Here is a 57,671-nt window from a genome sequence, read left to right on the forward strand (position 1 = left end):
AAGCAGTGAAGATTATTAAAGATGGACAAGTTCTTTTAATAGATGGAAGTACAACAAATCTTTTTCTGGCTCAAGAAATTCCAATGGAGTTTAAAGGGACCGTTATTACGAATAGTCCCTCTATTAGTTTGGCATTATCAAAACATCCAAATACAGATATCATCCTTTTGGGTGGAACCTTTTTTAAGGAATCTTATGTAACTGTAGGATTAGATGTAATTGAAGTGCTTAAAAATATTAGAGCCGATCTCTGTTTTTTAGGAGTGTATTCCTTGCACCCTGACTTTGGTATCAGCATCCCTCATATAGAAGAGTCTTATGCTAAACGTCAGATGATTAAAAGTTCAAATAAGATCGCAACCCTGGTTACAAGAAGTAAACTTAATACTATTTCCAATTACTTGGTTGGTCCTGTTTCAGAACTTGATTACTTAATTACGGAAGACGGTCCCTCAAGTCATAATTTAAACAAGTACATGGAATTCGATATTGAAATCATTTGAAAATAGTAGGGAGTAGGGTCGCTATAGCTTTTAGTGAAATAGACAAGGGAAAAAAGAAAAGAAAAAAGAAAAAATAGTATAAAAGAATATACACCCAACAAAGACTATCAAGATAAACTTTTGAAGGGGTTTTTGAACATGATTAGATGGGAAAAATTAAACGAAATAATTGAAAGAATACCAACAATGTCTGATGAAGAATTATTTGCATGGAGTGAAGATTGTTCCAAAGAGTTAGAAAGAAGGAAAATGGTCAAAAAGCAAAAACTCATGAAAGCCAAAAAGGAAAACAGAATTACACGAATAAAATAAGAAGGTGCTGTTTTATGAAATCTGTTTATCAAACTGGAAACGCATTTCGCTTACCATGTACCTTTGAACAAGGTGAAGGACTGCAATTCAATCCCGAGCGTCAACAAAATAAAGTTCATCCCAAACAGACTTTTCTTTAGGTCATGTAAAACGGAACTATGTAAGACCATGGAGACAAAACTGGGGTGTGTCCAAGACCTTCAAATTCTATTATTTGGAGGTTTTTTTGATAAAAGTTGTTTGAAACATGGTGGCTTTTCTTCAACAAAAAAAGTAGAGACGATTACCCTTTAGTAACAAACACCATACAACCAGGAATAGGAGTAGACGAAAGAAATCTTCAAGTACTGATTGTGGAAGGGGCTAAAATTACTAATAGCATAGATAAAGGCATACCACTTTACTTCAAGCTATTTAAGAAACATATGTGCCAATTGAGCACTGTTTATAATTAACGAGAAAAGGGAAATAAACCTATTAAGGAATTATGCAGAAGATGTTGATATCGCCAGCCTTTGATTATAGCTTTAGCCACCACCAATGCACCATCTAGCATGGCGCCTTGGGGAAGAAGAGTGGGCTATTTTGGTACGAATCCCTTTTCCTTTTAAATAAAGAATATGCGGAGGCGAAACACATGAAAGAATTTACAAATTTCCCTAGACTGAGCGAATAGTTACTTGACAGGAAGTTCATTTTTAGTGGATGGTGGAATGGTAAAATCAATTTAGGAAAGAGGTAGGATAAAAATGAACGCCATTCAGAACATCTACTGTGTAGGTAGAAACTATATACTGCATGCACAGGAATTAAACAATGAAGTGCCAACATCTCCGTTTCTTTTTGTCAAGCCAACTCATTCTCTTATATTGGCGGATGGACGTGAAGTGAAGCTGCCAGGCGATCGGGGGGCTTTACATTACGAGGTGGAGCTAGTAATTCATATCAGCAAAGAATATGAAAAGGGAATGAAGGTTGAGGAGCTTGTTGATCGCATAGCTCTAGGCATTGACTTTACTCTTCGCGACGTTCAAAGCGAACTGAAACAGAAGGGTTACCCTTGGTTGCTTTCTAAGGGTTTTCCTAACTCAGGCGTGTTGACGAAGTTCATCGAATTTCCAGGAGTTGAAGAATGCAAAAAAATTGATTTTTCTCTTATGAAAAATGGCGAACAGGTACAACGTGGCAATATCAAAGATATGCTATTTGACTTGAAAACCATTATTGATTTCGTAGCCCTTAATTTTGGATTGGGGAAAGGCGATATTATATTTACTGGGACACCCGCTGGTGTAGGAGCTGTATTAGATGGCGATCGTTTCTCTTTAGTATGGGGACAAGAGGAGCTAGGCAAATTTACAGCTAAATTAGGTTGAGTTAGAGGAATCTTCAATTTGGCAAGTAACGTAGCCGCAAATGGACAAATTGACCATACTTTTACTGCAAATATGGAAAATGAAACATAAATCCAATAATGCAAAAGATTTTAACATAACCAAGAGAGGCGTTAGTTGATGAAAATATCAACAACTATGAATGGTACTGTCAGGATGAGAGTGCCTTCATTATTTATTCTTAATTCATACTTTACAGATAGGAATTGTTGGTTTACAATACAATTAATCTAATAAAAAAATTTAATCAGACCGAATTTAAAGTTGATGTATGCAAGGGAAGATTTTAAAACTGAAGGAGTGTTTATGATGAGAAAAAACGATGAAAAAAAGCGGAGCAAACTTATCAATAAACTAATTTTTTTAAATGTATATAATAAAGAAGATCAACAGCTTTATAAGCTGCCACTATCGAAATTAGAATATGAGTATAGGAGATTTAAATTACAAAACCATCCACATGGTGAGTTTGGCTCAATTCAATGGGTCTAAAATAGATTTGCTTGCATGAAGGCATCGTTAATTGCCTAAGACTGTATGGTGTTTCCGCACCTGCAGTCTTTTTTAATATCCATTCAAGGCATGAAATTAAAATCATGACAAAAGCTTCTACTAAATAAAACGTTAATTTCAACATAATATGGAATATTAAATTATCAAAATCTAAAAAATTATTAACATATTTAGACAAATAGATGAGAAGAATATATACTTATTATTAGGAAAAAGAATGAAAAGAGGAGAAATAATGGATATTAAGCGTCAAAATGTCGATTTTGGTAATTCTATCTTTCAAACCCTTGTGGATGGTTATTATTTTGAGGTTCCTACAAATGTAGTAGAAATAACGAAGGAAAAGGCAGACGGCCACTATCCGTCTACTTTTAATGACCCCCAATTCCTTCTTCAAAATATGCTCATTTCAACTAAGATAGACGGTGTAGAGAAATATTATCTGGTGGGCGATTCAGCGGAAAAACAGGTGTTAGGAAATATTCATATCAACAAGCTTCATGATAAAACAGAATCTGAGATTCCTTACGTGATGTTCCTGGCTTCGGTGGCCTATTACAATGTTTTAAAAGGAAACGGCCAAGAAGATAACAGAGTGAACATTAATTATTTTTCAACTATGCTTCCAATTTGGTTACTTAAGAAAACGAACAAGTTCAGCGATATGCAAAATAAAATGGCCAGCCGATTTGAAGGTGAGCACCAGGTAGCGATTTTGACTCCAGGGTTAGAAAGAGTTATTTCCATTCACGTCGAAACAAGCAAATGCCGGATTGAAAGCGAAGTTGCTCGTTGGGCAATTAAGAAAGATTTTGATTTACAGGATCGTGAGGAAGCCAATTCATTTAAAAACTATGAAACCCTAATTGTAGATTTAGGGGGAGGGACTGTTGATCTTGCCTTGCTCCAAGCAGGACTTCAAGCTCCTAAGAGCAGGGATTCATTGAACTGCTTTGCAGACATTTCGTACTTAAAGCATATCGATAAACTGAGAAGTGAAAAGTTACTTGAGTATTTTGAGGATGTTCGCTCACTAGAAGAATTCATTATTAATAACATTGAAAAAACAAAAATGGAGCAACGGGATGGAAATAGCGGTAAAAAAGTTGATCTTACAGAGCAAATCCATGAGTCTTTAAGGGAGTACACGCAAATTTTATTAACGAAAATTGAAAACACTTTCCCATCTCCTAAAGATAAGGTCTATAAATATGTTTATATAGGTGGAATCGCTGGAATTCTTAAACTCTTCATCGAGGAATCGATTGATACAAGGTATGGTGTCGAAATTAGAGAGCAAAATCATCTATTCCTACCTGATTCAAGAAAGTTAAATTTGTATGGACTAGAAATTCTAAGCAGGCATGAAACAAAAGCTGTTTTCGCATAAGAAGGGGAGAAGAACGTATGAGCAACAAAGATCATCTTCTTGGTGATAAGTCCGCTTTCGGAGTAAACAATAGGGATTCACATCTGGGTGCACAGATGTTTGCACCATTTTACGCTCTCTCAAACTTTTTTTTAACGGCTGCTAATCTCCAAACGGATGTGTTCAGATTAATGAAGATGGAATCAGGTAGTAAAAACGAACATGTTGGGTTGACTTTAAAAACTTCGAAAATCTCTCCAAAGGTGTATTCATTTCTTGAGCAAAAAGCACAAGCAAATGAACTAGAGGATTATATAACGAAGCTTGTTGAGCAGGATATGGATAAATTTGAAAAAGAAGAGACAATAGATACACTTCGTGAAGAGTTTTTAGGTAAGATCAACCTACTTAAACAAGAATTTGCCTCACGTTTCGATGTTGGTCGTATTGGGGTGGGGTCCGTTCAAACAAATGAGTTACGGGATTTTGTAACGAAACTCGGTGAGCAAAAGTTAGATAAGGATCAATTCCAAACGTTGTTAAAATCCCTTCGCAGCGAATTATTAAGTGAGATTAACTTGCTTAAAAGTGAACTTACTGTTCGTCCAGTTGATCCTGCAAATCCAAGTGACACAAAGCCCGCTGTAGAACAAGTTAATGAAGTGAACGATTTGAAAGAAGGGCTATTGCTCGAAAGTGATCGAGTTACAGGGACTATTAAAGAAGTTATAGATATGGATTTTTAAAATATGAAGTAGCGGAACGATGTTCCACTACTTTTTTTGTGGGACGAAATTGTGAAGTAGAGGTCAAATCCACCAAATTCTCATTGAGGGGTGGACTTAGTAAACGGTTCAAACAAACTGAACTAATGATGACCCTTTTTGAGATGTGTGAGGGATTTATGGCCTTCAAACAAACTGAAGGTTTGGCAAAGCCTACAATCTAAGTTGAATATCTTTTTATCCAAGGTTCACTTTAACCTTCGTACCCATTCATTTTGAACCTCGGAAGGGGCATTTTCTAGAACTTTGTTTCAATCAGTCGCACTAAATTTTGAATGTCCTGCTTAGTTGCAGGCTGTGAGTTTGGCTTCAACTTATATCCAATTTGCCCATTCACTTCTAATGACGCCCACTCGACATCGTCTATTGAGGTTATGCCCAACTGGTGTAAACGCATTTTTAGATTTTCTGTTGTAAGACGAGTCTTTTTCATGTTTTCTATATTTAAGATCCCATCTTCAATAATGATAGTTGATTTACCAGTTAATAATAATTCTAATGAATCTAATTTAAATTTAAGTATCTGAAACACAAATACTGTTAGTATAAGTAAAGAAGCAACACCAAAGCTTGTCCAAATACTCTTATTTTCAATAGGGCGACTTAGTAATGGACCAATTGTGCTCATTAAAACAAGTTCAGAGACCGTCAATTTAGAAATAGAGTTTCTTCCAGCTATTCTTAATAAAAGCGTTCCCATGATAATAATTAGCACTGCTTTCCAAACAATATCAAGTTGCATATAATCACCTTCTTTAACTTAATTTTCTCCAAATAACAGAGCAGGGTTAAAGGGCATCGTTGAGGTTGCCCTTTTAATACTCATGATCTTTTTTCGCCTCCAATAAAGCCGCGTACTTAGCCGCCTTTTTGGGGGAAGCAGTGAGTGATTTCTCATAACCTTTCTGGAAGCTTCTTTCGTATGCTTTCACAAATCTTTGCCCGAGTATCCGCTGAGCCGCCTGTATCGTATTCATTTCCGGATGCGCATGAAGAAAGGCGTCGAATTTCTCACTAGAGGAAAAATAGAGGTACACCTGCCGGAGAAGCCCTATTTTCATGAGGGGCCGAGCTATCTCCTTCTTGTTGTCCAAGCTCAGTTGGGATGGAGGAATTTCTGCCAAGCCCGGGAAATCCTGAAATTATGCCGGTCTTCAAGCCCCGAACGTATTCCTTCATAATATCCTTCTTCCTTCCCCATCTGAATGGGGTCCGGAGGCGGTTGTCCGTCTGTCTTAAAACCGCCGGCGAAAAGAAGGCCGGCAAATATGAATAAGGCCATAAGTTTCCGTATCACAGCTTTTTCCCCTTTCTTTGGATTTTGTCTTGATTAGTTTAACCAGTCATTTCCCTCATATGTAGAAGAGAAGGTGGAGAATCTGATAGTTTAGATTTGGAACAACAACTTAATTTCAATTAATTTAGCACCAGGAAAAGTGTGGCTGAATGCAATGATTGACCATGAAATCCATCATAAAGGTCAATTATTTACATATGCTCGGCTAATTGGGAGAGAAAAACTTCCTTTTTTATCGTTCTACCACCTAAACAGTGAGTACTGTTATTTCTGAAATTATATTATTACTTATATGAATAAATTAAGAGGAAGTTTCTCGATTAAGACCATGGTAGAAACCTTTCAAATGATGGGAATTATGGTTTTCCTGCTTATGTATGGTTTTTTATGGAAGCTTCGATTTGGTGGAGAAGAGTAGGAGTCTCTTCCCACATCCTAACTAGTATGTTTTAAGTGATTCCCTGGAATTCTCGAACGTGATGGAGGATAGCAGAGTTGAATAAGACGACATAAAAAAGATGATTTAATCATATTTATCATCAATAAGAGGTTAAAGAGGTGAAAAAATGTTACGCAATGTTGGTAGAAGACTCATCTGGTTTCTGATTGGAAGCACGATCTATGCTACATTTATCGGATATACCCTGTTTAAGGCTGGCTTCATATCACTTCCAGGTATTCCTAAATCCCAAAGATCACTGAATAATAAACATCCCAATCGAAATAGAAGAGTTGGTAGAATTCGAATTACTTAGAGATATGATATCGTTAACTTTAATTGAGTCAATGTAGTATTTCAAAGTCAAACATTCGAAGACTGCAAGATTTTTATAGTTCATAAGAGGTTTGGGCTTCTTGCAACGCAATGTGCTAAAGGCCCAGACCTTTAATATATTTACCATGCTGGTTGTTTTTTTTATGGTATGAAAATATTACAAATTTGTGATAAAATTGGTCATTTTTTCAATTTTAAGTAATAGTTTAGTAGAATTGAAACATAATAATTAATACAACCAGTTTGTAAGCTTCTTACTACTAGAGACATAATTATTAGCTGCTTAATTCACAAGAATAGGGAGGAGAAAAACGTATGGATGCTAATATTGGAAAGTGCCCGTTTCACAGCGGCGCTGCTAGTAACAATTCTAGGGGTACGTCTAATCGAAACTGGTGGCCTAACCAGTTGAACTTGAACATTCTCCATCAGCATGACAGAAAATCAAACCCTATGGGAGAAGACTTTGATTATGCAGAAGAATTTAAAAAGTTAGACTACTATGCTCTTAAACAGGATCTTCGCGATTTAATGACAAACAGTCAAGATTGGTGGCCAGCTGACTATGGAAATTATGGTCCATTCTTTATCCGGATGGCTTGGCACTCCGCAGGTACATATCGTACTGGTGACGGCCGTGGTGGTGGTGGTACTGGCACACAGCGTTTTGCGCCACTTAACAGTTGGCCTGACAACGGTAACCTGGATAAAGCTCGTCGACTACTTTGGCCGATTAAGCAAAAGTATGGCAACAAGATTTCTTGGGCTGACTTATTTATTCTTACAGGTAATGTCGCTATTGAATCAATGGGCGGAAAGACATTTGGTTTTGGTGGAGGACGCGCAGATGTTTGGCATCCAGAAGAAGACATTTACTGGGGTACGGAATCAGAATGGTTAGGTGATAAGCGTTACACAGGTGATCGTGAGCTTGAGAACCCACTTGCAGCCGTTCAGATGGGTCTTATCTATGTTAACCCAGAAGGTCCAAATGGTAATCCAGATCCGCTTGCAAGTGGTCGTGACATACGCGAAACCTTTGCACGTATGGGAATGAACGATGAAGAAACAGTAGCATTAATAGCTGGCGGCCATACTTTTGGTAAGGCACATGGTGCAGGGGATGCTGCTCATGTTGGTCCAGAACCGGAAGCTGCTCCAATTGAAGCAATGGGCTTAGGGTGGTTGAGCACACATGGCAGCGGTAAAGGACATGACACCATCACCAGTGGTATTGAAGGTGCTTGGACTGCTAATCCAACACAATGGGATAATGGTTATTTTGATTTATTGTTTGGATATCAATGGTGGCTTACAAAGAGTCCTGCAGGTGCCTATCAGTGGCTTGCGGTAAATCCTGATGAGAAGGATCTTGCACCGGATGCAGAAGATCCATCCGTTCGTGTTCCGACTATGATGACTACTGCCGATATGGCATTGCGTTATGATCCAGAATACGAAAAGATATCTCGTCGTTTCCATGAGAATCCAGAAGAGTTTGCTGATGTATTTGCACGTGCTTGGTTTAAACTAACACACCGTGACATGGGGCCTCGTTCAAGATATCTTGGACCAGAAGTTCCAGAAGAAGTTCTTATCTGGCAAGACCATGTACCGGCTGTTGAATATGAATTAACAGATGCAGAAGTAGAAAAGATCAAAGTTATGATCCTGGAATCAGGACTTACTATCAACGAACTAGTCACAACCGCATGGGCCTCAGCAAGTACCTACCGCGGCTCAGATATGCGTGGCGGTGCTAATGGTGCTCGCATCCGTCTTGCTCCACAGAAGGAATGGGAAGTAAATCAGCCTGAACAACTTACAAAAGTACTTTCTGTACTAGAAAGCATTCAAAGTCATCTAGGAAAGAAAGTTAGCATGGCTGATTTGATTGTACTAGGTGGTAGTGCGGCAATAGAAAAAGCTGCAAAAGATGCAGGCTTTGATGTAACTGTTCCTTTCGCTCCAGGACGTGGCGATGCAACCCAAGAGCAAACTGACTTAGAAAGTTTTGCAGTGCTAGAACCTATCGCTGATGGTTTCCGCAACTATCAGAAGGAACAATATCGAGTAAGTTCGGCAGAGCTGTTAGTTGACAAGGCGCAACTTCTAGGCCTTACTGCACCAGAAATGACTTCACTTATCGGCGGTATGCGTGTTTTAGGTACTAACTTTGGTGGCACAAAACACGGAGTTTTCACTGATTGTGTCGGTACACTTACTAACGACTTCTTTGTTAACTTACTTGACATGGGGGTAGCGTGGACGCCTGTTGGCGGTGACGTATTTGAAGGACGTAATCGCAAGACAGGAGTAGTAGAACGTACAGCAACTAGTGTTGACCTAGTGTTTGGTTCAAACTCCGTTCTACGTGCCATAGCAGAAGTTTATGCTCAAGATGATAACAAAGAGAAGTTTGTGCTTGATTTTATAGCTGCTTGGGTCAAGGTTATGAATGCAGATCGCTTCGACCTTAGGTTGAAGAAAGCTCAACTACTAGGCTTTTCAAAGTAACAAAGGTAAAAATCAGCAATGAAAAATAATTAGAGTAAAATTAAAACAGGCTAAAACCTTTAAACACAAAGGATTTGGCCTGTTTTTTGTTTTAGGATTGTTGTGGAACTTATAGTAGCCAGCCGGAAAACTCGGCGAAAAGGTTCAAGATTTACAGAGAATATATATTCTTCCTGTCTCTCATGAAGTTTTAATATTTTGGGATATTGTAAAAAAATCTGGTTGACAGATAGATTTTAATAGTAAAATAACTATAATTTAAGTTTATCTGTTAATATAAATAATAAATCACAATCTATTAGATAGAAATAAATGGTCAATTTTGAAAGGGGATACATAATTTTGAACTCAAAGTACCTAGACTTACTTGTCCAAAAATATGATTGCGAAGAAAAAGTAGTAACTGAAATTATTAATCTGGAAGCCATTCTTAATCTACCAAAGGGGACAGAACATTTTGTCAGTGATTTACATGGGGAGTATCAAGCTTTTCAACATGTGTTAAGAAATGGTTCAGGGAATGTAAAAGAGAAAATTAGGGACTTGTTTCAAGATGTTTTATTTGAAAAAGAAATAAATGAATTTGCAACATTAGTTTATTATCCTGAAGAAAAATTGCAATTAATTAAAAATCATTTTGGAAATGAAGAAGAATTAAATCAATGGTATATAGTAATCATCGAACGGATGTTAAGGCTTATTTCTCATGCTTCCTCTAAATATACACGTTCGAAGTTAAGAAAAGCATTGCCAAGTCAGTTTGTGTTTATCATAGAAGAGCTGCTATACAAAACATATCAATCTACAAATAAAGAGCAATATTATACAGAAATTGTCCAGCAGATCATTTCCTTAGGTCAGGCTGATAAACTCATAACAGGACTTGCGTATACCACTCAGAGATTGGTTGTCGATCATCTTCATGTAGTGGGGGATATTTATGATCGTGGACCTGAACCTGATAAAATCATGGATACTTTGATCAATTATCATTCCGTTGATATTCAGTGGGGAAACCATGATGTACTATGGCTAGGTGCTTTTGCTGGTTCAATGGTTTGTCTCGCTAATATCATTCGTATCTGCGCGAGATACGACAATTTGGATATTATTGAAGATGTATATGGAATCAATCTTAGACCCTTGCTGAATCTTGCGGAGAAATACTATGAGGACAATCCAGCTTTCAGGCCTAAGCTACATTCAGAAAAGCAATTATCTGACCATGAAAAATTACAAATAACGAAAATTCATCAAGCAATTGCGATGATTCAGTTTAAACTCGAAATGCCTATTATAAAGAGACGCCCGAATTTTAATATGTCAGAAAGGCAATTGCTGGAGAAAATTGATTATGACAAAAACGAAATAACGATTAATGGGAAAACCTACCCTCTAGAAAATACTTGTTTTGCAACCGTAAATCCAGAGCAGCCTGATCAATTATTAGAAGAAGAAAAGCAGGTTATGGAAAGATTATTATTTTCTATCCAGCATTCAGAAAAGCTGGCCAGACATATGAATTTCCTAATGAAGAAAGGTAGTCTGTATTTAAGATATAACGGGAACCTATTAATACATGGTTGTATTCCTTTAGATGAAGAAGGGAATATGGGAAAAATGGTGATTGAAAATAAAACCTATTCCGGTCGTGATTTACTGGATGTTTTTGAACATTATTTACGCCATTCTTTTGCACATCCTGAAGAGACAGATGATCTAGCCACGGATATGGTCTGGTATTTATGGACAGGAGAATATTCATCACTCTTTGGAAAAAGAGAAATGACAACTTTTGAGAGGTACTTTATTAAGGACAAAGCAACTCATAGAGAGGGAAAGAACCCATACTACCATTTACGCGAAAATGAAGATTTTTGCCGTAGAATCTTAACAGAGTTTGATCTGAATCCAGACCAGGGTCATATTATAAATGGCCATACACCAGTGAAAGAAATTGAAGGAGAAAATCCAATTAAAGCTAATGGTAAGATGATCGTGATCGATGGAGGTTTCTCCAAAGCTTATCAATCAACAACTGGTATTGCAGGATATACGTTACTATATAATTCCTATGGTATGCAGCTGGCCGCCCATAAGTATTTTAATTCAAAAGAAGATGTTCTACTTAACGGGACAGATGTTTTATCAATAAAAAGATTGGTGGATAAAGAATTAAAGAGAAAAAAGGTAAGAGAGACGAATATTGGAGAGAAATTATTACAAGAAATCTCTATTTTAAATAGTCTGAGAGAATATCGCTATATGGATTAATACCAATTAGTTCGAAATGTCCATACAATAAGACAAAGGCTGACTTTAACGTCAGCCTTAAATGATTTCATTATTAAATTAAAGCCAGGTAATTATATTTGCATTTAAATTATTGAATAAATTATTAATTAAAAACCCTTTGATTGATTCTTTCCGAAATAGCTTTTGCAAAATCAGTAGTAGAGGCATTTCCACCTAAGTCTCTGGTTTTCACACCGTCTTTAAGTGATTGGTAAAGTCCTTGCTCCACCAATTTACCTATTTCTTCAAGCTTACTATCATCATGTCTTTCCGCAAGCCATTCCATTAACATTACTGTTGATAGCATAATACCTGTTGGATTTCCAATATTTAAGCCTGCAATATCTGGTGCAGAACCATGGGCTGCCTGAGCCATAGCCAGATTTTGATTTGAGTTGATTGAAGGTGCCAATCCTAGGCTTCCTACAAGTTCTCCTGCTAAATCAGACAGTATATCTCCGTACATATTCTCTGTTACGATTACGTCGAAGTATTTTGCCCGACGGACTAAGTGAGCTGCCATTGCGTCGATATGATTATCATCTACTGTAACTTCAGGGTATTGCTCGGCCACTTCACGGCACACCCTTAAAAATAACCCTGTACTTAATCGGAGAACATTCGCTTTATGGACAATTGTTACTTTTTTGCGGCGCTTCATGGCCATTTTAAAAGCTGCATGTGCAATACGTTCTGCTGCTTTCCTTGTAAACACACCCGATGTGACAACTACATCCTCTGTAATTTGCCACTCCCCATGACCGACAAACATGTTGCAATCTGCATAAAATCCTTCCGTGTTTTCCCGGAAGATAACCAAATCCGCTTCTCCTACAACGCTTTTAATTCCTGGCATTGTTTTAGCTGGACGAATATTTGCAAATAAATCTAGTGAATGGCGAAGTGCTCCACTTGGATTGAGTTTCACTTTATGCTCAGGTGGGTAGGCAGCAGAATCAAGGCTTTTTTATAATCCGATATGCTCTGCGTTACTTCTAATTCTCTTTTACTCAAAAAATGAGAATCATTATTTTCATTCACTTTTTCAGTAGATGAGTCCTCTGTTGATGATTTTCACCTTTGCACGGGATGTTATGTTGATATGGGGATAATCTTTTTCCCAGTTCATATTTTTCCATGTTTCAGGGTGGTGGGCAATCATGATTCTGCCGAGTCCTAATGCATCACAATTGGCTTCCTTTAAGGTTTGGATGATTGTGTCCATCTCCTTTTCAATTCTTCGAGAAATGATTCGATTCAATTCATCCAAATCTTTTTGACTTCGCAGACTTTTTCCGTTATATTCGTTTATTTCGATGGCAAGGTTAAAACTTAATGTGACACGTGGCTTTCTGCCTTTTGTTGTGATCATGATATCTCTTTTCGATTTTCTTATTGTATAGGAGATGTAATTTTTGAGTTCTTTTTCTTTTCGGTAACGTACCATCAATCTTGTATTTCTGTGTTGTTTATTTTGCATCAACAATAAAAGTTCGGGGTATTTTTCTTTTAATGTTTTCCCTGTGTAACGGTCACCGTGAAACAGGGCAACACCAGTCAGAACGATATCTTTATTCTTTAATTCGAGATATGGAAGGACGAAGTCTTTTCCCTCATCGCTGATTTTATTTTTGATGGTCTGCTGATTTTCGTGAGCGATGAAGGAATTGGTTTCCGCGCTCTCGAGTAATTTGGTCAATGCTTCCCCGTGGAAAAACTCATTTCGTGAATGGGATTGACGAAGGCTGAGATTGCCGTCAATGCAATGATGATGACCATGATGTTGGAAACGATATTAGCCTGTACAATGGCGGTTCCAATGACGAGTCCACCTACCACGCCGATGGTTTGTGAAATGGAGGTCGGTAGTCGAATCGCAGCTTCCCTCAAGAGTTCCAAAATGAGCTGCATGATGAAGGCTTCAACAATGGGCGGGAAGGGGACATAGTCGACGCTCCCCTTTACCGCTGTCACCAAGTCAATCGGGATGATTTCATAATTGAACGACACGATGGCGATGTATAGAGCAGGCAGGGTGACACTCATGAAAAAACCGACAAGCCTGATGATGCGCAAAAATGATGAGATGATTGTCCTGACGTCGAAGTCATCAGGTGACTGGTAATAAGAAAAAAAGGTGACGGGCATGATCAAGGTGGTGGCATCTCCTTCCACCATGACGGCGACCCTTCCTTCCAAAAGATTGGCGGTAATTCGGTCGGGGCGTTCCGTCTTCAAGATTTGCGGGAAGATGGAAAAGGAACTGTCCTCGATGAATTCTTCCAACTTTCCTGAGGTCAGTCCATTCCCGATTTTATAGACCTGATTCGATATTTTACGGTTCGGACGAGTTCCGCACTTGCTAGATTCTCCATATAAATGATCGCAATATTCGTGCTGATGGTTTCACCAATCGGAAGAATTTCTGTCTTTAAATCGGAAGAACAAATCCGGTTTCTGATGGTATTGATATTGGTTAAAATGCTTTCTACACATCCGTCATGGGATCCATAGACAATTTTTTCCGCCATTGGTTCCGTCAAACTTCTCGTTTGAAAAGCATCGGTCTCGATGATATAGGTTTCCCGCTTATTTTCGACAAACAGGACAGTGTTCCCGTTGATAAGCCCTTCCTCTACTTTTTCGAAGTCGTTTGTGAGTTCAATATTGGAGATGGGAAGGTCAATTAACAAATCTCCTTCTTTTAGCTCGCAAATCGGCTTGATGATTCGTTCATTGATGATACCTTTGTCGGCGATGGTGTCGAGATAGACGATACATATTCGATTATGATTAAAAAGAAGCGTTCTTGTACGTAAGTCGAAAGTGTGCGAGAATCGTTCTTTTATCTTTTGTACATTTTGATCGACGGTTCTCTCAATGGCTCTTTCGATGTTTGTCTTTTCTGATTTTGGATTGTTCGCCATGATTTCTCCCTTAGAAAACCTTTTAAGATTGATTTCTTATTTTTTGTTAAATGAATGGATAATATGCTAGGTGTTATGATTTCTTTAATTTTCGGATATAAAAAAGGTGATGGAGGATTCCATCACACTAGCTTTTTTTTTTCTATTTTTTCTTGTTATCTTTTCTCCGATTGTTGATTTTCCCATGGTTTTGGTTTATCAGATGTCTGGTTTAAATGAAAAAGCATATACAACTGTTTAGCAAGAAATTGCGGTGTATAAGGCATGTCCTTACGCAACCAAGCTACGATCGTGCCGATAAGAGCTGAAGAACCGTGCCAAATAGCAATATCCCTTTGGATATCAGTAGTAGCGAGCATGGAGTCTATTTCCGTTCTATCTGTTATTGATTTCGTAAGTATTTTTAATAACCGCTCTGTAAAGATTGGCGTTCGTGTAGAACCAAGAACAACTTTATAGAATTTGGCATTCTCGGCTATATGCTCAAGCAGGTTTATAAGTTTCAACGAATCAATTTCTTCAGAGGAATTCGTGTTTTTTGTCGTACTCATCATGATGCCCTCAATATCCTCGGCCATTTCCTGCGCCATCTTCTCCAGCATGTCTTGTATATCATGATAATGCAGATAAAATGTAACACGGTTGATGGTTGCACGTTCAGCAATCCGGTTAACCGTGATTTTATTTATTTCCATCTCCTGCAGCAAATCTATTAATGCGTCTTTTATTAATTGGCGTGTGCGCAGTACCCGAGGATCTACACGTGGTTTTTCATTGTCTTTCATGTCAAATCACACTTCCTATAAATTGGTAATTTACAATAATTTAATTTCTGTCTATTTTTTGGGGCTTTCTCAACAGTAATGAAATAAATGATAACTAATTTACACTTCTCAAGAAATTGTCTGTTGTCAGAAGCAACGGTCTTATTATAATCTAATTTATACAATGTTAATTATTAAACACATTGTAAAAAAAGTCTATATTCAAGTTAGAAAGGATAGGAGAAAATTGAATAATAATCCTAAAACTGTCACAAATTCGATAAAAAAAGGACCTATTATGTTCATTATGATATTAGGTGCTTTTATTGCAACATTAAACCAAACAGTCATGAGCGTCGCTACTCCTGAACTAATGGTTGAATTTAAAATTTCAGCAGCAACAGCACAGTGGTTAACGACAGGTTACATGCTCGTAAACGGTGTCTTAATTCCCATTACCGCCTATTTAATGCAGCGATTTACCACACGTCAGCTTTTCCAAGCTTCCATGTTTATCTTTCTTGCCGGAACCATTGTTTCAAGCTTTGCAACGGGCTTTCCTTTATTGTTGACCGGCCGCATGATCCAGGCGGCTGGTGCAGGAATCATTATGCCGCTGCTTACGAACGTCATTCTTACCATCTTTCCTCCAGAAAAAAGAGGGGCAGCCATGGGGATGGTCGGGCTAGCAATCATTTTTGCCCCAGCCATCGGGCCTACCCTTGCCGGTTACATTATTGAAAACTACAAATGGGAAACCATGTTTTACGGGATGATTCCATTTGCTGTCATTGTAATTGCACTTGGATTCATTTATCTCCGAAATGTATCGGATCCAATCAAGACAAAACTTGATATGTTAAGTGTTGTCCTGTCTACCATTGGTTTTGGTGCCTTACTTTATGGTTTCAGCCGAGCTGGAAGCCTTGGATGGTCAGACAAGGAGGTACTAAGTACGATTGCAGTAGGAATCTTGGCCCTAGCACTCTTTTCATGGAAGCAGATGAAATCGCAAAATCCACTCCTTGACTTGCGTGCATTCAAGTACAATATGTTCTCCTTAACAACGATTATCAATATCGCGGTTACGATGGTAATGTATGCAGATATGATGCTGCTACCGCTTTACCTTCAGAATATCCGTGGATACACAGCAATTGAGTCTGGTCTTCTCCTTCTTCCAGGTGCGCTAATAATGGGCTTCCTTATGCCAGTTACCGGCAAGTTGTTTGATCGCTTTGGCGCGAAATGGCTAACTGTTATCGGAATGATTATTACTATCGCCACAACGATGGGCTTTACCAATTTGACAGACTCGACAAGTTATACCTTTTTGGTTTTAATGTCAACTGGGCGCCGCATTGGGATGGCCTTGATGATGATGCCTTTACAGACTGCTGGATTGAATCAACTGCCACAACAGTTAAGTGCACACGGTACTGCCATTAGCAATACCATCCGGCAAGTTGCCGGTGCTGTCGGGACTTCGCTTCTTGTTACCGTAATGTCGGACCGAACAAAATCACATCTGCAGGAAATGATTCCTACTGCAGCTGCTAAGGGCTTAACTCAAGGGCAGCTTATAAAGGAAGCGACTATTCAGGGAATTAATGACGCATATCTCGTCATTATTGGGATTGGCATCATTGGATTACTTCTTTCCTTGTTTATCAAGAAGGTGAAGCAAGCTTCTGATTTAGAGACCAAAGCCACTTTGGTAAAGGGAAAACAAAGAGATTTGAAAACTACCTAACTTAATGAACATCCATTATTTAGAAAAGTTAAAAAGATAATTGGAGGAATTGATATGAGACTTCAAAATAAGGTAGCCGTAGTAACTGGTGCTGCTTCTGGGATGGGTAAAGCCATTGCGATTCTTTATGCGAAAGAAGGCGCAAAAGTAGTAGTTTCTGATATTAACATGGAAGCCGCAACTATTACAGTAGATGAAATAAAGTCTAATGGCGGGGCTGCAATAGCGGTTATGGCCAATGTGGCGAAAGAAGAAGATATACAAAACCTGATTAACATAGCAGTTCATACATTTGGAACATTAGACATCTTAGTCAATAATGCAGGAATAATGGATAACTTTGAACCTGCTGGTGATATTGAAGATGATAAATGGGAGAGAGTTTTTGCGATTAATACTACGAGTGTTATGCGTGCAACACGTAAAGCCTTACCTATATTTTTAGAAAAAGAATATGGTGTTATTATTAATGTGGCTTCAGCTGGTGGACTTCAAGGAGCTAGAGCAGGAGGCGCTTATACAGCTTCTAAGCATGCAGTTGTTGGTTTTACAAAAAATACTGGATTTATGTATGCAACAAAAGGTATTCGTTGTAACGCAATTGCGCCAGGTGGAGTTGATACAAATATCAGTTCTTCAATGACACGAGTTAACGAATTTGGTATGGGGCGCATTAAAGCTGGATTAGGAATAAATCCACGTGTAGGTAAATCAGAAGAAGTTGCAAATATAGCTCTTTTTCTAGCTTCTGATGAATCAAGCTTTGTTAATGGAACAGTGATTACGGGGGATGCAGGTTGGACCGCTTATTAATATAGTACGTTAATAATTGTGTTAATACCGTCGAGATTTAACTTGGCGGTATTTCCTTTTTTTATTAGCTTGTGAAACATTGTTATTTACGATTGCTGTTAGACAACTAAAATTACCTGATAGGAGAATGTTATGAAAGCATATGAAATCATGATACCACAAGTGTATAAAGTAAAGGAAAACGACACCGTCCGATCAGTCATTGAAAGATTTATTCAACACCGTATCGGCGGTCTTCCTGTGGTAAATGACAGAAACCAAATTGTGGCGTATGTTAGTGACGGTGATATCATGCGATATATTGGCAAGCATGACAATCGGATTTTTGATGCTTATTCCTATTTTGCCTATATCAAAGGGGATGATGAGGAATTTGAGGAAAGAGTGCATAAATTGCTGAACCTGAATGTACTTCAAATCGCTAAAAGAAAGATTATAAAAGTTTCATGGGACGAAGAAATAGAGAATATTGCGTCTATTCTTGGAAAAAAACAAATTAAAAAACTGCCAGTAGAGCGTAATGGAGTATTGGTGGGGATTATTAGCCGTGGAGATGTCATTAGGCATTCCTTTAAGTCCATCATATAACAAAGTTATAGGAAAGAAAGTATCACGAAATATGCAGAAGAATCTTACATTAAAAAATAACAATTCAATAATGATTTAACATGTTATAATCATAAATGGGGTACTATCAAATCTCTACATGATCCTTCAAAATTCTCCAATGTTAATCCTGTGATTCTTTTCAACATAACCTTATTCAATTTCCATCTTTTAATTTCATCAAGGGAGGTGTTTACTAAAAAAAGTGATAGTAATGATGAAATAATTGCACTAGATAGGAAACTAAGATTCCATTCCTCTTAAGAATTGTCCCCTAAGACTACCAACAATATTATAACTTCTGCATTTGATTTCTTGATAAGTACCCGCCATTAATAGTAGTAAGCAATAAAAAACATTTAAATGTTTTCATGGATGGTGAACGTATGGAAAAACAAATATTAGATTTGTTAGTAAAAATGAATGATAGACAGCAAAAAATGGAAGATAGACTTGAATCCATCGATGATAGACAGCAAAATATGGAAGATAGACTTGAATCCATCGATGATAGACAGCAAAAAATGGAAGATAGACTTGAATCTATCGATGATAGTCAGCAAAAAATGGAAGAAAAACTTGAATCCGTAGATGATAGTCAGAAAAAAATGGAAAATAAGCTTGATTCAGTGTATGAAACGGTAAAGAGGATAGAATCTTCTCAGACCGAAGACGTAATTAGTCTACTGAAACTACAGAAAAAGACAGTCGATTTTGAGGTAGACTATGTTAACAACAAATTAACAGAGATGGACAAAAGAATTTTTAACCTTGAAAAAAGAGTTGAAAATTAATTTTAAAGTATGTGCCAGTGCACCCTTCGAGGTGACTGGCACTTTTCTAATGGTCCTTTTCATTACTTGTAAATTTAAGATTGGAACTATATTAACTTTGTACCTTCACAAATGGAGCAGTAGAATTTCTAACGACTAATTTGGGCTCATAAACGATCGATGGAGGACGATCATCTTTATTCTCAACAGCAGAAACTATCCATTTAGCTGCTTCAATCCCCATTTCCATTTTAGGATGGGCAATAGATGTTAGTTTTACTTCTGTTGCCACTGCCAAAGATGAATCATCAAATCCCACGATTGATATATCCTCAGGTACACGTTGCCCAAGCCGTCTTACCAGATTTAAAACATTTAATGCAAGCTGATCGTTATAACAAACGATTGCGGAAGGCACAGAGTTTGTTCTAAAGAAATTCTCTAATCGTTCCAACAAGTTGTTATTTTGATCTTCTGTTGTAAAGGAAATGACCATCTCTGGAAAAAATGGAAGGCTATGTTCTCTAAAAGCACGGATAAAGCCTTGCATTCTGTTTACTCCTTGAAGGTCATCGGTTTTAAAAAGACCAATGATTTTTTCGTGACCAAGCTTTATTAAATGTTCAGTAGCAATAAAACCGCCCTGTTCATCATACATAATCATGTGTGGCGGCATCAGCTGTGAATAGTATTGGTTAATCATTAAATAAGGGATGTTGTTTTGCTCCAATTCCAGATAGTAAGGTATATTCGGGTTGTACTGGCTGCTTTTTGTAGGTTCTACGATAAGGCCATCAATATTTCTGCTTAACATTGTCTGTAGACATTGTTTTTCCTTTTCCACATCGTTATCTGTACAAGCAAGGGTTAAAGTATATCCCTGTTCAGTTAAATGGGATTCAATTCCTTTTATTATCGATGGGAAAATATAATCAGAGATGTATGTTGTTATCACACCAATATTTTTCCCGTTTGTGTTAGATGTATGAAATGAGGATGGAGTCTGCACGTTTGTTTGCTCTTTTTTGTAGGAGCAAAAGGTTCCTGCACCTTGTTCTCTATATAGCAAACCTTCGTGAACCAGATCCCCCACGGCTTGTCGAATGGTATGTCTGCTTACCCCGAACATTTTAACTAACTCATTTTCAGAATAAATCTTTTCACCGGGCTTCACTTGTCCGCTAGTAATCCATTCAGTTATTTTTTCTTTTACCATAGTGTATTTGGTTTTTGAAGTCACTGTATCACCACTTTCAACGTTTAAGCCAAATCTATAACTTATACGTACAACGATATTAATAATCCTATCCTAACAAATAAATTACAAGTTGACTATGAAAAATTTGTCTTCAATTTTTTTATAAATAGTATGGATTAAAAAAAGGTGAAGTAAACCGCGAAATAATCTTTAATAGTGATCTGGAATATGCAAATAAAAATATCCTTTTATAAGAAATTTATAGAAATCTTTTAAATTTATAATAAAAATGCATTGAAAAAAATTGATAAGATGGTAAAATAAAAATTAAAGTTATACGTACAAGTTCGAGGATTTGGATAAGTTGTAAGGATAACTAAAGTGAATTAGTGTAAAGGAGGAGACATTATGTTAGAACGATTGAAAAGAGATGTTTTGGAAGCGAATCTTCAGCTGCCAAAACATGGTTTGGTCACTTTTACATGGGGAAATGTAAGCGGATTCAAGCGTCAAACCGGCCTCGTGGTGATTAAACCAAGTGGTGTACCTTATGATGAGTTACAAATAGATGATCTGGTTGTATTAGATCTGGACGGTAAAATTGTTGAAGGGACCTTAAGACCTTCTTCCGATACACCAACACACCTTGCCTTATATCGTGCCTTTCCTCAAATAGGAGGAATTGTGCATACTCACTCTCCATGGGCAACAAGCTGGGCTCAAGCAGGGCGGCGGATACCTGCCCTTGGTACTACGCATGCGGATTATTTTTATGGAGAAATTCCTTGTACACGAACCTTGACTGAAGAGGAAATTGAACAGGAATATGAGCTTGAAACAGGAAATGTCATCATTGAAACTTTTGAAAAAGAAGGACTTGACCCTGTTGCCATGCCAGGAATTTTATTATCAGGTCATGCTCCATTTAGCTGGGGAAAAAATGCTAACCAAGCGGTACATAATGCCGTCGTTTTAGAAGAAGTAGCCAAAATGGCGTTAAATACTTATATGCTAAACCCGCAAATTAAGGCGATTGACCAATTATTACTTAATAAACATTATCTACGTAAGCATGGAGTTAATGCCTACTACGGCCAAAAGTAGTCTATGAGGAACATATACGCTTTGAACTAAGGAAACTTGTACGGACCATTACTTAGAGAATACAAATTAATAATTTGATAGTTAAATATCTTTTATTTAGGAGGAATTACAGTGTTAACTACAAAAGCATATGAATTCTGGTTTGTAACAGGAAGTCAATTATTATACGGAGAAGATGTTCTTCGTCAGGTTGAAGAAAACTCAAAAACGATTGTTAATGGATTAGAATCTGCTGTACCTTATAAATTAATTTTTAAATCAGTAGTAAAGGATTCAGATTCTATCCGTAAATTGATGCTTGAAGCTAATGCGGATGAAAATTGTGCAGGTATCATTACGTGGATGCACACATTCTCACCATCAAAAATGTGGATTGCAGGCCTTTCTTCTCTTCAAAAGCCTTATCTACATTTAGCTACACAATTTAACCGTGATATCCCTTGGGATTCAATCGATATGGATTTCATGAACTTAAACCAAGCAGCCCATGGTGACCGTGAGCATGGTTTCATCGCAGCACGTATGAAAGTAAAGCGTAAAGTTGTTGTTGGTCATTGGGAAAACCAAGAAGTAAGAGAGCGTGTTGGCGGCTGGATGAGAACAGCGGCTGCGTTTGAAGAAAGTAAAAACCTTAAAGTTGCAAGATTTGGTGACAATATGCGTCAAGTAGCAGTAACAGAGGGTGATAAGGTAGAAGCACAAATCAAGTTTGGCTGGACAGTGAATGGTTACGGAGTGGGTGACCTTGTTCAACGCATGAACGATGTAACAGAACAAGAAATTGACCAGTTAATGGCTGAATACGAGGAGCAATATGATATTACTCCAGAAGGACTTACAGATGGTCCTGTTCGTGATTCCATCCGTTATCAAGCTAGAATTGAACTTGGTATGAAAGCATTCTTGAAAGAAGGGGGTTATACAGCATTCACTACTACTTTTGAAGATTTACATGGTATTCGTCAGCTTCCTGGTTTAGCAGTACAGCGTTTAATGGAACAAGGCTATGGTTTTGCTGGTGAAGGTGACTGGAAAACAGCGGCACTTGTTAGATTGATGAAAATTATTGCTGGTAATGAAGGAACTTCCTTCATGGAAGATTATACGTATCATTTTGAGCCAGGGAATGAATTGGTTCTTGGTTCGCACATGCTTGAAGTGTGCCCAACCATCTCTGCTACCCGTCCGAAAATAGAGGTTCATCCACTTGGAATCGGCGGTAAAGAAGATCCTGCCCGTATTGTATTTGATGGAAGAGGCGGCTGCGCAGCATTGAATGCAACCATCGTTGACCTGGGGCATCGTTTCCGCCTACTTGTAAATGAAGTAGATGCGATAAAGTTAGAAAAGGATATGCCAAAGCTTCCTGTTGCACGCGTATTATGGAAGACTCAGCCATCTTTAAGCCAAGCCGTCGAAAATTGGATCCAGGCAGGCGGAGCGCACCATACTGGCTACTCTTACATAGTAACAACTGAACAGTTGAGAGACTTTGCTGAATTAGCTGGAATTGAGATATTAGTAATTAATAATGATACTAAAACGGATGCATTCAATAACGAAATACGCTGGAATGATGTTATCTACCGTTAATATTTTAACATTACCATAATCTAAAAAATAAAGAACAAAACACAGGGCTATTAGGGATAATAGCCCTGATGTTTATTCTAACTTTTGACTCTATCAATATATGCGAAATTTCTATTATTGGAGGAAAATAACATGAGTCTTGATATAAAAAATGTGATTCAAAGTGGCAAAACAGTACTTGGTATTGAACTTGGATCCACTCGAATTAAAGCCGTTCTCATCGGAGAAGATAATGTGCCGATTGCATCAGGCAGCCATGCCTGGGAAAACAGATATGTGAACAATATCTGGACCTATAGTGTCGAGGATATTTGGAAGGGTGTACAAGACAGCTATCAAAAGATGGCTAACGATGTGAAACATCAATATGGAGTCACCTTACAAACTGTAGGAGCAATCGGTTTTAGTGCGATGATGCATGGCTATATGACTTTCGATAAAAAAGGAGAGCTGCTGGTACCTTTTCGCACTTGGCGTAACAATATTACCGAACAGGCTTCAAAAGAACTGACTGAACTGTTTAACTACCATATTCCACAAAGATGGAGTATTGCTCATCTATATCAAGCTATTTTGAATCAGGAAGAACATATTGCCGATATTAGCTTCCAGACAACTCTAGCAGGATATATTCATTGGAAACTGACCGGCCAGAAGGTTCTGGGGGTTGGTGAAGCATCCGGTGTATTTCCAATTGACTTGAATACCAAAAACTATAATCAAACAATGATCGAACAATTTAATGAATTAATTGCACCTACTAATTTATCATGGAAACTTGCAGACATTCTGCCAAAGGTTTTGATTGCGGGTGAAAACGCTGGCGTACTTACAGAAGAAGGAGCAAAGCTTCTGGATGTTACTGGAGAACTGAAGGCTGGTATTCCACTATGTCCGCCGGAAGGTGATGCAGGAACTGGTATGGTCGCTACAAACAGCGTAGCGAAGCGTACTGGGAATGTTTCTGCCGGAACTTCGGTATTTGCAATGGTTGTACTGGAAAAGGAACTGTCCAAAGTATATTCCGAGATTGACCTTGTTACCACACCTACTGGTAATCTGGTAGCTATGGCTCATTCTAACAACTGTTCTTCAGACCTGAATGGATGGATTGGATTGTTTGATGAATTTTCAAAAGCAATGGGTATGGAAGTTGACATGAATAAGTTGTATGGAACTCTCTATCATTTGGCTCTTCAAGGAGATTCGGATTGCGGCGGATTACTCGCTTATGGCTATCTTTCCGGTGAACACATTACTCACTTCGAAGAAGGTCGTCCATTGTTTGTTCGTTCAGCAGATAGCAATTTCAACCTGGCTAATTTCATGCGTGTACACTTGTTCACAGCATTGGGTGCCCTGAAGATTGGTATGAATATACTTCTCAAAAAAGAAGAAGTGAAATTGGATGAAATACTAGGTCACGGTGGCTTGTTTATGACCCAAGGTGTTGGACAGAGCATCATGGCCGCTGCTCTTAATGTTCCAGTTTCAGTTATGGCAACTGCAGGAGAAGGCGGAGCATGGGGGATCGCCCTGCTTGCATCTTATATGATTAACAAAGCGGATAATGAAACGTTGGAAGAGTATTTAAGCAAGAATGTATTTGCAGAAAAAGCAGGATTGACGATGTCTCCGGATCCTAAGGATGTAGAAGGATTTGAGCAATTTATGAAACGATATTCCAAGGGTCTTGCAATCGAAAGAGCAGCAATAGAAAATCTTAAATAAAAATTATAGGAATTTATAATACGAGAGTGGATGGACTTCTTCTGTATTATTTCGACCATAACTTGGACACTAATGCTAATTATTAATTTAGAGATTAATTTAATATTTTCAAAGGTAATAAATCCACAAAATTCGTAAATGAAGTGTGGATTTTTTCTATATTGTCAGTAACTAATATTTTACCGATAAATATCAATATATTATTTTGTATTATATTTTTGTATAATACAAAACAAGAGACTAAAAATCGGGATAAAAAATGCGTATAACTGTTGGGAAAGTCCAGTAAAAGTCACTGATAACATCTTTTTTGAAAGGGTATTCATCTTTGGAAATAAATTTTACTTCAAATTTACAGGAGGGATAGATCATTTATTGGTTTTTTAGAAACAAATCTTTATATTTTAAGCTTATTTGTATATTTATAACAATTATCTTACTATCTATAACAATCTCAACAGCATTACCAGCTCATCAATATTCAAAGCAGATTGAACAGCAAGCGAATGATCATACGAGGAAAGATATTGAGCAAGTGAAAAAAAATATTGAGTCACATATTAAGGAATTAGAAAATATTACAGAGTATTTAAGCAGGACCAAAAATGTAAGCGATTTTTTGCTCGTACAAAAGTCCTCTGCGGGTCTGCAATCTAAAATTAAAACGCAGATGAAAATGTATACGGATACACACCCAGAGATTGCTGGGGTTTTAATAGTTAACAAGTCCGACTTGTTAATAAGTAATGAAATGTCCAGAACGACAAGGGATCCTCTAACCAATGAGAGTTGGTATAGGCAAGCGGCTAAAGCTCCTTCTGAGATTCATTTGGAAAGCAGGCCCATCGGCAGGAACCTCACCACAAGTCCAAAATACAGCGCGGACGAAGTACTGTCGGTTACCAAAGCGGTCATAAATGAAAAAACAGGTGAAATTTTGGGAGTTATTCTGATTGATTGGAAGCTTGATACAATCAATAATGAAATTCGTAACATGGGTTTTGGTGCACATGGGTTTGTTTATGTAATAGATGAACAGTCTCGTATTGTATATACCCCAGTTAATAAAATCGTATATCGTATAAAGGATTCTTGGTTTAATAATAGAAAATCAGGAAGTTTTAATAAAAACATTCAAGATACTGATTTCCAGGTGATGTATGACTACTCTAAATATACAAAATGGAAGATTGTTGGAGTTTTCTCAATTAACGAAACCCTTGCTTTTATAAAGGATATGAGATGGACTGCTGGAATTATTGCAATGGTTGTGTTGATTCTGGCCATTTTTGCAGCCGCTTTTTTCACATCGTCGATTACCAGGCCTCTCAGCCAACTTAGCTCGCTAATGAAAAAGGCAGCACAAGGAGACTTGGACAATAAATTTGAAAGTAAAAATGAAGATGAGATTAAACAGCTTGGTGACAGTTTTAATAGTATGATTGAATCGATTAAAAGCCTTCTCAATCTCATTAATTTGATAGAGAAACGAAAGCGTGAGGCAGAGTTAAAAGTTCTGCAAGAGCAAATTAAGCCTCATTTTCTTTACAATACATTTGATACCATTAAGTGGATGGCCATGGAATATCAAGCAAAGGACATTATGGACGTAATTGATGCGTTGACAAAACTTTTTAGGATTGGGTTGAGTAAGGGAAAAGAAAGTATAAAGGTATTAGAAGAGATTGCGCACATAGAAAGTTATCTGATTATTCAGATGACTAGATATGAAGATAAGTTTGATTATGTTATTGATGTGCAGGAGGAAGCGAAAGAACTTTATGTTCTCAAACTCATTTTACAACCCCTAGTAGAAAACTCGATCTATCATGCGATTAAAACGAAGAGAGGCCGAGGGAAAATTTTGATACAAGTTAAGATTATTGAAAACAGGATACTTCTCAGTGTGACCGATGATGGAAATGGAATGAATCCAGAAATGATAGCAAAATTAAATCAACGACTGCAAAAAACAGGGATGATAGGCGGTGAAGATTCGAGCGGATATGGAATGTTGAATGTAAATGAAAGAATTAAACTCTCTTTTGGAAATGACTACGGGTTAATTGTTCATAGCATAGAAAATCAAGGTACAACGGTAGAGATTTGGCACCCAATCGTCCGAGAGGGGTTAAGCTGATAGGTTTTTCTTTCATTTTATAGGGGGAATGGAAATGTTGAAATTACTTATTGCTGATGATGAACCTAAAATCATTAGAGGGTTGAAAAAATCTCTGAATTGGGATGAATGGAATATACAAATTGCAGGTGAAGCTCAAGATGGGGAGACTGCATTTGAATTGGCCCTGGAGGTTAAGCCTGATATTCTTTTTTTGGATATCAATATGCCTTTCCTTAATGGATTGCAATTGATTGGAAAACTGAAAAATGAGCTGCCTTCTTCCATTATTATTATAATCAGTGGACATGATGAATTTTCTTATGCACAGGAGGCCCTTCGATTAAATGTATTTGAATACTTACTAAAACCAGTTAATCCTGATGACCTGAAAAGAACAGTTACCAAAGCGGTCAACCATTTGAATGAATCTAGAAGAAGTAATCAATTGGTCCAATGGATGAATGAGCAATTGGAAGAGAATGTCGATTTGGTTAGAAACAGCTTTCTCTGCAAGTGGGTTAAAGGGCAGTTAAATGAAGAGGAAATTCATAAGCAGCTCCACTATTTTCGTCTAGATTGGGAAAAAGTTGGGATTTTTGTAATTAAGCCAAACAGGATAGCTGTAGAAGGAAATATCGGAGATGCTTGGGAAATGGACCTATTGTTTTTTAGCATGCAAAACATTATCGATGAATTACTCGATGCTTTCGAGCCACGTGTTGTTTTCCGGGATGAAAGCAATCATATCGTAGCAATGATACCTACGGAAGAGTTAGAGCCAATGGATCTGTTATGTGACCAAATTGAAGAGTTTATCGAAAAGTTGACAGGTAAAAAAATAATGATAGCCAAAAAAGTTGTAGAAAAGCCACCAACCGAAATCCCAGATGTTTATAGTCATTTCATCAAAGGGCTTAACGAACAATCTATGATTATGCCTGTGGTTATTTTGGCTAAAAGATATATTGAGAGACATTACTACAAACAAGATTTAACCCTGCAGGAAGTAGCTCAAGAAGTTAATGTTAGTCCAAGTTATTTAAGTCGGCTTTTAAAGGAAGAATTAGGTTCTTCCTTTATCGATTACTTAACCCAAGTCAGGATTCAATATGCGATTAAATTTATGGAAAACCCATCATACAAAATTTATGAAATTGCGGATAAAGTCGGTTATAACACTCAGCATTATTTTAGTACAGCTTTTAAAAAGGTAATGGGGGTATCTCCTTCTAATTATGTTAAGGAGGTAGGGCATTAGTGGAAGCTGGGTTTCGGATTAAGAAAAGATATTGGATGGCAATTTTAGTCTTAATAATCCTTGGATGGTTTGGCTATAAAGCAGCGCATGCTTCTCACCAGTCGAATGAAGGGACAAAATTTGTTATAGGTGTGTCCCAGGCAAATTTAACTGAACCTTGGCGAGTAGCTATGAATAATGAAATAAAAAGTGAATCAGATCGATATAAAGATCTACATGTGATTTATACTGATGCAGCTCATAGTATTGATAAACAGAAGCAAGATATTAATAAATTGCTTGATTTTGGGATTGACTTGTTGATTATCTCCACTAATGATTCTAAAAGTTTAACACCTATAATCGCTAAGGTGCATAAAAAAATACCGGTTATCGTCTTAGGACGAGCAATCGACGGGTATGATTATAGCTTATTTATTGGACCAGCCAATGAGGTCATTGGCAGAAACGCCGGGCAATTGGTGGCAGATCTGGCTGGAGATAAAAAAGTAAATTTAGTAGAAATACAAGGACTCTCCCAATCACCTCCAGTGATCGAAAGAAGTAAGGGCTTCAATGAAATAATCGAAAATCATCCTAATATTCACCAGGTGGATACGATAGTTGCAGATTGGAATCGAGATAAAGCCGAAGATGAGGTAATAGAGAGGCTAAATAAGAACCGCAAAATCAATTTCGTCTTCGCACATAGTGATGCAATGGCTCTTGGGGTACATAGGGCATTAGAAAAAAAGGGAATTCAAGGAGTTAATATCATTGGCGTGGATGGACTAGCAGGTGATAATGGAGGACTTGATTTGGTTAGACGTAACATTTTGAAGGGGACCTTCGCATATAGGACTGGTGGTAATGAATCAATTCAGTATGCAATGGATCTTTTACAAGGCAAATCGGGTATTCCCAAAAAAATACTTTTACGTGTGAATAAAATTACGAAAGATAATGTGGACCAATATGTACAAACAAAGCAGAATACATTAAATATTCCTAAACAACCAAAAAATCAGATTGAACTAGGATTTGTACAAGTTGGTGAAGAGAGTAGTTGGAGAGCCGCCAATTCCAGCTCTATCAAAAAAGCCGCCCAAGACTTTGGAATTGAGCTTAAATTTAAAAATGCCAACCAAAGTATGAATAATCAAATAAAAGCTATTCGGAACTTTATTCGGGAAAGGGTGGATATTATTGCGTTTTCTCCGGTTGTACAAACGGGGTATGAAGATGTTTTGAAAGAGGCAAAAATGGCTGGAATCCCTGTAATTCTGACGGACCGAGAATTGAACCTTAAAGATGATACACTTTGGCTGACCTCGATTGGTTCTGATTTTCTGGAAGAGGGAAGGAGAGCGGCGAGATGGCTTTTAGGACAAACTAAAGGAGTAAGAAAAGATATTAATATTGTAGAATTGCAGGGGACACGGGGTTCTTCACCAGCTGTTTATCGGAAAAAGGGGTTTGAGGAACTTCTAAAAAATAATTCAAACTATCACATCATCGCATCCCAATCAGCGGATTTTACAAAAGAAGCAGGAAGAAGTGTGATGAAAGAGTATTTGGAAAAGTATGGGGATAAGATTCAGGTAGTTTACGCCCATAATGATGACATGGCGCTGGGAGCGATTGAGGCAATTGAAGAGTATGGGAAAAGGCCTGGTAAAGACATTTTGATCATATCAGTAGATGCTACAAAAGAAGCATTTAATGCCCTGTTTGCAGGTAAATTGAATTTGACGGTGGAGTGTAATCCTTTGTTAGGGCCCGAATTAATGAAAGTGATAATGGATTATACGGAAGGAAAAGAGATTCCGGTCAAAATCGTCACAGAGGAAGGGATCTTTAGTCAGGAGAACGCCAAGCGGGATTTCGTTAACCGGGCTTATTAATACATCTAGTGGATAGACCTTGAAACCACGTTAAAAGTGGTTTTAAGGTCTTTATTTCTTTTTTATATACTTAATTAAACTAGTAAGCAAAGTTTCTATCAATAAAATTTTGCTATAAAAATAATGTGTTGTATTTTATAAAATATCGTAGATTTTTATAAAGATTGTCTACAACCGATTTGATATACTCTCACATATGAAAGCGTTTAAATATTATCTTTTAAGGAGGTATTACAAAACCCTATGAAAAAAGTAGTTTCGAAAATTATGTTATCAACACTACTATTATCATCCTTTTCAACTGCAGCCTATGCGGATAACCCTATCATTAAGGATAAGTTCACCGGAGACCCGGCTGCGCTCGTTCAAGGTGACAAGGTTTATCTCTATGCAGGACATGATGAAGCGAGTGCAGGTGGGAACTTTTATTACATGCCTGAATGGCTCATTTATTCTACAACAGATATGGTGAATTGGAAACAAGAAGGATCTCTCAGCGTCAAGGATACCTTTTCATGGGCAAAGGAAGATGCCGCTTGGGCGAGTCAAGTAATCGAGAGAGATGGTACCTATTATTGGTATGTGGCCACTAATAATAAGGACGGTAGTGGATATTGTATTGGTGTAGCTACCTCCCAAAGTCCAACTGAAGGGTTTAAGGACGCACTTGGAAAGCCATTGATTACCAATCAAATGACCACATCCAACATTTCATGGGATGATATTGACCCTACAGTTATGATCGATGATGACGGACAGGGGTACCTATACTGGGGAAATTCGTATCCATACTATGCAAAGCTCAAATCGAACATGATTGAGCTAGACGGGGATATTCAAAAGGTTACCATCAATAACTTGAAAGGTGGTTTCACAGAAGCTCCGTGGATTCATAAACGGAATGGCAAATATTATTTATCATTTGCACATAATTGGCCAGAAGGTCTAGCTTATGCAATGAGTGAGAGCCCAACCGGTCCATGGGAGTACAAGGGGGCGCTTATGGATCCGTTCACCACAGACCCTAATGATAAAAACAATAGTAATACAAGTCATCAATCCATTATTGATTTCAAAGGAAAGTCTTATATTATTTATCATACCGCTGCTTTGCCAACTGGAAGTTCATACAGGCGTTCAGTATCCGTTGATCGATTATACTACAATCCCGACGGCACAATAAAAAAAGTTGTCCCTACTTCAACAGGCTTAGATGGTGAAGGACAAAAGCTGCAGTCGTACAGTTTCCTAGACCGCTATATTAGGCACTATAACAATGATGCACGGATTGATCCTTTAGACGTATTAAATAATTCAAACTTTGATTCCAGATGGGAAATCGTTCCTGGTTTAGCTAATTCAGATGAGGGTTATGTTTCCATTCAGGCTGTGAATAAGCCAGGATATTATTTAAGACATAGTAATAATGATCTCGCACTTGTAAAAAATGACGGTACAAATTTATTCAAAGCTGATGCCACATTTAAAAAGGTGCCTGGTTTAACGGATCCGAACTGGACTTCCTTCCAGTCATATAACTTCCCGAATTTATATATTAAGCAAAAAGATTACTTATTGAAGTTAGAGCAAGTGAATACCGACGGGGATAAAGAGAATGCAACTTTTAAGATGTCAGAAGCAGATGTAAAGGATGTCCAACTGAATATTGATAGCGTTACACTGCAACAAAATGATGAAAGCAATTTGTCTGCTGTTGTATTACCAAATAGTGCACTTGATCAAAAAGTGACTTTTACATCCAGTGATCCTAGTGTGGTATCCATTTCTAATCCAACTTATAATCCTGAAGATGGAAAGACAACCGTTACAATTACTGCAAAATCTCCGGGTAAAGCTGATATTTTTGCTACAACTGACGAAGGGCAATTCGCTGATTCGGCTACAATTACTGTAGAAAAACAGATGCCTGCAACTATAAAGGATTTAAAAATATCTGTGAATAATAGAAAAGTTCTAATCGAAGGCTATTTGACACAGAAAAAAGGTACGGATGTAGCAGTTAGAGTTACAGCGCCAAATGGTAAATTGGATTATCTTGATCAAATTACCTCGGAAAATGATGGTAAATTCAGTTATGACTTTACACTTTCGAATCATGCAGCTGGTAAATATAATGTCAGTCTGGGTGGTACAGACTTAAGTGAAATAGTGAATACCAGCTTCCAATATAAGCCCGGTCCACAAAATCAATGAAATCTTGGAATACTTAACTAGGTATTAAATCACTAGTTTAGGAGAAACAATCAATGATCTAAAAAGTAACTTTATGTCATAAGGAGGGATTAAATATGAAGTTGAAAAAAACAATTCATTGTGCACTGGCAGTCACACTATTGACGGTTCCAACAACGGTTGTTCCTTCTTGGGCTGCAACATTAAATCCAGAATCTACTAGCGCAGTTGAACAGGCAACTGGGAGTGTTTCAGCATCTGAAGCAGGACTAACAACTTGGTATAAATTTAATCAGATAAACGGGACAGCTATAGCCGATGCCTCTGGTCATGGCAAGGATGCCACTGTAATGAACGGTGCTTCCTTGACTACAGTTGCTGGTAGGACGGGTATTGATCTTGATCATACGAAAAGCCAATATGTGCAGCTGCCAACAGGTATTATGAGTACTCTGGATGATTTCACGATCTCCACATGGGTATATTTGGATTCAAAAACAGGAGATTGGACTCGAATTTTTGATTTCGGAACAGGAGCGAATGCAGGAAAAATCTTCCTTACAGAAAACTTATATTTGGATGTAGTAGGACGAGTTGCAGATGCTACTCCGAGTGCTCCTAAGGTCGGTGAATGGACACATATCTCTATCAGTAAAACCGGATCAGCTTACACAATCTATGTTAATGGCAAGGTTGGTGCCACAGGAACTTCAACCAAGAAACCGTCTGATTTTGGACAAACCGCCTCTAACTATATTGGAAAATCGAATTGGCCTGATCCATATTTAGACGGTAAAGTAAGTGATTTCCGCATCTATAACAGAGGATTGAGTGCTGAAGAAATCCAGCAGGTTGTCTCAGAATCTATGACCGACCAAGAAGCCGTTGGAAGGGTTGCAGGAACTCTGACTCTTGGTGATACTTCAAAAGTCATTCAAGATTTAAAATTACCTGTGACTGCTGACGGTGGGGTATCGATTTCTTGGAAATCTGACTCTCCTTCAGTAATTTCCAATACAGGTGTAGTGACAAGACCTGCAAAAGACCAAAAGGATGCAGATGTATCCTTAACAGCAACAATTAACCGGAATGGATACTCAGAAACGAAAAACTTTACGTTTACTGTGCTGGCTGACAGCATCGTATCTATTGAACCGGTAAATCTAAGAACAATGGTAGATTTCCCGCCTAATCTTCCTAAGAAGGTAACCGTACACCATTTCGATGGTCATACTGAGCAACTTGATGTAGAGTGGAACCCTATTTCAAATGATGATTTCTCACAAACTGGGAAGCTTGAAGTCAAGGGATCAGTTTATGGTACCAAAATCCAGCCTGTTGCCAATATAAGTGTTACTAAGATTGCTAAAGTTGACGAGGTGAACGTGAAGACAAAACAGGGCACCGCGCCTCAGCTTCCACCTACTGTAGATGTACATTATAGTGACGGATCTACTGGAACACTTAATGTGGATTGGGCAGAAGTGAAAAAACAAGATTATACCAAAACCGGAACCTTTACCGTTAAAGGGGAGGCGACAACCTACGAATATACTGACCCATTGATTGAGCAAAGAGCAGATCCTCACATTTTTAAACATACTGATGGCTATTATTATTTCACAGCATCGGTTCCTGAATATAACCGCATTGTATTGCGGAGAGCAAAAACGCTACAGGGCCTTGCCACAGCAGAGGAAAAAGTAATTTGGACCAAACACGCTACAGGAGATATGGGAGCGCATATTTGGGCCCCTGAAATCCATTATATCGATGGAAAATGGTACATTTACTTTGCAGCGGGAGCAGCGGAAGATATTTGGAAAATTCGTCCATATGTTCTCGAGTGCGGAGATGCGAACCCACTTACAGGAACATGGACAGAAAAAGGCATGATGCAAAAACCAGCAGGCAGTACGGCCTTCACCAATTTTTCCTTAGATTCCACCACTTTTGAGAACAATGGCAAACGTTATTTCGCCTGGGCACAAAAGGATGGCGGAAATTCGAATCTTTATATCGCGGAAATGAGTAATCCATGGACGATTACTGGAAACCCAGTAATGATTTCTACTCCGGATTACGCTTGGGAAAGACAAGGATATTGGGTCAATGAGGCACCAAGTATATTAAAGCGTAACGGAAAAATATTCATGACTTTTTCTGCAAGCGCCACCGATGCTAACTATTCCTTGGGGTTATTGACCGCTTCGGATACTAGTGATTTATTAGATCCTAAGTCATGGAAGAAATCGCCAGAACCAGTATTGAAAAGCGATGAAACAACGGGTCTTTACGGACCGGGACATAATACTTTTACTGTAGCGGAAGATGGAAAGACGGATATTCTCGTTTATCATGCCCGCTCCTACAAGGATATTCAAGGGGATCCCCTGTATGATCCAAACCGGCATACTAGGGTGAAGAGAATAACTTGGAATGCTGATGGTACACCGAATTTCTCAAGTGTTCCTGTAAATGGAGCCGTACCTGGACCTGCTATTTCAGTAAACGCGAATGTGACTGTTGATGACAATGCTGAATTTTCGGTCGTCACTGATTTTAGTTCAAAACAACTACAACCAAAGGAAAAGCTAGGTGCTAAAGTTCAGGTTACTAGTCACAAGAGCACAGCTCAGTCTATTTTAGTGACAATGGCTCTGTATGACAACGATAATCGACTGGTGGACACCCAGTCTCAGACCCAAAGTATCGCAGCTGGTTCTAAGAACTCATTCTCTTTGAGCATGAAGCTGCCAGCCAAATTGGATGGTCACAAAGTGAAGGTCTTTGTTTGGGAAGGTGATGATATTGAATCCTCATCACTAAAGCCTGTATCGGCACCGAAAGTTCTGGAATAAAACTAGGATATGTAATAGGTAGTATCAAAAATATATGAGTAAAAATAGAAATGCCAAATCAGCCAAGTGCTTTTTAAAAAAGCCTTGGCTTCTTCGTATTTATCCTCTCCCCAGTGGGATCATAGATGATAATAATAATCCAATTTACCTTACAACGTTAGCTTCATCAAAAATAGCAAATTATTATAAACAATTGGTGATTTTTATAAATACATTTATTGTTTTTTTCTTTAAAATCATTCAAAGAGAAAAGAATGCGCTAGTCCTCTAAAAAGAGGAGAGGACAGTTTGAAGTGTATGTACAGTGAACTTTTATTGTAATCGCTTACTCTATGAACTTTGGAAGGGGGTTCATAAGTGAAAAAACTAATATTAATTTATGTCTTTCTATTAATCTCCTACTTTCTTTATATGTATGACTATCATTTTAATGAGTCGCACTTATCACATATAGAGAAAATTCAAAGAGAAAGCCAAGAGGGAATTAGTGAAAAGTACGTAATGGTTACTTTCCAGTCAGGAATTGACTATTGGAAAGGCTCTTTAAAAGGGTTTGAGGATGCAGCTCAGAAGTTGAATGTATCAGTTGAGTACCGTGGAGCAACACAGCATGATATACATGAACAAATTACTGTGATGGAACAGGTAATAGCCAAAAAGCCAGCGGGTATTGCGATTTCTGCTATCGACCCAGACGCGTTATCTAATACTTTTGAAAAAGCAAAGGATGTGGGTATTCCTATTGTATTATTTGACTCAGGTGCTCCCTCGGACAACGTGTCTTCTTTTTTGGGCACTGATAATTATAAAGCTGGCATAGCGGCCGCTCAAAAATTAGTTGAATTAATGGGTGGAACAGGAAAAGTGGCTGTTATAACATCACCAAATCAATTAAATCATCAGGAAAGAACAAAGGGGTTTTTAGACACAATTAAGAAAACTGCAGGAATAGAGGTGATAGCAGTAAAAGATGGAAAGGGAGATCAGTTTGTTTCAAGTAAGGTTGCCATGGACCTCTTAAAGAAGCATCCGGATTTGAAGGGTATTTTTGCTACAGAAGCCAATGGAGGGGTTGGGGTCGGTGAAGCCGTTGGTCTTCTAAAGAGAAATCAAAAAGTGAAAATTGTAAGTTTTGATACAGATAAACCAACTCTGGATTTGATAAAAGACGGTACTATATCTGCAACCTTGGCTCAAGGTACTTGGAGGATGGGTTTTTGGTCTTTACTGTTTTTATTTGAACTCCAACATAAAAATTCTCCAATAATAAAACGTGAATTTTCAGATCAACCTCAAATGACATCATATGTAGATACAGGGATTTCTATTGTTACTAAGGAAAATGTAGAAAATTACTATGCAAAGTGAGCCACCAAGAATATGAGAGATTTGAAGAAATTGGACAAAAATAAACTTTTTATAATAAACAATCTTCCAATACGATTTAAGTTAATTATTCTATTGATGTTAATCAGTATTCTGCCTTCCATTGGTCTTGGGTTTCTGACAGGATGGACTGTAAACCACATTATAGAGAGACAAGTGAATCAAAATACACTGCAGCTAATTGGTCAGGTCAATAAAACACTGGATTTCTACGCCGGTAACATGCAAAACATGAGTTATTTGATAGCTTTTAACCCGGAAATTAAGCAATTTTTGTACGAGAAAAAAAGTCAGCAAGGCAAACGGCTAAATGATGATTATCAGATACAAACATTTCTGCAAAGGCTTACAACATTGTATCCAGAAGCAGCGGGCATTCTAGTGGTAAACAGCAATGGTCAGTACATGAGTAATGACATGTATACCCGCTCAAAGAAAAGCCTTACGGAAGAATCGTGGTACCAAGCTGCTGTAGAAAGTGAAGGGATTTTCAAAATCTTAGGGCACCCCTCTAACAGAAACATAACTAGCCATGTACATTACAAGGATGACGAGGTTGTGTCAGTTGTACGAGCTATTTTAGACCCTGATACCCAGCAAGTAAAGGGCGTTATATTAATTGATATGAAACTGAGAGTGATATCGGAAGCAACAAAAGATGTTCGCTTAGGGAAAACCGGTTATTTAATGGTGATTGACGATAAAGGCGAAAATATCTACTCGCCATCCGAGCCCTTTCTAAACAAGATTCCAATTGATTGGTTCCATTCAAATGAAGGCGGCAATTTCTCTAAACAAGTCAAAGGCAATAAGCTTCAATTCATTTACAGAAAGTCTCCCTTTACCGGTTGGACAACTGTGGGTGTATTTTCTACAAAAGAATCAGTATTCGAGGTAAGGGAAATTCATTTTTATGTGATTAGTTTCGTATTCTTCGTGTGTTTGTTTGGCCTTGGGGCCTCCTATTATTTATCCTATTCTATGTCAAGACCCATCAGGCAACTCATGTCGTTTATGCGAAAAGCGGAGTTAGGAGATTTTTCTGTCCGTTACAAAGGAGAACGAATGGATGAAATAGGGTTACTTGGACGCAGCTTTAATACGATGCTTGTACAAATTAACAAACTTATTACACTAAATGAGCAGCAAGAGCGCCAAAAACGTGAAGCTGAACTGCGTAGTCTACAGGCCCATATTAAACCTCATTTCCTTTACAATACATTAGACACAATTCATTGGTTGGCCCGGAAAAAAGGTGCAGAAGATGTTGCTGAATTGGTAGAGTCGTTATCAAGGCTTTTCCGTATTGGGTTAAGTAAAGGTAACGATATAATTCCTTTAAAAGAAGAAATGGAACATATAAGCAGTTATTTAAAGATCCAAAAAGCTAGATATCAAGAAAAATTACATTACACATTAGATATTGCTTCAAATGTCGAAAAGATCAATGTATTAAAACTTGTATTACAGCCCATTGTAGAAAACGCTATATATCATGGAATCAAAGAAAGGCGAGGGCCTGGTCATATTATTGTTAAAGCAGAAAAACAAGAAGGAAATATAGTTTTTCATGTTAAAGATGATGGGAAGGGAATTCCAAATGAAAAGTTGGAAGCCCTAAGAAGTAAATTGGGAACGTTATTCACTCAATCTCAACACTATAAAGGAAGTGACAATTTCGGGTACGGAATGATTAATGTTCAAGCCAGAATTAAACTGACTTTTGGTGATGCATACGGTATATCAATTGATAGTGAAATAGGTAAGGGTACAACAGTGAAGGTTGTGCTTCCTGCCATTTTAGAAAAATGAAGCGATGATAGAGTTCGAAAGGGGAGAAAATTGTGTGCAAAATCATTGGAAGGTATTGATTGCTGATGATGAACCGATTATTCGGGAAGGTATTCGTGAATCGGTCAATTGGCAAGAACTTCATATGAAGGTTGTCGCAGAAGCAGAAGATGGAGAAGAAGCATTCGAACTTGCCATCGAATATTCAGTAGACATATTGCTGGTAGATTTGAATATGCCTATTATGGATGGTTTGACCTTAATTAAACATGTTCGAGAAAGGTTGCCTAACTGTAAAATTATCATTATTTCAGGTCATGACGAATTTACTTATGCCCAAGAAGCATTACGCTTAAATGTTAATGATTATATTCTCAAACCTGCAAATCCCAATCAATTGAAAAACGTCCTTCAGCGTATTAGAAGTCAATTGGAGGAAAGAGAGCAGCAAAGTGAGTACTTAGCACTAGCGAAAGACCAAATTATTAAAAATATCCCTCTCTTACAGCAAAACTTTTGTCAGGAGTGGATGAAAGGGAATTTGACAGAATCTGATATTATTAAACAACTAAAATTCTTACAATTGCCTATACAATGCCCGAAACAGATTGGTCTTATCCAATGTCATGAAATTTATATCAATAAACCTTTATTGAATGAAAATAATGAACAATTATTTAATTTTACTGAAAATATCGTAGCTGATGTACTTGAACCTTTCCAAAAAGTTGTTTTTCGTGACCCTTCAGGGTTTATAATCGTTTGTATTTGGGGATGTGAACAAGAAGATTTCGTATTATTGTTATCAAAGAAATTAAAAAATTATATGACCACGACACCGAATATGCACTTTGAGAAAGTTACAGGAGAAACATTTGTGATCTCTGAAATTTATAGACATTGCGAAACAATGATTTATGAAAATTTAAAAATCTCACCGATCGTCCGGCGAGCGAGATCCTATCTTAGCGAACATTTTTCAGACACAGATTTAACATTGGAATCATTGGCACAGTATCTGCACGTATCTCCTGTTTATTTAAGCAGGATAATGAAAAAGGAATTAGGGACTTCTTTTGTTAGTATAATTACAAATATGCGAATCAGCAAGGCACTTTTGCTGCTAAATTCCACAGAACTTACTATTCTTGAAATCGCAGAAAAAGTTGGTTATGACACGCAGCATTATTTTAGTACAGCTTTTAAAAAAGTAATGGGTGTCTCTCCCAATCAGTATCGAAAAGGTGCCGGTTTTACTGTTTCGACAGCTAGTACAGAATTGTTGTAATATAGTTTATTTAGTTAAATTCGAATTTTAGGACAGTCCAAATGAAATAATTTGGACTGTCCTTTTTTGTAATCTGGCAATTATTGAAAGCGCTTAAAAGTAAGTTAAATTTTTATAAAAATAGTTGTTTTATTGAAAAGACGTAAAAATGATAGGGTGATATATTCATAACAAGGAAAAGAATAAAATCTAAAAAACAAAGGGGCGATTCAGATGAAAAAATTGTTGTCGGTATTTATGTTAATAACATTGTTATTTTCGTTGGCAGCATGTGGAAGTAAAAGTACAAGTGGAGATAGCGGATTTGTAGGTATTGCAATGCCTACAAAGTCATCGGAAAGATGGGTAAGTGACGGTCAAAATATGAAAAAAGAATTTGAAAAGTTAGGGTATAAAGTGGACTTGCAATATGCAGAAGACGTCGTAGAGAATCAGGTATCTCAAATCGAGAATATGATTACAAAAGGTGTAAACGTTTTAGTAATTGCGTCAATTGACGGTGAAGCATTAACAGATGTTTTAGACAAAGCAAACAAGCAAGAAATTAAAGTCATTGCATATGATCGTTTAATTAAAAACAGCAAATATGTCAGCTACTATGCAACATTTGACAACTTTAAAGTAGGTGTTCAACAAGGCTCTTACATTGAAGAAAAATTAGGTTTAAAAGCAGGAAAGGGCCCATTCAATATCGAGTTATTTGCAGGCTCACCAGATGATAATAATGCTTATTTCTTCTTTGATGGCGCCATGTCAGTATTAAAGCCGTACATTGAATCGGGGAAATTAGTCGTGAAAAGCGGTCAAAATTCATTTGATCAAGGTGCCACATTAAGATGGGACGGCGCAGTTGCACAAGCTAGGATGGATAATCTATTAAGTGCTCACTATACTTCTGACAAGGTGGATGCGGTTTTATCTCCATATGATGGAATTAGCATTGGTATCATATCATCATTAAAAGGTGTTGGATATGGATCAGCTGCTAAGCCACTTCCTGTTATCACTGGACAAGATGCTGAACTAGCTTCTATTAAATCAATAATAAATGGTGAACAGACACAAACGGTATTTAAAGACACGAGGGAATTGGCCAAAAAAGCTGTTTCTATGGCTGATGCCGTTTTAAAGGGCAAAAAAGCTGAAGTGAATGATACCAAAACGTACGACAATGGAAAAAAAGTCGTTCCGTCCTATCTATTAGAACCTGTTTCTGTTGATAAAACTAACTATGAGTCTGTACTAGTTGACTCGGGATATTACAAAAAGGAAGAACTGAGTAAATAATGAGTGATGGAAATGAGTTAGTGACTGTTGATTATCTGTCACTAACTCATTTTATCAAATTGTGAGGGTGTGGTGAAATATGTCAAAGATTATATTAGAAATGAAGAATATTACAAAAGAGTTCCCAGGAGTCAAAGCACTTCAAAATGTAAATTTGAAGATAAAGGAGGGTGAAATTCACGCTTTATGTGGAGAAAATGGGGCTGGGAAATCCACACTAATGAAGGTATTGAGTGGTGTCTACCCACATGGTTCGTACACTGGGGACATTCTGTTTAATGGAACCGTTTGTAAATTCAAGGACATCAAACAAAGTGAAGAATTAGGGATTGTTATTATTCACCAAGAACTCGCATTGATTCCATACCTATCGATTGCTGAAAATATCTTCCTTGGTAATGAACAGTCGAAAAATGGAATTATCAATTGGAATGAAACCGTGTTAAGAACGAGAGAACTGCTGCAAAAGGTAGGATTAAACGAATCACCAAATACAAAAACGGCAAACTTGGGCGTTGGAAAACAACAATTAACTGAAATAGCGAAGGCACTTTCTAAAAATGTAAAATTATTAATATTGGATGAACCTACGGCTGCTTTAAATGAACACGACAGTGAAAATCTATTGAATCTGTTATTAGAATTAAAAAAACAAGGCATGTCAGCCATTATTATATCGCATAAATTAAATGAAATTTCCAAAGTGGCGGACTCCATCACCATTCTGCGTGACGGTCAAACCGTAGAAACACTAGATATGAAAAAAGATAAAATTTCAGAGGATAGAATTATCAAGGGAATGGTTGGAAGAGAATTAACGAATCGCTATCCAAAAAGGGAAGCGAAAATAGGAAATACTATTTTTGAAGTAAAAAACTGGAATGTTTTTCACCCATTGCATACGAATCAAAAATCTATTGATAATGTGAATTTTCATATTCGTAAAGGTGAGATTGTTGGTATAGCCGGCTTGATGGGGGCTGGAAGAACAGAGTTGGCAATGAGTATCTTTGGGAAATCGTACGGAAAGAAAATAACAGGACAAATATATAAGGATAGTAAAGAAATCCATTTGAATAATGTAAGTCAGGCAATCGAAGATGGAATCGCTTATGTTTCTGAAGATCGAAAGGGGAACGGGCTAATTTTAATGGATGACATTAAACAAAACATTACATTAGCCAGTCTTAATAAGATAACAAATAAATTTGTTATTAATAAGAATCAAGAAATTATTGAATCTGAACAATTTCGTGAAAAATTAAAGATCAAAACTCCTAGTATTCATCAGAAAACTGGAAATCTAAGTGGTGGAAATCAACAAAAAGTTGTATTAAGTAAATGGATTTTTTCAGAGCCTGACATTCTGATTTTAGATGAGCCTACCCGTGGCATTGATGTAGGCGCAAAGTATGAAATATACACGATTATTAATCAGTTGGCTTCAGACGGAAAAGGGATTTTAGTCATTTCTTCAGAACTACCAGAAATTCTTGGGATTTGTGACCGAGTGTATGTAATGAATGAAGGCAGAATAACTGGAGAAGTTTCCAAAGAAGAAGCAACTCAGGAACGTATTATGAAATATATGACTAAAAGTAGAGTTTAGGGGGTAGGAAAACATGCAAACGTTAACACAAAAAACATCTGAAAACGGGAATGTTACAGATCGTGAACCGAAAGGAAATCTGCTTTCTCAACTGTTCAAAAATAATATGAGACAATACAGCATGATTCTGGCTCTAGTTTCAATCATGATTCTTTTCCAGGTTCTAACCGATGGCATTTTGTTAAGACCGTTAAATATAACAAATTTAATCTTGCAAAATAGCTATATATTAGTGTTGGCAATAGGAATGATTTTAGTAATAATTACCGGCCATATTGACCTATCGGTAGGTTCAATAGCTGCATTTATCGGGGCTATATCTGCAATTTTAATGGTAAATCATGAAGTTCCAACATCAGTTGCAATTATTATTTCGTTATTAATTGGTGCGCTTATTGGTGCCTGGCAAGGATTTTGGGTGGCCTATGTAAAAATTCCTGCCTTTATTGTTACCCTAGCAGGTATGCTTTTGTTTAGAGGATTAACTATGGTAGTTTTAGAGGGCAAATCGATCGCCCCTTTTCCTGAAGCATTTCAAAAAATCAGCTCTGGTTTCATTCCAGATGTGTTTGGCGGAGCCAACCTTCATATTTTAACTCTTGTAATAGGAGCTCTATTATCAGTAATTCTAATTTTCAATGAATTGAAAACTAGAAAAACTGAAATAAAATACAATTTCGAAGTTTCACCTGCAGGAATTTTTATTTTGAAGATTATTGCATTAGTTGCATTGATCAATGTATTTGTTTATGTTCTTGCTACTTACGAAGGAATTCCAAATATTTTGGTTATCTTGGCTTTATTAATCTTGGCTTATCAATTTATTACCACAAAAACAATAGCAGGGCGTCACATTTATGCGATTGGTGGAAATGAAAAAGCAGCCCAGTTATCTGGGGTAAAAACAAAGCGTGTTACATTCTGGGTCTTTGTAAATATGGGAGTGTTATCTGCACTATCTGGACTTCTGTTTGCTGCACGATTAAACGCTGCAACACCTAGAGCAGGAAATCTTTTTGAACTAGATGCCATTGCGGCTTGTTTTATTGGCGGGGCTTCAGCATATGGTGGAATCGGTACGGTGCCAGGTGCTATTATTGGCGGTCTAGTTATGGGTGTCATGAATAACGGAATGTCCATACTAGGTTTAGGCATAGATTGGCAGCAAGGTATCAAAGGGCTTGTATTATTAGCTGCTGTAGCTTTTGATATTTATAATAAAAATAAATCTTCATAATTAAGTCTCTAATGAATAGACCTCAAAACCATTAAATATATGGTTTTAGGGTCTATTTTTCATTATTAACAAATTTAATTAGGGCAATGACTCCTACCAGTCTACTATCCTTGCTCCGTGTTTTAGTAATACAATCCCATTATGCTTCATCAAAAAATAGCCAATTATTATAAACAATCGATGTTTTTTATAAATACAGCTTTTGTGGTTTTTTTTTAAAATTATCTAAAAGAGAAAGGAGTATAGCTTCCTGTAAAAAGAGTGAAGAAAAAATAGAGGAGGAAAGAAATGAAAGGTAAGCAGTATTTTTCATTATTTTTAACTGTATTAATGGTATTTTCACTGGTCCCAAAACCGGTAATTCAAGCGGAGGAGATTGGCAGTACAGAAAATCGCTTAATCGCTCACTATGATATGTCGAGAGCGGATGGTAAGTTGACAGATATTACGAATAATGGATTTGACGCAGAATATCTTGGGTTTCAAGATGGAGATTTCATAGAAGATCAAGGCAATACAATTCTGAACTTCACAGGAGATAAGTCTAAATATGTAAAATTACCAAAAAGACTTATTGATGATGAAACATTTACAATTGAAACAAAATTTAGCACAACAACAAGTGCTGGCCATTGGCTTTACACCCTTGGGACAAAGGAAGGATCTTGGCCGAATGTTAACAATTATATCTTTTTAAATCCAAAACAAGGAAATGGAACGACTCGTTTTGGGATTAAAAATTCTAGCACGGAACTTCTTTTCCAAAATGCAACAATTAAGTCAGGTGAATATAATACATTCACAGCAACATTTAAAGAAGGAGAAATTATCCTTTATTTAAATGGACAACAAGTTGGAACACTACCACATACGTATAAGGTAATGGATATACTTGCAGCCGGGACAGACCCTACAGCTAATTTTATCGGATACATTGGTAAATCCTTGTACACAGCTGATGCAGCATTTACTGGAAAATTAGCTGATTTTAAGGTATATAACTATACATTATCATCAGAAGAGGTAAAACTGAATGCTGGTTTAACAGATGAGGAAATTGTTGCATTAGCAAAAACCAACTTAACAATTCCAAATGCAGATGACATTCGTGGAAACATTACATTACCTACAAGTACGGATAAAGGTGCAACAATTACTTGGGAAACGGACAATGCAGCTGTTGTAAATGTAAATGAAGGAATCAATGAAAATTACGATAAGACTCCTGCAGGTGTTGTAACAAGACAGGAAACTGATACAAAAGTAACATTGACAGCAACAATCAAGTATAAGGGAATAAGCGATACAAAGCAAATACCACTTACAGTTAAGGCTAAACCGGCAAAAAAGAACTTCACATCTTATTTATTTGCTCACTTTACTGGTGAAAGTGCAAATGGAGAGCAGATGTATTTTGCTAGCAGTAAAGATGGTTTGCACTGGAAAGATTTAAATGAGGGCGATCCAGTATTAACGTCTGTTGTAGGTGAAAAGGGTGTACGTGACCCGTCTATCGTACGCTCAGCCGAGGGTGACAAATTCTACATTATTGCAACAGATTTAAGAATTGCCAGCGGAAAAGGCTGGGGTGCCGCACAAACGGCTGGAAGCAAATCGCTGATCATTTGGGAGTCTACAGATTTAGTAAATTGGTCTAAACCAAGAATGGTAGAGGTAGCTCCACCGAATGCAGGCGATGCATGGGCACCAGAAGCATTTTATGACGAAAAGACAGGGGAATACGTAGTATTCTGGGCTTCAACTGTGAAGAATGATCAAGGGGTATTCGAACCACATAACATCTACTATGCAAAGACAAGAGATTTTTATACTTTCACAGAACCAAAGCTGTTCATTGATCGTCCTGGTAGTCAGCATATTATTGATACAACCATTATTGAAGATGGGAATATGTATTACCGTTATTCAGGGGATGGTCAAATTACGATTGAAAAAAGTAATCAAATTCTTGGTGATTGGTCAAAAATTGGCACCATTCAATCTTCAACAGGATTAACAGGATCCGACGTTGAAGGGCCATTAATTTATAAATTCAATGATAGAAATGAATGGAATTTAATGGTCGATCAGTATGCGACTGGAAAAGGGTATCTTCCATTAATTACATCTGATTTAGCAAGTGGCCAGTTCACTAAATTAACAGCTGCAGACTATTCTTTGGATTCTAACCGTAAGAGACATGGATCAGTACTCAATCTTACACAAGAAGAGTACGATACTGTAATGGCCAAATGGGATAAGGTGGTCAAAGTGCCTGATGAAGAAGAACAAGAACAGCCAATTCTTGAGTATAACTTTGATACAGTCACTACAGACAGGACGATCCAGGATAATTCGGGAAATAGCCATACAGGTACATTGAATGGAAATGCATCTTATGTGACAGATACTGAAAAGGATTCAAAGGCATTATATCTCGATGGAACAACTAATACATTTGCAGCCTTTCCGACAGGTTTCTTTGATGGAAGAAATACGGTGACTATCTCTATGGATATTAAACCGGAAACGGTATCAGGAAACTTCTTTACCTTTGCCATAGGAAAGAATGACCAAAAATATATGTTCTTAAGAACACGCGATACGGAAATAAGAAATGCGATGACGACTACTAGCTGGTCATCGGAACAAGAGGTAAAAACAAATACCACTTCTATTAAGAGCAAGTGGTTCAATATCAAACTTGTCATTACACCAACAAGTATGGCCATGTATAAGAATGGGATACTTGTGGCTGAAAATAACAATGTAACAGTATCAATGACAGACTTAGGTGCACAATTATCAGCATTTTTAGGTAAATCCTTTTACTCAGGAGACCAATACTTCAAAGGTTATTTCGACAACGTAAAAGTATATAATCGTACACTTTCAGAAGAAGAAATTCTAGAAATGTCTATTCAATCGACTGGAATTGGCAATTTTGTAGTACCTGGTCAAAAAGGTCAAGCTGAAATAGATTCTAAATCACATAGAATTCTAGTTCCTGTTAAAGAAGGACAAGGTTTGGATATAACTAATTTGGCTCCAACTATAACTATTAAACCTGGATCTACTGTAAGTCCAGTGTCAGGTGAAGGACAGGATTTTACTAATCCTATTACCTATACGGTGACGGACAAGGATGGAAATAGGCAGGAATGGACTGTAAGTTTAAAAGTATATCCATCAGGTACTTTGCCAGGACTTTATGCAGATCCACAGATCGCTGTTTTTGGTGATACTTATTATATTTATCCTACAACAGATGGCTTTACCGGTTGGTCAGGTTCTCAATTTAAAGCATTCTCCTCAAAAGATTTAATAAATTGGAAAGACGAGGGTGTAATCTTAGATTTAGCAACTGACGATGTTACATGGGCAGATAAGCGCGCTTGGGCACCGGCAATCGCAGAAAAGAATGGAAAATATTATTACTATTTCTGCGCAGACGCCAACATTGGTGTTGCAACAGCACCAACACCAACAGGACCATTTAAAGATGCTTTAGGCAAACCATTGGTGCCAAGTGGAAAATATTCCGGCCAAGCCATTGATCCATACGTATTTACAGATGATGATGGCGAATCGTACTTTTATTGGGGTAATGGTGATCTCTATGGTGCAAAGCTAAATGATGATATGGTTTCTTTTGAAAGTACTCCAGTCAAGATGACCCCGCCTAATTTTAGAGAGGGATCTGTTGTATTTAAAAGAAACGGTACTTATTACTTAATGTGGTCAGAAGATGATACAGGTAGCGAGAATTATCAGGTTGCTTATGCAACAGGGACATCTCCAATGGGACCATGGACAAAGAAAGGTGTCATTCTGAGTAAAGATTTAAGCCTTGGAATCAAAGGGCCAGGTCATAACTCTATTTTAAACATCCCAGGCACGGATGAATATTATATTGTTTATGCACGGCATGCAATGCCTGATGGCAACGGTTTTAACCGTGAAGTGGTGATTGATAAGATGGAATTTAACGAAGATGGCACTATAAAGCCAGTAAAACCTACCTTAACAGGTATTACTGATCCAGTTTATGTAGATTCAGAAGGTCCTGTAGGGAAGTTTACGATAAATTCTGGTGTGGAATTTACAAAAGATCCGAATGTTACACTTTCACTTGAAGCAACCGATAAACTAAGTGGCGTGAACCAGGTTCGTTTTTCCACCAATGCTAAAGATTGGACAGAATGGGAAGAGTATAAGCCAGCAAAAGAATTCACCTTGCCTTCAGGAGATGGGGAGAAGACTGTTTACGTTGAATTTAACGACCACGCGGGAAATGTCAGTGACAAGTATCTACAAAAGATAACCCTTGATATGACCACTCCTGTGATTCAACTTATTGGACTACAGGATACTTATTCCGTTGATTCATTGATTAAAATCACTTGCAGTGCAATCGATGATTTGTCCGGAATTGCTTCAAAAGAATGCCCAAGTGTCGAAGGACCTGCCTATAGCTTCGAGTTAGGGGTTAATAAAATTATTGCATCAGCCACAGATAAAGCTGGTAATACGGCGAAAATCGAAACTGAGTTTAAGGTGACGGTAGATTTTGATAGTTTAGGCAAGTTGACTCAGTCTTTTGTAAGTAATGATGGGGTGTCACATTCGCTAGTGGTGAAACTTCACTCAGCTAAAGAAGCAGCTGACAAAGGAAATAAACAGGCCGTAGATGGTAAACTGAAGGCATTTCAAAATGAGTTATCTGCTCAAATGGGGAAAACAATCACTGACAAACAGGCAAATATTTTGATTTCTTTGTCTGGGAAGCTCTATTTAGATTAAATCCACAGATCGAAAGATAAAACCAAAAACAATAACTGTTTTTTTAAACAGTTATTGTTTTTTTATGCACCCATTGTTCCTAGTAATCTTTTATTCCTTGATTTATAAAATGAAGCAAAAAGAATGCGGAATATTATAAAAAAATGCATTTCATTGAAAATACATTACTAGGAAATCTTTCTATAATTAACATAGATTCAAATATTAAAGGGGGAAGTCAAATGAAAAAATTTAAAAAATTGTTTACTGCATTAATTTCAACAGCAACTGCGATCTCATTATTGACAGGATGCGCTGCTGGAAACAACCAACAGGCTAGTAGTGGATCAGGCGGTGGGAAAGATGGCAAGATTGTAGTTGGTTTTTCACAAGTAGGAGCTGAAAGCGAGTGGAGAACAGCTAATACTAAGTCAGTCAAAGAAAGTGCAGAAAAAGATCCACAAATCGAATTAAAGTTCTCAGATGCCCAGCAAAAACAGGAAAACCAAATTAAAGCAATCCGTTCGTTTATTGCTCAGAAGGTGGATGTAATCGCTTTCTCTCCTGTTGTTCAAACAGGTTTTGATACAGTTCTTCAAGAAGCGAAAACAGCAGGTATTCCAGTTATATTAACTGACCGTGCTGTAGATGCCGATCCATCCCTTTATAAAACGATGATTGGATCAGACTTCGTTGAGGAAGGCAAGAAAGCAGCACAATGGATGTTGGACAATGTAAAAACGGATAAGTCGGTAAATATCGTTGAGCTCCAAGGAACAGTAGGTTCTGCTCCTGCCATTGACCGAAAAGCTGGATTTGAAGAAGTAATCAAAGCTCATCCGAATTACAAAATTATTAAATCTCAAACAGGTGACTTTACCCGTACTAAAGGTAAAGAAGTAATGGAAGCATTCTTAAAGTCTGATGGAAAAAATATCAATGTCGTATATGCGCACAATGACGATATGGCAATCGGTGCAATTCAAGCGATCGAAGAATATGGCTTAACTCCAGGGAAAGATATCAAAATCATTTCTGTTGATGGTGTAAAAGGTGCTTTTGAGGCGATGATGGCTGGCAAGTTAAATGCCTCTATTGAATGTAACCCATTATTAGGAGAACAGTTGATGCAAGCCATTAAGGATGTTAAAGCAGGAAAAGAATTACCAAAGTGGATTAAGACAGAAGAAGGTATCTTTGATACAACTAATGCAGCGAAGGAATTCCCTAATCGACAATATTAAAAGCTTTTTTAGTTATAGGAGCTCTCTTATTTGGGAACTCCTATATTACTCATAAAATAAACAAAAGGAGCATTAAAACAATGTTCATACAAGAGAAACCAATTCTATACATGGAAGGTGTCACAAAGTCCTTTCCTGGAGTGAAGGCTTTGTCTGACGTTAACTTTACTCTTCGAAAAGGAGAAGTTCATGCTCTCATGGGTGAAAACGGTGCAGGTAAATCGACGTTAATTAAAGTGCTAACCGGAGTCCACAATTTAGACGGAGGAACCATCCTTTTCGACGAAAAGAACATTGAGCCGAAATCTCCGCTAGATGCGCAAAATATTGGAATCAGCACGGTTTATCAGGAAGTGAATTTATGCCCTAACTTGACAGTAGCAGAAAATATTTTTATTGGCAGACCACCGAAAAAAGGCGGCAGAATCGATTGGAAGTTAATGAATCAAAAATCACAAGAAATCCTGCAGCGAGTAAATCTCGATATTGATCCGACTAAATTACTCTCTTCATACTCTGTTGCCATTCAACAAATGATTGCGATTGCTCGCGCAGTTGATATTTCAGCAGGGGTATTAATCTTGGATGAACCGACAGCGAGTTTGGATGAAAACGAAGTAAAACAGTTGTTTAAGATCATGCGTAAGCTCCGTGATGAAGGAATGGGAATCATATTTGTCACACATTTCTTAGATCAAGTCTATGAAATAACGGATCGTATCACCGTCCTTCGGAATGGTAAATTCATTGGCGAGTACAAAACGAGTGAATTATCTAGGATAGAATTAGTAACTAAAATGGTTGGTAGAGAAATCGATGAAAAAGAACACAGTAAACAAAACAAAAGCATAGGTTCTTCATTAAAGAAAAAGGAAGAACATTTCTTAAAAGCTGTCAGTCTAGGAAAAAAAGGCACGATAGAGCCATTTGATCTGGAAATGAAAAAAGGGGAAGTACTTGGTCTTGCTGGTTTACTTGGTTCCGGCAGGTCTGAAACTGCTAGACTGATATTTGGAATTGATAAAGCGGACGATGGTGTCATTTATATAGATGAAAAAAAGATTTCGGCCATGTATCCTAAAAAAGCTATACAACAAGGGATGGGATTTTGTCCGGAAGATCGTAAAAAAGAGGGCATCATTGGAGAATTAACTATCAGGGAAAACATGATTCTAGCTCTTCAGGCTAAAAGAGGCATATTCAATTATATCTCTAGAAAAGAACAAGAAGAAATCGCTAATAAATATATTAATATGCTGCGAATAGCTACTCCATCAATGGAACAACAAATTCGGAACCTTAGTGGAGGCAATCAACAAAAAGTAATACTTGGGAGATGGCTGGCAACCAATCCAAAGTTGCTTATATTGGATGAACCGACTCGTGGAATTGACGTAGGTACTCGGACGGAAATTCAAAAATTAATCCGAACACTTGCTAATGAAGGTATGACGGTGTTGCTTATTTCCTCCGAATTGGAAGAATTAGTAGCTTGTTGCGATCGGGTAATTGTTATGCGTGACCGTTCTCCGATTGGACAGCTTCGCGGAGAGAATATTTCAGAAAATATTATTATGAAAACTATAGCAGGAGCTGGCGCAAATGTTTCTTAATCAATGGAACAAACTAAGGCATTCAAAGGTATTTTGGCCTTTAATGGCCGTTTTAGCATTACTTGTATTTAATTATTTTTATATTCCAGGTTTTTTTACCATTGAAATCAAGAATGGTCATTTATTTGGAACTCTAATTGACATATTAAATCGGGCGGCTCCCCTTATTATTGTATCTATCGGTATGACCTTAGTTATTGCCACAGCTGGAGTGGATATCTCGGTTGGAGCTGTTGTAGCAATATCAGGTGCCATGGCAGCTTACCTGATCGGAGGAACCTTGGTTGTTAACAATGGAGTTCAAGAGTATGTAAGTGATACACCTATGGCGCTAGCCATCCTTGCGGCCCTTGGTGCTTCCGTCCTTTGCGGAATGTGGAATGGCGCTTTGGTATCTAAAATAGGAGTTCAACCAATGGTAGCCACCCTTATCCTTATGACAGTTGGACGGGGAATTGCGCAGCTGTTCAGTGAAGGACAAATTATCACTGTGTACTATAAACCGTTTAGCTTTTTTGGTGGTGGATACTTTTTAGGAATACCGTTTGCAATTTTTGTTGCTGCGGTAGTGGGGTTACTAGTTTACTTGCTTATGAGAAAAACCGCCATGGGATTGTTTTTAGAGTCGGTAGGAGGAAACATGGAATCCAGCCGATTTACTGGAATTAATTCGAAGAAGATTATCTTCTGGGCTTATGTAATCTGTGGTTTGTGTGCTGGGATTGCAGGAATCTTGATAAGTTCGAATGTGAAGAGTGCAGATGGAAATAACGCTGGATTATGGATGGAGTTAGATGCAATTTTAGCTGTCGTTATTGGTGGTACTTCAATGAACGGTGGAAGGTTTTACTTATCAGGAACCATTATCGGTGCTCTTTTCCTTCAGATGTTAAAAACAACTATTTATTCCACTGGAGTTCCACCAGAAAGTATACTCGTGGTAGAAGCAATTGTGGTCATTATCGTATCGCTTGTTCAATCGGAAAAATTCAGGAGCTTATTTAACTTAAAAATGAGCAGCAAGCGTAAGAAGGGAGTAATTCAATCTAATGAGAAACATGCTGCGAGTTAGTCAATTAAATATCACGTTAATTTCGACCATCATTCTATTTCTTTCCTTATTTAGTGTAGGTTCTTTTCGTTATACTGGCTTTTTATCCTTGCAAGTCTTTCTGAATCTATTTATCGACAATGCTTTTTTAATCATCATCGCTACAGGATTAGTATTTGTCATATTATCTGGTGGAATCGATTTGTCAGTTGGATCGGTTGTTGCGTTAACCACTATGGTGTCCGCAAGTATGCTTCAGAAAGGTGCAAACCCGATTATTGTTATGGTTGTAGTTCTTTTAATGGGAATCATATTTGGATTTGCACAAGGATACATCATTCAGCGTTTTCAATTGCATCCATGGATTGTTACATTAGCAGGATTGTTTTTGGCTAGAGGACTTTGTTATTTTATAAGCATCGAATCTATTACTATCACAGATCCGTTATTTACCAATCTATCTCACTATAAGATTATGCTAGGTGGCCAATATTTTATTTCCATAAGTGTACTGATTAGTATCGTGTTTGTATTGGCTGCCATGTATGTGGCTAAATACACAGAGTTTGGCCGGACTGTTTACGCCATTGGTGGAAATGAACAATCGGCTATGCTTATGGGACTGCCTGTTGTAAGAACGAAAATTCTTATTTATGCTATCAGTGGCTTTAGTTCTGCCCTCGGAGGATTGGTTTTCACCTTCTATATGTTGTCTGGATATGGGCTTCACGCATTAGGTCTAGAAATGGATGCCATTGCAGCATGTGTCATAGGTGGAATCCTTTTAACCGGCGGGTATGGATATGTTGTTGGACCAATGTTTGGCGTGCTGAGTATGGGAGTTATTCAAACCATTATCATGTTTGAAGGTACGCTCAGTTCATGGTGGACGAGAATTGTTATTGGAGTCTTGTTGTTTATATTTATCGTACTTCAACGCATAATCGTCATTCAGAGTGAGAGAAACAAAACGATTATTAAAAGGAAAGAAAGAAAAGCACTAGCTACCTTAAATCACAGATGAAGGAAAATCCTATATTCAGGAGGGGAAACATGAAGAAGAAAAAAATATTTTCAACTTTTTTATTAACCATGATGCTCTTCAATACTGTGTCAGGAATTGCTCCTCAAGCAACATTTGCAGAGGAACCACAAGAAGTAAAGGTAATTCTTGATTATGATATGAACAATATTGAAGGTACAACAGTGAAAGATAGCACTGGGAATTTTAATGCAAAACTCGTGAATTCCCAAAACGCTGACCTAATTAAGGGGACAGATGCAGGAGTTATAAGCTTTAAGGGCGGTTCTACTAGTTCATATATTGAAATGCCTAAAGGTGTATTAAATAATTTGGATAGTATCACCGTTTCTTCTTTGGTGAATTGGAAGGGTGTTAATGAAGCAGAATGGTTATATGCGTTAGGACAGGACAGTAACAAATATTTGTTTACGACGCCGAAGCGCAATTCCGGTGACCGCTCTTCAAGAGCAGGAATCGGGATAACAAGCTGGATGAATGAAGCAGGTGCAAATGCAACAACTGGGCCGTTAAAGTCGAGTGAATGGAAGTTGATAACTACGGTTATGTCAGGTGTAGATAAAACGATTAAGCTGTACATTGATGGGGTTGAAGTGGGGACTGGTTCTACGAACGGTTATACACTAGCACAAATCAACAATGTTAATGGAATAAGTGGTTTTATCGGGCGTTCCTTTTATTCTGCTGACCCATATTTTGGAGGCATGATCGCTGATTTTAAAGTGTTTAATGGAGCTTTGACAGCTACAGAAGTAAGCAAACTAAAAGAAGAAGCTGATAAAAAAATTGCTGCCATGGATGGACTGCTGTTAAATCACGCGGCTGAAAAATTAGATTACTCCATTTTTATCAATCAGAACCAAAACAAAGACGAAATTAATTCGGATTTATCTTTCCCTAAAAATGGGGCATTTGGAACAGCCATCACTTGGGAATCACAAAATCAAAACATTATTACAAATGATGGTAAAGTTAATAGACCTTCTTATGAAGATGGTGACCAATCGGTAGGAATTATAGCTACTATATCGGATGGTACAAAGACTTTGACAAAAGAATTTCTCGTTACAGTATTAAGGAAACCTCAAGATTCAGTGACCGTTCGTATGGATGCAGAAGATTTGAAAGTTCATAACATTAATGATGTTCGCGGCAATCTAACGTTACCGAAAACGGGAGCTAATGGTTCTACAATCACATGGAAATCAAATGACCCATCTATCATTACACCAACTGGAGAGGTGAAACGTCCTGGAAATGGTGAAGGTGATAAAACGGTTAAATTGACGGCAACTCTCACATTACACAAGGAGTCAATTACAAAAGCGTTTTTAGCTAAAGTGAAAGAAATGCCGAAAAAGGAAAACTATGAAGGATATGTCTTCAGTTATTTTACAGGAGAAGGTTATACGAATGGTGAACAAATTTATTTTGCCTTAAGTGAAGGAAACAATCCACTTAAATGGCAGGAGTTAAACAATGGGGCTCCAGCAATCACTTCTAATTTGGGTGAAAAAGGACTTAGAGATCCATTTATCATTCGTTCCCCTGAAGGTGATAAGTTCTATTTAATTTCCACGGATTTAAAAATTAATGGAGATTGGAATTGGGACAGATCCCAAAGGACAGGCAGCCGCTCTATAATGGTTTGGGAATCTACTGATTTAATTAATTGGTCAGAGCAAAGAAAGGTAGAAGTATCTCCAAAAGAGGCTGGCAATACATGGGCTCCGGAAGTTACGTATGATGACACGACAGGTGAGTATATTGTGTACTGGGCTTCCAAATTGTATGACAATGAAGCGCATACCGGCTCTACTTACAACAAAATGATGTATAGCAAAACAAGAGATTTCTATACGTTTACAGAACCAAAGGTTTATATGGATTATGGATATTCAGTTATTGATACCACCATCATTAAGCATGACGGAAAAATCTATCGTTTTACAAAAGATGAAAGGAACAACACAACATCCTCTCCAAACGGTAAGTTTATTTTTGCAGAGGTTGGTGATTCGCTTCTGGATCCTACTTTCGATCTGATTAAAGAAGGAATCGGAAAAGGTTCAATCGGTGCTGGTGAGGGACCAACCATCTTTAAATCGAATACAGAAGAAAAGTGGTACATGTTTATAGATGAATTTGGCGGTAAAGGCTATGTGCCTTTTGAAACTACAAATTTACAGTCTGGTGAGTGGAAAATGTCTACAGACTATAAGTTACCTTCACGCCCTCGCCATGGTACAGTAATGCCGGTTACAAAACGGGAACACGAGGCTTTACTTGCAAATGTTCCCAAAGTTAAAATCGAAGATCCCATTCAAAAAGTAACAGGCGTTACGGTAGATAAGGAAAAATTGGAGCTAGTACAAGGACAAAAAGAACAGGTGACTGCAATTGTAACACCTAATGATGCAATTACTAAAGAGGTCCTGTGGTCTAGTAATAATGAAGAAGTAGCGACTGTGGATGAAAATGGGAACGTTTCGGCTCTTAAGGAAGGTATAGCAAAGATCACCGCAACGACAGTTGATGGCGGCTATATGGGCGTTAGCGAGGTTAATGTCAAGAAAGATACGACTGCTCCGGTGATTCAATTTATCGGTAATGCTGGTTCCTATCCAGTAGATGCAAAGATAGCGATTACCTGCACTGCAGCTGATGATTTGTCAGGGGTTGCTTCCATGAATTGTCCAAGGACTGAAGGGTATGCTTATGATTTCGGGGTTGGTGTTCATAAACTCTTGGCCACGGCTACTGACAAAGCCGGAAATACAGCGGTAGTTGAAACCGAATTTACGGTAACAGTTGATTTTGACAGCTTAAGCCGATTGACTCAATCTTTTGTAAGCAAGGATGGGGTGTCGCATTCACTTGTTGCAAAACTCCAGTCAGCAAAAGAAGCAGCCGCTAAAGATAATAAACAGGCCGTAGATGGTAAACTGAAGGCGTACGTAAATGAGTTGTCAGCCCAAAGCGGGAAAGCAATTACTGAACAACAGGCAAATATTTTGATTGATTTGACGGGTAATCTCTTATTTCAATGAAAATACATCAGTTAGGGAATTTTTATAGTGAACATGTAGTTAAATACGTTATGAATTAATGTTACTGAGTGCCCATAAACAGGAAAACCAAATTAAATCAAGACATAATGAGAGGAGAAAAAGGAGGTACGGTAGTGTTACTGTTTAAATTGGTACAAACCGAAAAGAAAATAATGGAATACCAGCAGGCAATGTATGATTTAGCAAAAGTAAGTGGACTAAATGATCCGCATGTATTATCTATTAGTCAAAAGTTAGATAAAGAAATTCTGTTTTTTCATAAATTTTCAATAAATCTACCCAAAGTACCTAAATACAAACCAGTAGTCAGGTTCTAACAATTCATATAAAGTATTTTAGATTCTATGATCCCCGTTAAGTAGATAGTGTAAAAACCATGCAAATTGCATGTGTTACACTATTACTTGGAGGGGGTTTTTTTATGGATAAAACAGATACTTAGTAAATAAATACTGCAAATTATTTAAATAGGTAAAATGTTTACTGGGTGCATTTAGTCCGCATTAACTGTGAAAGATAAAAAAATTAATATAAAAGGGATTTATTCGTTATTTCAGAATTGATGAACCTTTATTTTTCATATTTATGGTCTGTCCTGGCAGATAAGTGATTCTACCTGGTAGTAAGTCGACTTTATGAATCATGGAATAATTTCAAAAACAGTACCTTGGTTATAATCAGTCACTTTCATAGAGCCATAGACACCTAAATATAGTCTGGTTTGATCCAGATTTGTTCCCAAACCAACATAATAAGCTGATTGAGACCCCAAATTATAATCAGCTTCAATCACACTAAAATCATTTAGTTTACCATCTGTTCTTACCCTGGTATATGCTAAAACCCCTCGAACTGGGGATTGAGATGCTTCTTTTCGGGCAAGATCAGTAAACAAAACGCTTCCCGTTAATTCGGGGATTCCATTCCCCAG

The 57,671-nt window shown here is 37.5% G+C and carries 44 protein-coding genes and 2 pseudogenes (2 of these 46 only partly in view); 37 read left to right on the top strand and 9 right to left on the bottom strand.

Annotation, left to right across the window (positions count from 1 at the left end):
• The 6 genes from BR30_RS0120890 to BR30_RS0120925 form a co-directional block, all read left to right on the top strand.
• Positions 1-503, top strand: the 3' portion of a protein-coding gene (locus BR30_RS0120890; RefSeq protein ID WP_026566694.1) for a DeoR/GlpR family DNA-binding transcription regulator. 247 nt of this gene lie to the left of the window's left edge; 503 of the gene's 750 nt are visible here — the last part of the coding sequence; the start codon falls outside the window, past its left edge; it ends in the stop codon at positions 501-503.
• Positions 504-641: 138 nt separating this feature from the next.
• Positions 642-815, top strand: coding sequence for a hypothetical protein (locus BR30_RS36880; protein ID WP_155928751.1), 174 nt, complete (start codon positions 642-644; stop codon positions 813-815).
• A gap of 749 nt (positions 816-1,564) precedes the next feature.
• On the top strand, positions 1,565-2,191 hold the full coding sequence (locus BR30_RS0120910; protein ID WP_026566696.1) for a fumarylacetoacetate hydrolase family protein: 627 nt from the start codon (positions 1,565-1,567) through the stop codon (positions 2,189-2,191).
• 327 nt (positions 2,192-2,518) lie between these two features.
• Positions 2,519-2,701 (top strand): Fur-regulated basic protein FbpA, encoded by a 183-nt coding sequence (locus BR30_RS0120915; protein ID WP_035445772.1) that lies wholly within the window; start codon positions 2,519-2,521, stop codon positions 2,699-2,701.
• Positions 2,702-2,957: 256 nt separating this feature from the next.
• Positions 2,958-4,112 (top strand): ParM/StbA family protein, encoded by a 1,155-nt coding sequence (locus tag BR30_RS0120920; protein WP_026566698.1) that lies wholly within the window; start codon positions 2,958-2,960, stop codon positions 4,110-4,112.
• A 17-nt stretch (positions 4,113-4,129) separates the two neighbouring features.
• Positions 4,130-4,837 (top strand): hypothetical protein, encoded by a 708-nt coding sequence (locus BR30_RS0120925; protein WP_026566699.1) that lies wholly within the window; start codon positions 4,130-4,132, stop codon positions 4,835-4,837.
• A gap of 277 nt (positions 4,838-5,114) precedes the next feature.
• On the opposite strand, the gene BR30_RS0120930 is transcribed toward BR30_RS0120925, so the two are convergent.
• From BR30_RS0120930 to BR30_RS0120940, 3 genes are all read right to left on the bottom strand, one after another.
• Positions 5,115-5,618: a DUF421 domain-containing protein gene (locus BR30_RS0120930; RefSeq protein ID WP_026566700.1), complete on the bottom strand. Its 504-nt coding sequence runs from the start codon at positions 5,616-5,618 to the stop codon at positions 5,115-5,117.
• 73 nt (positions 5,619-5,691) lie between these two features.
• Positions 5,692-5,937: a hypothetical protein gene (locus BR30_RS0120935; protein WP_026566701.1), complete on the bottom strand. Its 246-nt coding sequence runs from the start codon at positions 5,935-5,937 to the stop codon at positions 5,692-5,694.
• A gap of 35 nt (positions 5,938-5,972) precedes the next feature.
• A complete protein-coding gene (locus BR30_RS0120940) occupies positions 5,973-6,173 on the bottom strand; it encodes a hypothetical protein (RefSeq protein ID WP_026566702.1) in 201 nt (66 codons plus the stop codon).
• Positions 6,174-6,327: 154 nt separating this feature from the next.
• Between BR30_RS0120940 and BR30_RS36120 the strand changes: the two genes are divergently transcribed.
• The 5 genes from BR30_RS36120 to fbp all read left to right on the top strand — a co-directional run bounded on the left by BR30_RS36120 (position 6,328) and on the right by fbp (position 11,739).
• A complete protein-coding gene (locus BR30_RS36120; protein WP_081825521.1) occupies positions 6,328-6,447 on the top strand; it encodes a DinB family protein in 120 nt (39 codons plus the stop codon).
• A gap of 18 nt (positions 6,448-6,465) precedes the next feature.
• Positions 6,466-6,591 (top strand): hypothetical protein, encoded by a 126-nt coding sequence (locus BR30_RS38510; protein WP_269320628.1) that lies wholly within the window; start codon positions 6,466-6,468, stop codon positions 6,589-6,591.
• A gap of 148 nt (positions 6,592-6,739) precedes the next feature.
• Positions 6,740-6,928, top strand: a complete 189-nt coding sequence (locus BR30_RS0120950; protein WP_026566703.1) for a hypothetical protein — start codon at positions 6,740-6,742, stop codon at positions 6,926-6,928.
• 335 nt (positions 6,929-7,263) lie between these two features.
• Positions 7,264-9,465 carry a catalase/peroxidase HPI gene (gene katG / locus BR30_RS0120955; RefSeq protein ID WP_026566704.1) on the top strand — a complete coding sequence of 734 codons (2,202 nt, stop codon included), beginning with the start codon at positions 7,264-7,266 and terminating at the stop codon, positions 9,463-9,465.
• A gap of 342 nt (positions 9,466-9,807) precedes the next feature.
• The gene (gene fbp, locus BR30_RS0120960) at positions 9,808-11,739 is read left to right on the top strand and encodes a fructose-1,6-bisphosphatase (RefSeq protein WP_026566705.1); all 1,932 of its coding nucleotides are present in this window, start codon (positions 9,808-9,810) and stop codon (positions 11,737-11,739) included.
• 124 nt (positions 11,740-11,863) lie between these two features.
• Here fbp and BR30_RS34130 read toward each other — a convergent pair.
• The 4 genes and pseudogenes from BR30_RS34130 to BR30_RS34140 form a co-directional block, all read right to left on the bottom strand.
• A pseudogene (locus tag BR30_RS34130) lies at positions 11,864-12,718 on the bottom strand (isocitrate/isopropylmalate dehydrogenase family protein); the annotation flags it as partial.
• An 87-nt stretch (positions 12,719-12,805) separates the two neighbouring features.
• Complete coding sequence (locus BR30_RS0120970) at positions 12,806-13,459, bottom strand: Ger(x)C family spore germination C-terminal domain-containing protein (RefSeq protein ID WP_026566706.1); 654 nt, start codon at positions 13,457-13,459, stop codon at positions 12,806-12,808.
• Positions 13,456-14,687: pseudogene (locus BR30_RS38720) on the bottom strand (spore germination protein). Before BR30_RS38720 ends, BR30_RS0120970 begins: the two are co-directional and overlap by 4 nt.
• Positions 14,688-14,842: 155 nt before the next feature.
• Entirely contained in the window at positions 14,843-15,472 is a 630-nt protein-coding gene (locus BR30_RS34140; RefSeq protein ID WP_051633704.1) for a TetR/AcrR family transcriptional regulator, read from the bottom strand.
• A gap of 277 nt (positions 15,473-15,749) precedes the next feature.
• Here BR30_RS34140 and BR30_RS34145 point away from each other — a divergent pair, with 277 nt between their 5' ends.
• From BR30_RS34145 to BR30_RS0121000, 4 genes are all read left to right on the top strand, one after another.
• Positions 15,750-17,204, top strand: a complete 1,455-nt coding sequence (locus tag BR30_RS34145) for a DHA2 family efflux MFS transporter permease subunit (protein ID WP_051633752.1) — start codon at positions 15,750-15,752, stop codon at positions 17,202-17,204.
• Between the two features lie 54 nt (positions 17,205-17,258).
• On the top strand, positions 17,259-18,017 hold the full coding sequence (locus BR30_RS0120990) for an SDR family oxidoreductase (RefSeq protein ID WP_026566707.1): 759 nt from the start codon (positions 17,259-17,261) through the stop codon (positions 18,015-18,017).
• 132 nt (positions 18,018-18,149) lie between these two features.
• Entirely contained in the window at positions 18,150-18,605 is a 456-nt protein-coding gene (locus BR30_RS0120995) for a CBS domain-containing protein (protein WP_026566708.1), read from the top strand.
• Positions 18,606-19,009: 404 nt separating this feature from the next.
• Positions 19,010-19,417: a hypothetical protein gene (locus tag BR30_RS0121000; RefSeq protein ID WP_026566709.1), complete on the top strand. Its 408-nt coding sequence runs from the start codon at positions 19,010-19,012 to the stop codon at positions 19,415-19,417.
• A gap of 91 nt (positions 19,418-19,508) precedes the next feature.
• Here BR30_RS0121000 and BR30_RS0121005 read toward each other — a convergent pair whose 3' ends face one another.
• Positions 19,509-20,636, bottom strand: a complete 1,128-nt coding sequence (locus BR30_RS0121005; protein WP_026566710.1) for a GntR family transcriptional regulator — start codon at positions 20,634-20,636, stop codon at positions 19,509-19,511.
• 366 nt (positions 20,637-21,002) lie between these two features.
• On the opposite strand from BR30_RS0121005, the gene araD reads away from it, so the two are divergent.
• From araD to BR30_RS0121115, 22 genes are all read left to right on the top strand, one after another.
• Entirely contained in the window at positions 21,003-21,698 is a 696-nt protein-coding gene (araD, locus tag BR30_RS0121010) for an L-ribulose-5-phosphate 4-epimerase (protein ID WP_026566711.1), read from the top strand.
• Positions 21,699-21,809: 111 nt separating this feature from the next.
• Positions 21,810-23,291: an L-arabinose isomerase gene (gene araA, locus BR30_RS0121015; RefSeq protein WP_026566712.1), complete on the top strand. Its 1,482-nt coding sequence runs from the start codon at positions 21,810-21,812 to the stop codon at positions 23,289-23,291.
• A 132-nt stretch (positions 23,292-23,423) separates the two neighbouring features.
• Positions 23,424-25,022: a xylulokinase gene (locus tag BR30_RS0121020; RefSeq protein ID WP_026566713.1), complete on the top strand. Its 1,599-nt coding sequence runs from the start codon at positions 23,424-23,426 to the stop codon at positions 25,020-25,022.
• Between the two features lie 490 nt (positions 25,023-25,512).
• Positions 25,513-27,162: a cache domain-containing sensor histidine kinase gene (locus tag BR30_RS0121025; RefSeq protein ID WP_269320639.1), complete on the top strand. Its 1,650-nt coding sequence runs from the start codon at positions 25,513-25,515 to the stop codon at positions 27,160-27,162.
• Between the two features lie 34 nt (positions 27,163-27,196).
• Positions 27,197-28,402, top strand: coding sequence for a response regulator transcription factor (locus BR30_RS0121030; protein ID WP_026566715.1), 1,206 nt, complete (start codon positions 27,197-27,199; stop codon positions 28,400-28,402).
• A complete protein-coding gene (locus BR30_RS38070; RefSeq protein WP_155928752.1) occupies positions 28,402-30,285 on the top strand; it encodes a substrate-binding domain-containing protein in 1,884 nt (627 codons plus the stop codon). The genes BR30_RS0121030 and BR30_RS38070 overlap by 1 nt, the downstream gene beginning before the upstream one ends.
• 243 nt (positions 30,286-30,528) lie before the next feature.
• Positions 30,529-32,499: a family 43 glycosylhydrolase gene (locus BR30_RS34150; protein ID WP_197032375.1), complete on the top strand. Its 1,971-nt coding sequence runs from the start codon at positions 30,529-30,531 to the stop codon at positions 32,497-32,499.
• 95 nt (positions 32,500-32,594) lie between these two features.
• Positions 32,595-35,339: a family 43 glycosylhydrolase gene (locus tag BR30_RS38725; protein ID WP_051633705.1), complete on the top strand. Its 2,745-nt coding sequence runs from the start codon at positions 32,595-32,597 to the stop codon at positions 35,337-35,339.
• A gap of 34 nt (positions 35,340-35,373) precedes the next feature.
• A complete protein-coding gene (locus BR30_RS38085) occupies positions 35,374-35,610 on the top strand; it encodes a hypothetical protein (protein WP_026566717.1) in 237 nt (78 codons plus the stop codon).
• 86 nt (positions 35,611-35,696) lie between these two features.
• Positions 35,697-36,707, top strand: a complete 1,011-nt coding sequence (locus BR30_RS0121055) for a substrate-binding domain-containing protein (protein ID WP_026566718.1) — start codon at positions 35,697-35,699, stop codon at positions 36,705-36,707.
• A gap of 12 nt (positions 36,708-36,719) precedes the next feature.
• Positions 36,720-38,537: a cache domain-containing sensor histidine kinase gene (locus BR30_RS0121060; protein WP_026566719.1), complete on the top strand. Its 1,818-nt coding sequence runs from the start codon at positions 36,720-36,722 to the stop codon at positions 38,535-38,537.
• 34 nt (positions 38,538-38,571) lie between these two features.
• Complete coding sequence (locus tag BR30_RS0121065) at positions 38,572-39,804, top strand: response regulator transcription factor (protein WP_026566720.1); 1,233 nt, start codon at positions 38,572-38,574, stop codon at positions 39,802-39,804.
• A gap of 213 nt (positions 39,805-40,017) precedes the next feature.
• Positions 40,018-41,091 carry a multiple monosaccharide ABC transporter substrate-binding protein gene (gene chvE / locus BR30_RS0121070; protein ID WP_026566721.1) on the top strand — a complete coding sequence of 358 codons (1,074 nt, stop codon included), beginning with the start codon at positions 40,018-40,020 and terminating at the stop codon, positions 41,089-41,091.
• Between the two features lie 79 nt (positions 41,092-41,170).
• Positions 41,171-42,700 carry a multiple monosaccharide ABC transporter ATP-binding protein gene (mmsA, locus tag BR30_RS0121075; protein WP_026566722.1) on the top strand — a complete coding sequence of 510 codons (1,530 nt, stop codon included), beginning with the start codon at positions 41,171-41,173 and terminating at the stop codon, positions 42,698-42,700.
• A 13-nt stretch (positions 42,701-42,713) separates the two neighbouring features.
• Positions 42,714-43,937 carry a multiple monosaccharide ABC transporter permease gene (gene mmsB / locus BR30_RS0121080; protein WP_026566723.1) on the top strand — a complete coding sequence of 408 codons (1,224 nt, stop codon included), beginning with the start codon at positions 42,714-42,716 and terminating at the stop codon, positions 43,935-43,937.
• A 288-nt stretch (positions 43,938-44,225) separates the two neighbouring features.
• On the top strand, positions 44,226-48,740 hold the full coding sequence (locus BR30_RS34160) for a family 43 glycosylhydrolase (RefSeq protein ID WP_051633706.1): 4,515 nt from the start codon (positions 44,226-44,228) through the stop codon (positions 48,738-48,740).
• A gap of 221 nt (positions 48,741-48,961) precedes the next feature.
• Entirely contained in the window at positions 48,962-49,963 is a 1,002-nt protein-coding gene (locus BR30_RS0121090) for an ABC transporter substrate-binding protein (RefSeq protein WP_026566724.1), read from the top strand.
• An 80-nt stretch (positions 49,964-50,043) separates the two neighbouring features.
• Positions 50,044-51,576: a sugar ABC transporter ATP-binding protein gene (locus BR30_RS0121095; RefSeq protein ID WP_035445774.1), complete on the top strand. Its 1,533-nt coding sequence runs from the start codon at positions 50,044-50,046 to the stop codon at positions 51,574-51,576.
• A complete protein-coding gene (locus BR30_RS0121100) occupies positions 51,566-52,648 on the top strand; it encodes an ABC transporter permease (RefSeq protein WP_035445775.1) in 1,083 nt (360 codons plus the stop codon). Before BR30_RS0121095 ends, BR30_RS0121100 begins: the two co-directional genes overlap by 11 nt.
• Entirely contained in the window at positions 52,626-53,651 is a 1,026-nt protein-coding gene (gene yjfF / locus BR30_RS34165) for a galactofuranose ABC transporter, permease protein YjfF (RefSeq protein ID WP_051633707.1), read from the top strand. Before BR30_RS0121100 ends, yjfF begins: the two co-directional genes overlap by 23 nt.
• A gap of 29 nt (positions 53,652-53,680) precedes the next feature.
• Entirely contained in the window at positions 53,681-56,719 is a 3,039-nt protein-coding gene (locus tag BR30_RS34170; RefSeq protein ID WP_051633708.1) for an immunoglobulin-like domain-containing protein, read from the top strand.
• Between the two features lie 134 nt (positions 56,720-56,853).
• The gene (locus BR30_RS0121115) at positions 56,854-57,057 is read left to right on the top strand and encodes an aspartyl-phosphate phosphatase Spo0E family protein (RefSeq protein ID WP_026566727.1); all 204 of its coding nucleotides are present in this window, start codon (positions 56,854-56,856) and stop codon (positions 57,055-57,057) included.
• A gap of 323 nt (positions 57,058-57,380) precedes the next feature.
• On the opposite strand, the gene BR30_RS0121120 is transcribed toward BR30_RS0121115, so the two are convergent.
• A protein-coding gene (locus BR30_RS0121120; protein ID WP_026566728.1) for a PQQ-dependent sugar dehydrogenase crosses the window boundary here: on the bottom strand, positions 57,381-57,671 show its end. 1,140 nt of this gene lie beyond the right edge of the window; only the last 291 of its 1,431 coding nucleotides appear in the window; the start codon falls outside the window, past its right edge; the stop codon is at positions 57,381-57,383.

The sequence above is a fragment of the Bacillus sp. UNC41MFS5 genome (genome assembly GCF_000686805.1).

Coding starts and splice junctions, on each gene's coding strand:
- BR30_RS0120925 (WP_026566699.1), top strand. CDS start 4,130: ATGAGCAACAAAGATCATCTTCTTGGTGATAAGTCCGCTTTCGGAGTA.
- yjfF (WP_051633707.1), top strand. CDS start 52,626: ATGAGAAACATGCTGCGAGTTAGTCAATTAAATATCACGTTAATTTCG.
- BR30_RS34145 (WP_051633752.1), top strand. CDS start 15,750: ATGTTCATTATGATATTAGGTGCTTTTATTGCAACATTAAACCAAACA.
- BR30_RS0121000 (WP_026566709.1), top strand. CDS start 19,010: ATGGAAAAACAAATATTAGATTTGTTAGTAAAAATGAATGATAGACAG.
- BR30_RS0121030 (WP_026566715.1), top strand. CDS start 27,197: ATGTTGAAATTACTTATTGCTGATGATGAACCTAAAATCATTAGAGGG.
- BR30_RS0120995 (WP_026566708.1), top strand. CDS start 18,150: ATGAAAGCATATGAAATCATGATACCACAAGTGTATAAAGTAAAGGAA.
- BR30_RS0121090 (WP_026566724.1), top strand. CDS start 48,962: ATGAAAAAATTTAAAAAATTGTTTACTGCATTAATTTCAACAGCAACT.
- BR30_RS0121020 (WP_026566713.1), top strand. CDS start 23,424: ATGAGTCTTGATATAAAAAATGTGATTCAAAGTGGCAAAACAGTACTT.
- BR30_RS34160 (WP_051633706.1), top strand. CDS start 44,226: ATGAAAGGTAAGCAGTATTTTTCATTATTTTTAACTGTATTAATGGTA.
- BR30_RS0120915 (WP_035445772.1), top strand. CDS start 2,519: ATGAGAAAAAACGATGAAAAAAAGCGGAGCAAACTTATCAATAAACTA.
- araD (WP_026566711.1), top strand. CDS start 21,003: ATGTTAGAACGATTGAAAAGAGATGTTTTGGAAGCGAATCTTCAGCTG.
- chvE (WP_026566721.1), top strand. CDS start 40,018: ATGAAAAAATTGTTGTCGGTATTTATGTTAATAACATTGTTATTTTCG.
- BR30_RS36120 (WP_081825521.1), top strand. CDS start 6,328: ATGATTGACCATGAAATCCATCATAAAGGTCAATTATTTACATATGCT.
- BR30_RS38510 (WP_269320628.1), top strand. CDS start 6,466: ATGAATAAATTAAGAGGAAGTTTCTCGATTAAGACCATGGTAGAAACC.
- katG (WP_026566704.1), top strand. CDS start 7,264: ATGGATGCTAATATTGGAAAGTGCCCGTTTCACAGCGGCGCTGCTAGT.
- BR30_RS34170 (WP_051633708.1), top strand. CDS start 53,681: ATGAAGAAGAAAAAAATATTTTCAACTTTTTTATTAACCATGATGCTC.
- BR30_RS36880 (WP_155928751.1), top strand. CDS start 642: ATGATTAGATGGGAAAAATTAAACGAAATAATTGAAAGAATACCAACA.
- BR30_RS0120930 (WP_026566700.1), bottom strand. CDS start 5,618: ATGCAACTTGATATTGTTTGGAAAGCAGTGCTAATTATTATCATGGGA.
- mmsA (WP_026566722.1), top strand. CDS start 41,171: ATGTCAAAGATTATATTAGAAATGAAGAATATTACAAAAGAGTTCCCA.
- BR30_RS0120935 (WP_026566701.1), bottom strand. CDS start 5,937: ATGAAAATAGGGCTTCTCCGGCAGGTGTACCTCTATTTTTCCTCTAGT.
- BR30_RS0121095 (WP_035445774.1), top strand. CDS start 50,044: ATGTTCATACAAGAGAAACCAATTCTATACATGGAAGGTGTCACAAAG.
- BR30_RS38725 (WP_051633705.1), top strand. CDS start 32,595: ATGAAGTTGAAAAAAACAATTCATTGTGCACTGGCAGTCACACTATTG.
- BR30_RS0120910 (WP_026566696.1), top strand. CDS start 1,565: ATGAACGCCATTCAGAACATCTACTGTGTAGGTAGAAACTATATACTG.
- BR30_RS0120990 (WP_026566707.1), top strand. CDS start 17,259: ATGAGACTTCAAAATAAGGTAGCCGTAGTAACTGGTGCTGCTTCTGGG.
- BR30_RS0121100 (WP_035445775.1), top strand. CDS start 51,566: ATGTTTCTTAATCAATGGAACAAACTAAGGCATTCAAAGGTATTTTGG.
- BR30_RS38085 (WP_026566717.1), top strand. CDS start 35,374: ATGAGTAAAAATAGAAATGCCAAATCAGCCAAGTGCTTTTTAAAAAAG.
- mmsB (WP_026566723.1), top strand. CDS start 42,714: ATGCAAACGTTAACACAAAAAACATCTGAAAACGGGAATGTTACAGAT.
- BR30_RS0120950 (WP_026566703.1), top strand. CDS start 6,740: ATGTTACGCAATGTTGGTAGAAGACTCATCTGGTTTCTGATTGGAAGC.
- BR30_RS34140 (WP_051633704.1), bottom strand. CDS start 15,472: ATGAAAGACAATGAAAAACCACGTGTAGATCCTCGGGTACTGCGCACA.
- BR30_RS0121060 (WP_026566719.1), top strand. CDS start 36,720: ATGAGAGATTTGAAGAAATTGGACAAAAATAAACTTTTTATAATAAAC.
- BR30_RS0120920 (WP_026566698.1), top strand. CDS start 2,958: ATGGATATTAAGCGTCAAAATGTCGATTTTGGTAATTCTATCTTTCAA.
- BR30_RS34150 (WP_197032375.1), top strand. CDS start 30,529: ATGAAAAAAGTAGTTTCGAAAATTATGTTATCAACACTACTATTATCA.